At 69.4% G+C, this 57517-nt stretch carries 57 protein-coding genes (1 of these 57 running past the window's edge); 43 read left to right on the top strand and 14 right to left on the bottom strand.

The genetic code is table 11. The features are described 5' to 3' along the window. Together ABZ725_RS12755 and ABZ725_RS12750 are read left to right on the top strand one after the other, a co-directional pair. Window positions 1-213: the end of a Clp protease N-terminal domain-containing protein gene (locus ABZ725_RS12755; RefSeq protein WP_358802668.1), read on the top strand. 552 nt of this gene lie to the left of the window's left edge; 213 of the gene's 765 nt are visible here — the last part of the coding sequence; its start codon lies beyond the left edge, outside the window; its stop codon occupies window positions 211-213. An 83-nt stretch (window positions 214-296) separates the two neighbouring features. Then, on the top strand, window positions 297-2000 hold the full coding sequence (locus tag ABZ725_RS12750) for a bifunctional 3'-5' exonuclease/DNA polymerase (RefSeq protein ID WP_358802667.1): 1704 nt from the start codon (window positions 297-299) through the stop codon (window positions 1998-2000). Window positions 2001-2045: 45 nt separating this feature from the next. Here ABZ725_RS12750 and ABZ725_RS12745 read toward each other — a convergent pair whose 3' ends face one another. From ABZ725_RS12745 to ABZ725_RS12730, 4 genes are all read right to left on the bottom strand, one after another. After that, the gene (locus ABZ725_RS12745) at window positions 2046-5375 is read right to left on the bottom strand and encodes a BTAD domain-containing putative transcriptional regulator (protein ID WP_358802666.1); all 3330 of its coding nucleotides are present in this window, start codon (window positions 5373-5375) and stop codon (window positions 2046-2048) included. A gap of 429 nt (window positions 5376-5804) precedes the next feature. Beyond that, entirely contained in the window at window positions 5805-6698 is an 894-nt protein-coding gene (locus ABZ725_RS12740) for a glycosyltransferase (RefSeq protein WP_358802665.1), read from the bottom strand. A 309-nt stretch (window positions 6699-7007) separates the two neighbouring features. Continuing rightward, a complete protein-coding gene (locus tag ABZ725_RS12735; RefSeq protein WP_358802664.1) occupies window positions 7008-7913 on the bottom strand; it encodes a hypothetical protein in 906 nt (301 codons plus the stop codon). A 33-nt stretch (window positions 7914-7946) separates the two neighbouring features. Then, a complete protein-coding gene (locus ABZ725_RS12730; RefSeq protein ID WP_358802663.1) occupies window positions 7947-8354 on the bottom strand; it encodes an ATP-binding protein in 408 nt (135 codons plus the stop codon). A gap of 202 nt (window positions 8355-8556) precedes the next feature. Between ABZ725_RS12730 and ABZ725_RS12725 the strand changes: the two genes are divergently transcribed. Together ABZ725_RS12725 and ABZ725_RS12720 are read left to right on the top strand one after the other, a co-directional pair. Next, window positions 8557-9408 (top strand): helix-turn-helix transcriptional regulator, encoded by an 852-nt coding sequence (locus ABZ725_RS12725; protein ID WP_358802662.1) that lies wholly within the window; start codon window positions 8557-8559, stop codon window positions 9406-9408. Between the two features lie 8 nt (window positions 9409-9416). Then, window positions 9417-9626 carry a DUF397 domain-containing protein gene (locus ABZ725_RS12720; protein ID WP_358802661.1) on the top strand — a complete coding sequence of 70 codons (210 nt, stop codon included), beginning with the start codon at window positions 9417-9419 and terminating at the stop codon, window positions 9624-9626. A gap of 9 nt (window positions 9627-9635) precedes the next feature. Here the strand turns inward: ABZ725_RS12720 and ABZ725_RS12715 are convergent, their stop codons facing one another. Beyond that, window positions 9636-10478, bottom strand: coding sequence for an MHYT domain-containing protein (locus ABZ725_RS12715; protein WP_358802660.1), 843 nt, complete (start codon window positions 10476-10478; stop codon window positions 9636-9638). A 565-nt stretch (window positions 10479-11043) separates the two neighbouring features. Between ABZ725_RS12715 and ABZ725_RS12710 the strand changes: the two genes are divergently transcribed. Next, entirely contained in the window at window positions 11044-11415 is a 372-nt protein-coding gene (locus ABZ725_RS12710) for a PaaI family thioesterase (protein ID WP_358802770.1), read from the top strand. Window positions 11416-11583: 168 nt separating this feature from the next. On the opposite strand, the gene ABZ725_RS12705 is transcribed toward ABZ725_RS12710, so the two are convergent. From ABZ725_RS12705 to ABZ725_RS12690, 4 genes are all read right to left on the bottom strand, one after another. Next, on the bottom strand, window positions 11584-12960 hold the full coding sequence (locus ABZ725_RS12705; protein ID WP_358802659.1) for a UDP-glucose/GDP-mannose dehydrogenase family protein: 1377 nt from the start codon (window positions 12958-12960) through the stop codon (window positions 11584-11586). Window positions 12961-13054: 94 nt separating this feature from the next. Continuing rightward, window positions 13055-14254, bottom strand: coding sequence for a hypothetical protein (locus ABZ725_RS12700; RefSeq protein WP_358802658.1), 1200 nt, complete (start codon window positions 14252-14254; stop codon window positions 13055-13057). A gap of 58 nt (window positions 14255-14312) precedes the next feature. Then, the gene (locus ABZ725_RS12695) at window positions 14313-16247 is read right to left on the bottom strand and encodes a right-handed parallel beta-helix repeat-containing protein (RefSeq protein WP_358802657.1); all 1935 of its coding nucleotides are present in this window, start codon (window positions 16245-16247) and stop codon (window positions 14313-14315) included. After that, window positions 16244-17536 carry a glycosyltransferase family 2 protein gene (locus ABZ725_RS12690; protein WP_358802656.1) on the bottom strand — a complete coding sequence of 431 codons (1293 nt, stop codon included), beginning with the start codon at window positions 17534-17536 and terminating at the stop codon, window positions 16244-16246. The genes ABZ725_RS12695 and ABZ725_RS12690 overlap by 4 nt, the downstream gene beginning before the upstream one ends. A gap of 909 nt (window positions 17537-18445) precedes the next feature. On the opposite strand from ABZ725_RS12690, the gene ABZ725_RS12685 reads away from it, so the two are divergent. Next, a complete protein-coding gene (locus ABZ725_RS12685) occupies window positions 18446-21496 on the top strand; it encodes an FG-GAP-like repeat-containing protein (protein WP_358802655.1) in 3051 nt (1016 codons plus the stop codon). 1282 nt (window positions 21497-22778) lie between these two features. Here ABZ725_RS12685 and ABZ725_RS12680 read toward each other — a convergent pair. Then, the gene (locus ABZ725_RS12680; protein ID WP_358802654.1) at window positions 22779-23213 is read right to left on the bottom strand and encodes a hypothetical protein; all 435 of its coding nucleotides are present in this window, start codon (window positions 23211-23213) and stop codon (window positions 22779-22781) included. 360 nt (window positions 23214-23573) lie between these two features. On the opposite strand from ABZ725_RS12680, the gene ABZ725_RS12675 reads away from it, so the two are divergent. From ABZ725_RS12675 to ABZ725_RS12630, 10 genes are all read left to right on the top strand, one after another. Next, a complete protein-coding gene (locus tag ABZ725_RS12675) occupies window positions 23574-23852 on the top strand; it encodes a hypothetical protein (RefSeq protein ID WP_358802653.1) in 279 nt (92 codons plus the stop codon). Further along, entirely contained in the window at window positions 23849-23974 is a 126-nt protein-coding gene (locus ABZ725_RS12670) for a hypothetical protein (protein ID WP_358802652.1), read from the top strand. Before ABZ725_RS12675 ends, ABZ725_RS12670 begins: the two co-directional genes overlap by 4 nt. A gap of 186 nt (window positions 23975-24160) precedes the next feature. Beyond that, window positions 24161-25105, top strand: coding sequence for a mucin-2 (locus tag ABZ725_RS12665; protein WP_358802651.1), 945 nt, complete (start codon window positions 24161-24163; stop codon window positions 25103-25105). Continuing rightward, entirely contained in the window at window positions 25102-25824 is a 723-nt protein-coding gene (locus ABZ725_RS12660; RefSeq protein ID WP_358802650.1) for a hypothetical protein, read from the top strand. The genes ABZ725_RS12665 and ABZ725_RS12660 overlap by 4 nt, the downstream gene beginning before the upstream one ends. Beyond that, window positions 25821-26252: a hypothetical protein gene (locus ABZ725_RS12655; RefSeq protein ID WP_358802649.1), complete on the top strand. Its 432-nt coding sequence runs from the start codon at window positions 25821-25823 to the stop codon at window positions 26250-26252. Before ABZ725_RS12660 ends, ABZ725_RS12655 begins: the two co-directional genes overlap by 4 nt. After that, a complete protein-coding gene (locus ABZ725_RS12650) occupies window positions 26249-26518 on the top strand; it encodes a hypothetical protein (protein WP_358802648.1) in 270 nt (89 codons plus the stop codon). Before ABZ725_RS12655 ends, ABZ725_RS12650 begins: the two co-directional genes overlap by 4 nt. Next, window positions 26515-26697 (top strand): hypothetical protein, encoded by a 183-nt coding sequence (locus ABZ725_RS12645; protein WP_358802647.1) that lies wholly within the window; start codon window positions 26515-26517, stop codon window positions 26695-26697. Before ABZ725_RS12650 ends, ABZ725_RS12645 begins: the two co-directional genes overlap by 4 nt. Beyond that, window positions 26694-27038, top strand: a complete 345-nt coding sequence (locus tag ABZ725_RS12640) for a hypothetical protein (RefSeq protein WP_358802646.1) — start codon at window positions 26694-26696, stop codon at window positions 27036-27038. Before ABZ725_RS12645 ends, ABZ725_RS12640 begins: the two co-directional genes overlap by 4 nt. A gap of 131 nt (window positions 27039-27169) precedes the next feature. Then, window positions 27170-27964, top strand: coding sequence for a hypothetical protein (locus tag ABZ725_RS12635; protein ID WP_358802645.1), 795 nt, complete (start codon window positions 27170-27172; stop codon window positions 27962-27964). A gap of 544 nt (window positions 27965-28508) precedes the next feature. Then, the gene (locus tag ABZ725_RS12630; RefSeq protein ID WP_358802644.1) at window positions 28509-29057 is read left to right on the top strand and encodes a DUF5710 domain-containing protein; all 549 of its coding nucleotides are present in this window, start codon (window positions 28509-28511) and stop codon (window positions 29055-29057) included. Between the two features lie 122 nt (window positions 29058-29179). Here the strand turns inward: ABZ725_RS12630 and ABZ725_RS12625 are convergent, their stop codons facing one another. Together ABZ725_RS12625 and ABZ725_RS12620 are read right to left on the bottom strand one after the other, a co-directional pair. Beyond that, on the bottom strand, window positions 29180-29401 hold the full coding sequence (locus ABZ725_RS12625) for a hypothetical protein (RefSeq protein ID WP_358802643.1): 222 nt from the start codon (window positions 29399-29401) through the stop codon (window positions 29180-29182). A gap of 155 nt (window positions 29402-29556) precedes the next feature. Beyond that, window positions 29557-30465, bottom strand: coding sequence for a restriction endonuclease (locus ABZ725_RS12620; protein ID WP_358802642.1), 909 nt, complete (start codon window positions 30463-30465; stop codon window positions 29557-29559). 402 nt (window positions 30466-30867) lie between these two features. Between ABZ725_RS12620 and ABZ725_RS12615 the strand changes: the two genes are divergently transcribed. From ABZ725_RS12615 to ABZ725_RS12585, 7 genes are all read left to right on the top strand, one after another. Beyond that, a complete protein-coding gene (locus ABZ725_RS12615) occupies window positions 30868-31524 on the top strand; it encodes a hypothetical protein (protein ID WP_358802641.1) in 657 nt (218 codons plus the stop codon). Window positions 31525-31586: 62 nt separating this feature from the next. Beyond that, entirely contained in the window at window positions 31587-31961 is a 375-nt protein-coding gene (locus tag ABZ725_RS12610; protein WP_358802640.1) for a hypothetical protein, read from the top strand. A gap of 682 nt (window positions 31962-32643) precedes the next feature. Continuing rightward, window positions 32644-33090, top strand: a complete 447-nt coding sequence (locus ABZ725_RS12605; protein ID WP_358802639.1) for a helix-turn-helix domain-containing protein — start codon at window positions 32644-32646, stop codon at window positions 33088-33090. Further along, window positions 33090-34328, top strand: coding sequence for a PBSX family phage terminase large subunit (locus tag ABZ725_RS12600; RefSeq protein WP_358802638.1), 1239 nt, complete (start codon window positions 33090-33092; stop codon window positions 34326-34328). Before ABZ725_RS12605 ends, ABZ725_RS12600 begins: the two co-directional genes overlap by 1 nt. A 63-nt stretch (window positions 34329-34391) precedes the next feature. Continuing rightward, a complete protein-coding gene (locus ABZ725_RS12595) occupies window positions 34392-34835 on the top strand; it encodes an HNH endonuclease signature motif containing protein (RefSeq protein ID WP_358802637.1) in 444 nt (147 codons plus the stop codon). Next, on the top strand, window positions 34822-36303 hold the full coding sequence (locus tag ABZ725_RS12590) for a phage portal protein (protein WP_358802636.1): 1482 nt from the start codon (window positions 34822-34824) through the stop codon (window positions 36301-36303). The genes ABZ725_RS12595 and ABZ725_RS12590 overlap by 14 nt, the downstream gene beginning before the upstream one ends. A gap of 290 nt (window positions 36304-36593) precedes the next feature. Beyond that, complete coding sequence (locus ABZ725_RS12585) at window positions 36594-36764, top strand: hypothetical protein (RefSeq protein WP_358802635.1); 171 nt, start codon at window positions 36594-36596, stop codon at window positions 36762-36764. A gap of 74 nt (window positions 36765-36838) precedes the next feature. Here ABZ725_RS12585 and ABZ725_RS12580 read toward each other — a convergent pair whose 3' ends face one another. Further along, window positions 36839-37849 carry a hypothetical protein gene (locus tag ABZ725_RS12580; RefSeq protein ID WP_358802634.1) on the bottom strand — a complete coding sequence of 337 codons (1011 nt, stop codon included), beginning with the start codon at window positions 37847-37849 and terminating at the stop codon, window positions 36839-36841. Window positions 37850-38370: 521 nt separating this feature from the next. Here ABZ725_RS12580 and ABZ725_RS12575 point away from each other — a divergent pair. From ABZ725_RS12575 to ABZ725_RS12485, 19 genes are all read left to right on the top strand, one after another. Continuing rightward, window positions 38371-40596: a phage minor capsid protein gene (locus tag ABZ725_RS12575; RefSeq protein ID WP_358802633.1), complete on the top strand. Its 2226-nt coding sequence runs from the start codon at window positions 38371-38373 to the stop codon at window positions 40594-40596. A gap of 14 nt (window positions 40597-40610) precedes the next feature. Next, window positions 40611-40775 (top strand): Rmf/CrpP fold protein, encoded by a 165-nt coding sequence (locus ABZ725_RS12570; RefSeq protein ID WP_358802632.1) that lies wholly within the window; start codon window positions 40611-40613, stop codon window positions 40773-40775. 427 nt (window positions 40776-41202) lie between these two features. Then, window positions 41203-41874 carry a hypothetical protein gene (locus ABZ725_RS12565; RefSeq protein ID WP_358802631.1) on the top strand — a complete coding sequence of 224 codons (672 nt, stop codon included), beginning with the start codon at window positions 41203-41205 and terminating at the stop codon, window positions 41872-41874. 12 nt (window positions 41875-41886) lie between these two features. Beyond that, entirely contained in the window at window positions 41887-42741 is an 855-nt protein-coding gene (locus ABZ725_RS12560) for a N4-gp56 family major capsid protein (protein WP_358802630.1), read from the top strand. A 148-nt stretch (window positions 42742-42889) separates the two neighbouring features. Next, on the top strand, window positions 42890-43288 hold the full coding sequence (locus ABZ725_RS12555; protein ID WP_358802629.1) for a hypothetical protein: 399 nt from the start codon (window positions 42890-42892) through the stop codon (window positions 43286-43288). Further along, window positions 43282-43605 (top strand): hypothetical protein, encoded by a 324-nt coding sequence (locus ABZ725_RS12550; RefSeq protein ID WP_358802628.1) that lies wholly within the window; start codon window positions 43282-43284, stop codon window positions 43603-43605. The genes ABZ725_RS12555 and ABZ725_RS12550 overlap by 7 nt, the downstream gene beginning before the upstream one ends. A gap of 618 nt (window positions 43606-44223) precedes the next feature. Further along, the gene (locus ABZ725_RS12545) at window positions 44224-44583 is read left to right on the top strand and encodes a hypothetical protein (RefSeq protein WP_358802627.1); all 360 of its coding nucleotides are present in this window, start codon (window positions 44224-44226) and stop codon (window positions 44581-44583) included. Beyond that, entirely contained in the window at window positions 44576-44998 is a 423-nt protein-coding gene (locus ABZ725_RS12540) for a minor capsid protein (protein WP_358802626.1), read from the top strand. Before ABZ725_RS12545 ends, ABZ725_RS12540 begins: the two co-directional genes overlap by 8 nt. Window positions 44999-45010: 12 nt before the next feature. Further along, window positions 45011-45526, top strand: coding sequence for a hypothetical protein (locus ABZ725_RS12535; protein WP_358802625.1), 516 nt, complete (start codon window positions 45011-45013; stop codon window positions 45524-45526). Beyond that, complete coding sequence (locus ABZ725_RS12530) at window positions 45523-45984, top strand: hypothetical protein (RefSeq protein WP_358802624.1); 462 nt, start codon at window positions 45523-45525, stop codon at window positions 45982-45984. The genes ABZ725_RS12535 and ABZ725_RS12530 overlap by 4 nt, the downstream gene beginning before the upstream one ends. Before the next feature lie 230 nt (window positions 45985-46214). Then, a complete protein-coding gene (locus tag ABZ725_RS12525) occupies window positions 46215-48632 on the top strand; it encodes a phage tail tape measure protein (RefSeq protein WP_358802623.1) in 2418 nt (805 codons plus the stop codon). A gap of 2 nt (window positions 48633-48634) precedes the next feature. Continuing rightward, window positions 48635-49516 carry a hypothetical protein gene (locus ABZ725_RS12520; RefSeq protein ID WP_358802622.1) on the top strand — a complete coding sequence of 294 codons (882 nt, stop codon included), beginning with the start codon at window positions 48635-48637 and terminating at the stop codon, window positions 49514-49516. Between the two features lie 13 nt (window positions 49517-49529). After that, window positions 49530-50576, top strand: a complete 1047-nt coding sequence (locus tag ABZ725_RS12515; protein WP_358802621.1) for a hypothetical protein — start codon at window positions 49530-49532, stop codon at window positions 50574-50576. Then, complete coding sequence (locus ABZ725_RS12510) at window positions 50576-51670, top strand: hypothetical protein (protein WP_358802769.1); 1095 nt, start codon at window positions 50576-50578, stop codon at window positions 51668-51670. The genes ABZ725_RS12515 and ABZ725_RS12510 overlap by 1 nt, the downstream gene beginning before the upstream one ends. 2 nt (window positions 51671-51672) lie before the next feature. After that, window positions 51673-52485 carry a hypothetical protein gene (locus tag ABZ725_RS12505; RefSeq protein WP_358802620.1) on the top strand — a complete coding sequence of 271 codons (813 nt, stop codon included), beginning with the start codon at window positions 51673-51675 and terminating at the stop codon, window positions 52483-52485. A gap of 1 nt (window position 52486) precedes the next feature. After that, on the top strand, window positions 52487-53938 hold the full coding sequence (locus tag ABZ725_RS12500; RefSeq protein ID WP_358802619.1) for a hypothetical protein: 1452 nt from the start codon (window positions 52487-52489) through the stop codon (window positions 53936-53938). A gap of 66 nt (window positions 53939-54004) precedes the next feature. Continuing rightward, entirely contained in the window at window positions 54005-54931 is a 927-nt protein-coding gene (locus ABZ725_RS12495) for an N-acetylmuramoyl-L-alanine amidase (RefSeq protein WP_358802618.1), read from the top strand. Window positions 54932-55002: 71 nt separating this feature from the next. Next, window positions 55003-55266, top strand: coding sequence for a hypothetical protein (locus ABZ725_RS12490; RefSeq protein ID WP_358802617.1), 264 nt, complete (start codon window positions 55003-55005; stop codon window positions 55264-55266). Further along, the gene (locus tag ABZ725_RS12485) at window positions 55263-55520 is read left to right on the top strand and encodes a hypothetical protein (protein ID WP_358802616.1); all 258 of its coding nucleotides are present in this window, start codon (window positions 55263-55265) and stop codon (window positions 55518-55520) included. Before ABZ725_RS12490 ends, ABZ725_RS12485 begins: the two co-directional genes overlap by 4 nt. Before the next feature lie 772 nt (window positions 55521-56292). Here ABZ725_RS12485 and ABZ725_RS12480 read toward each other — a convergent pair. Beyond that, the gene (locus ABZ725_RS12480) at window positions 56293-56730 is read right to left on the bottom strand and encodes an ATP-binding protein (protein WP_358802615.1); all 438 of its coding nucleotides are present in this window, start codon (window positions 56728-56730) and stop codon (window positions 56293-56295) included. A gap of 247 nt (window positions 56731-56977) precedes the next feature. Here ABZ725_RS12480 and ABZ725_RS12475 point away from each other — a divergent pair. After that, window positions 56978-57517, top strand: a 540-nt coding sequence (locus ABZ725_RS12475) for a Scr1 family TA system antitoxin-like transcriptional regulator (RefSeq protein WP_358802614.1), incomplete at its 3' end; no start/stop codon positions are given.

The following is a 57517-nucleotide window of genomic DNA, read 5'->3' as shown; positions in this document are numbered from 1 at the left end:
CTGGAGCTCGCCTTCCGCGAGGCGCTCCGCCTCGGGCACAACTACGTCGGCACCGAGCATCTCCTGCTGGCCCTGCTGGAGCACGAGAACGGCGAGGGCGTGCTCAGCGGCCTCGGCGTCGACAAGTCGGAGACCGAGAAGTACGTGGCGAAGGCGCTGACCGAACTGGTGAAGGCACGCGCGGAGGAGCAGGAGAAGCAGGAGGGTTCCTGAGCTTCCTGAGCCGCCGGGCGTCGGGGGCGTTCCTGGCGCGTTCGATCGGGGCCGTTGTCAGACCCCCCTGCCACACTCGCAGCATGGCCGACCGGTGGGCACTCGCTCCGGCCGAGGACGGTGGCGTGGAACTCGCCCCCCTCGGTCCGGCAGGGCTGCCCGCCGGCCCGGTGCTGCGGGAGGCGGACCTGGCGCGGGCCGTGCGCGAGCGGCCCGACGTCACCCGCTGGGTCTGGCGTTCCACGGCCGAGGTGTATCCGCGTCTGCTCGCCACGGGGGTGCGAGTCGAGCGGTGCTACGACGTCGAGGACGCCGAGACCCTCCTCCTGGGCCACGAGGGGCGCTCCGGCGAGCCCCGTTCGGCGGCCGCCGCGCTGGCCCGGCTGCGCGGCGGCCCCGTACCGCCGGATCCGCCGCAGCGCTCCGCCGCGCCCGGCGCGCAGTCCTCGCTGTTCGAGGCGCAGGACACCGCCGTCCGACTGCCGCTCGACGACCTCCTCGCCGTCTACGCCGAGCAGCAGCGGCGGCACGAGCGGGCCGAACACCCCGCGCGGATGCGACTGCTGACGGCGGCCGAGTCGGCGGGGATGCTGGTGGCCGCCGAGATGAACCGGGCCGGGCTGCCGTGGAGCGCGGAGGTGCACCGCGCGGTCCTGCACGACCTGCTCGGCGAGCGGTACGCGGGCGGCGGCGAGCCCCGGCGGCTGGCCGAGCTGGCCGACGAGGTGTCCGCCGCGTTCGGGCGCCGGGTCCGCCCCGACCTGCCCGCCGACGTCGTCAAGGCCTTCGGGCAGGCGGGCATCCGGATCAAGTCGACACGGCGCTGGGAGATCGAGAGCCTCGACCACCCGGCCGTGAAGCCCCTGATCGAGTACAAGAAGCTGTACCGCATCTGGGTGGCCCATGGCTGGTCCTGGCTGCAGGACTGGGTGCGGGACGGGCGGTTCCGGCCGGAGTTCCTCGCGCACGGCACGGTCACCGGCCGTTGGGTGACCAACGGCGGGGGCGCGCTGCAGATCCCCAAGGTCATCCGGCGGGCCGTGGTCGCCGACCCCGGCTGGCGGCTCGTCGTCGCCGACGCCGACCAGATGGAGCCGCGCGTGCTGGCGGCGATCTCCCGCGACCCCGGGCTGATGGAGGTGGCGGGCCGGGAGACCGACCTCTACCAGTCCGTCTCCGACCGCGCCTTCTCCGGCGACCGGGCCCAGGCCAAGCTCGCCGTCCTGGGCGCGGTCTACGGCCAGACCTCCGGGGACGGCCTGAAGAACCTCGCCGCGCTGCGCCGCCGCTTCCCACGCGCGGTGGCGTACGTCGACGATGCGGCCAAGGCCGGCGAGGAGGGCCGCCTCGTCCGGACCTGGCTGGGGCGGACCTGCCCGCCGGCGGCCGGGGCGGGGGGCGAGCCGGCTGAGGAGGCCGGCATCCCGATCGCCCCGGAGGACGACGGCGCACAACCTACGGGCCAGGAATGGGTGCCAGGGTACGCGTCGACCAACGCACGCGCGCGTGGCCGCTTCGCCCGCAACTTCGTCGTCCAGGGCAGCGCCGCCGACTGGACGCTGCTGCTGCTCGCCGCGCTGCGGCAGACCTGTGCGGGGATGGCGGCCGAACTGGTCTTCTTCCAGCACGACGAGGTGATCGTGCACTGTCCCGAGGAGGAGGCCGAGACGGTTGTCGCCGCGATCCGGGAGGCCTCCGACCTGGCCGGACGGCTGACGTTCGGGGAGACGCCGGTGCGGTTTCCGTTCACTGCGGCGGTGGTGGAGTGCTATGCCGACGCGAAGTGAGCAGGGGCGGTGCGAGCAGGGGCGGTGCGAGCAGGCGCGGTGCGATCAGCCGGGTCCGGCGGTTCCGGCTGCTCCGGCGGTTCCGGTGCCCGGCTCGGGGACGGGCTCGCGAATCGGTTTCCGGACCGGCTCGGGGACCGGCTCGCCGATCAGTTTCCTGAGTTCCTGTACGACGGCCTTCTCGTCCGTCCCGTCCAGCGCGTCGAGGGCCGCCCGCCACTCCTCGCGCGCGTGCTCCCACTCCCCCTGCTCCCGCAGCAGAAGACCGTGCTGGTGCCGGGCCAGACCGCCGGTGTAGCGGTCGGCGCGGGCGTCGGCGCGGCGCAGCAGTTCGACACACTCCCGCCGCGCGCGGGCGCTGTCGTCCGGGCCCAGCGCGCGCAGGGCGCGGACGAGACCGAGCCGGGTCTGGGACTCGCCGTGCCAGTCGTCATGGCCGCCGGGGATGCGCAGGCTCTCCTCGAAGTGCGGGAGCGCGGCGGCCGGTTCGCCGAGGGCGAGATGGGCGTAGCCGATGTTGCAGTGCGCCGAGTGCTGCACGATGACGGCGCCGATCTCGTCCCCGATGGCGAGCGAGCGGCGGTGCTGTTCGATGGCGGCCCGCGGATCGGTGTGCTCGTACAGGTTGCCGAGGTGGCTGTGGGTGACGGCCTCACCGTGCCGGTCGGCCAACTGCCGCGAGTACTCGAGGCTCTGGCGCAGCGCCGCGCAGGACTCCTCGTACCGGCCGAGGCCTTCCAGCAACAGCCCCCGGTTGTTGAGGCAGCGCCGGATCCAGGAGAGCCGGTCGAGCCGCCGCCAGATGGCGAGGGCCCGGTCGTTGAGGGCGAGGGCGTCCTGCTGGCGGCCGGTCAGGAAGTGCAGGCCGGCGAGGTCGCCGAGCGCGTACGCCTCGGCCGCCGCGTCCCCGAGCCGACGCGCCGCCCGTAGCGCGGTCCGCCCGAGCACGTCCATCTCGGCGACGCGGCCCCTGCGCTGGAGATAGGGGAAGAGGAGGCGGAGGAGGGTGGAGACGAGGGCAGTCGTGGCCGCTTCCTCATCTCCTGTGGTGCTGCCGCCCTCCACCAGCGCGACGATGTTCTCCAGTTCCGTGTCGCCCCAGGCGAAGGCTTCTTCGGGGCCGGCGAAGGGGGGTACCTCCGTGACGTGCGCCCCGTGGGCGGGAGGCTGGTCGGCCGTCGGACGGCGTCGGTCGTCCTCGTCGGGGCCCGCTCCGAGGATGGCGGTGAGGGCGCGTTCGGCTACGGCGGCGTAGTGGTGGAGTGCGGTGCGCAGGGAGTCGGCGGTGCCGTCGGACTCCGCGAGTTCCGGGAGTTCCGCGAGTTCGCGGGCGAAGTCCCGGACCAGGTCGTGGGGGGTGTAACGGCCGTATGCCCGCTCCTCCAGGAGGGCGACGTCGACGAGCCGGTTCAGGGCAGCCTCGGCGCGGGGTTCGTCGGTGCCGGTGAGCCGGGCGAGCAGCGGGGCTCCGTAGGAGGGGAGGTCGAGCGCGCCGATGCGGCGGAGGGCGAGGGCGGCGTCCCGGTCGGCCTGGCGTCCGGAGGCGGCGAGCGCGTCGTGGGCGACGGCGAGAGAGCGGCGGACGCTGAGGTCGTCGTACTCCAGGTGCGACAACCTGCCCTCCGTCGCGGCCAGTTGCCCTGCCAGCGCGTCCGGAGTGAGGGCGCTGCGGGCGGCGAGGCGGGCGGCGACGACGCGCAGCGCGAGCGGGAGACGTCCGGTGAGGTCCACGAGGGGGTGGGCCGCGTCCAGGTCGGCACGCCCCGCGCCGGGACCGGAGGCCGCACGCAGCAGGGCCGCGCTGTCCTCGCCGGACAACGGAGCGAGCGGGAAGCGGTGGGCTCCGTCGAGGACGGTCAGGGGCGAGCGGCTGGTGACGATCACCGCGCAGCCGGGGCCGGCCGGCAGCAGCGGGCGGACCTGGGCGGCGGTGGCGGCGTCGTCCAGTACGAGGAGGGTGCGGGTCGGGGCGAGCAGGGTGCGCAGCAACGCGGCTGCGGCGTCCGGGTGTTCGGGGATGTTCCGGGGTTCCGCACCGAGGTCACGGAGCAGGGCGACGAGCGCCTGACCTGCGGGGAGGGGGGTCATGCCGGGGGTGGCGCCGTGCAGGTGGAGGTAGAGCTGACCGTCGAAGAAACGTTCCTTCAAAGCGTGGGCGACGTGCAAGGCGAGCGCGCTCTTGCCTACGCCTGCCATGCCGCTCAGGACGACGACGGGGTAGTTGCCGGTGGCGAGGTCGGCGGACGGGTTGGGCGGGGTGGGCGCGTCGGACGGGGTGGGCCGGTCGGCGGCGAGGGTGCGGAGCAGTTGGCGCAGGGTTTCGCCGCGACCGGTGAAGTGGGCTGGTGGTGGCGGGAGTTGGGCGGGGAGTTGGGCCGGGTGGTGGGTGCGGCGGGAGGAGGGATCGGGTGCCGGAGTCGGGACGGGGATGGGAGGTGAGACAGGGATGGTCGGTGAGACGGGGTTGGGAGACGAGGTCGGCGGTGCGGGCCGGCCCGGGGGCTGGAGACCGTCGGTCGCCGTCGGGCCCAGCACCTCCACATGGGCCTCGCGTACGGCCGGGCCCGGTTCGATGCCGAGTTCCTCGGCGAGACGGGCGCGCAGGTCGCGATGGACGGCGAGGGCCTCGGCCTGACGGCCTGTGCGGTGCAGGGCGAGCATCAGCTGACGCTGGTATGCCTCGCGCAGCGGATACTCGGCAGCAAGGGCGGTCAACTCCGGGACGATGCGTTCGAACCGAGTTCCGTCGAGGCCGTCGAGGCCGTCGAGTCCGCCGAGCCCGTCGGCTCCACCCAGGGCGAGTTCGGCGTCGTAGCGCCACTCCAGCAGAAGCAGCCGGGCCTCCCGCAGGCGTCGCACGAAGGCGTATCCGCCCAGGTCGGCCGGGAGGCCGCTGAGCGGGGCGCCTCGCCACAGCGCGAGCGCCGCCGCGCACTCGCGCACGACCCGTTCCCAGTTCCGGGCGGCATGCGCACCGCGCGCCGCGGCGACGTGACACTCGAACACGTGGACGTCGAGCTCACCCTGCTCGACCCTGAGCTGGTAGCCGGGCGACACCGCCCGCAGCCGCTCCGGGTCGTCGAGCAGTCGACGCAGCCTGGTCACGTGGTTGTGCAGCGAGGCCTGCGCGGACGCCGGCGGCTCGCCGCCCCACAGCGCCTCCTTGAGCGACTCGACGGGGACGATCCGGCCCGCGTCGAGAAGCAGGGCGGCGAGCAGGACACGCACTTTGGGGCTGCGGACGGTGTCGTACGGAAGGTCGCCGTCGTCCGCTAGGCCGTCTGGTAGGCCATCCGGTATGTCGTCCGGCGTGTACAAGACCGGTGGGCCCAGCAGTCCGAACCGCAGCCCGTGCCGCCGCATCACGCCGCCCATCGCCCTTCCGCATCCACCCCGCGTGCCCGGCCGCCATACCGTCCGCCCGGGCCGCCATACCGTCCGGGCGGAATTCCGCCCTCGGCACGACGATATTCCGCCATCCTGTTCCCTGACGGTTCCCGCGAGAATCGGCTGTCGGTCTGGCCGGAACCCGCGTTCGTCCGACGACTTCAGGCCAAGTGAACGCCAGTGACCAGGGACGACGCGGAGAACCGTTGGCCATATGTTAGCGATTCGTTGGCGCGATCTGATGTGATCACATCATCGGAACCGGCCCGACGGCGCGCGCGTGTCGACGCGCAACTCGGGGGAGTGTCGCCGCCACGGCCGGCTTCGAGGGCGTGCGGGGTCTCAGGTCGGCGGAGGTGAACGACCGGGGGCCCCGCGCCTCGTTCTCCCCGCGCCCCGGATGCGGTTGAGGGCGGGTCAGATGACCGGAGGCCTGCCGAGCCGGGTCAACTGCCACACGGTCCGCCACTTCATGGGACGCCGGGGACCCGCCGGTTTCCGCACGCCTTCCGCGAACCCGCCGAACCAGGCCTTGAGGCCGCCGAGCGAGCGGGTGCGCAGGAGGGTGACGGCGATCCAGACGCCCAGGTGGACCGGGATAAGGGGCAGCGGGAGGTTGCGCCGGACCAGCCAGACCCGGTTCCGGGCCGTGACGCGGTGGTATATGGCGTGCCGGGCGGGCGAGGTCTTGGGGTGCTGGAGGAGCAGTTCGGGCGCGTAGAGGATCTTCCAGCCGGCGTCGGTGGCACGCCAGGCGAGGTCGGTCTCCTCGTGCGCGAAGAAGAACTCGGCGGGCCAGTCCCCGGTCTCGGCGAGCATGGCCATGCTCAGGGCGTGACCGCCGCCGAGGAAGCCGGTGACGTACCCGCCCTGCATCGGGTCGGCGGCCCCGACTCGCGGCACATGCCGGCGCTGGGTCTCGCCGTGCTCGTCGGCGATACGGAAGCCGACGATGCCGAGGCGGGGGTCGGCGGCGTAGAGGTCCCGGACGCGGCTCAGGACGTCGGCGTCGACGAGGAGCCCGTCGTCGTCCAGTTCGACGACGACGTCCACGTCCCCGTACTCGCGGAGGCGGGCGAGGGCGACGTTGCGGCCGCCGGGGCAGCCGAGGTTCTCGTCGACGTCGATCGTGGTGACCTCGCCGGGCATCGCGAGGCGCTCGGCGAAGTCGGGGAGGCGACAGCCATTGCCTACAATCACGACGCGCGAAGCGGCCAGATCCTGCTTGGCCACGGACTCCAACAGCGCGTCGACCTCTGCAGGTCGGTTGCCCATGGTCACCACGGCAACGGCGATCCTCGGCTCCACCACGTCCCTCACTTCGTCCGGCTCTCGACGGCGACCGCGTCCCGTGCGGCTTCGTCGTTAACCTAGATGTTGCCTCAGGTGCGGACGTTGCTCCGTCATCCCCCTATTTTGCTTCGCTTTTGTGCGGGTTCTCCTTCTTCCGGTTGGCGCGTCGACGGACGAACTTCAGCCCCGACCAGCCCTCCCCCAACGCCGCGACCTTCACATCTACGACGCCGAGGGGGAGGAAAAGGTCGCGCAGCGCGTTCTCTGTGACATCGGTGACATGTCCCGCGGCGGTGACGCCGGTGCGAGTACTGGACTGACGACCGGCTACTCGGTCGCCGCGGCCGCGAAGAGATCGTCAGCGACGGCGGCGTGGACCGCGCGCTGCGACCAGGTGGTGAGCTGGTCGAGGTCGGTGCAGGATTCGACGCGCTCACGGACGGCGTCCGGCACGGGGATGCCACGCCATTCGAGGATACGAAGGGTCATTTCGGCCCGGTCCGCGACTCGGCCTTCTTCACGGCCTTCTTCACGACCCTGTTCACGTACCTCCTCTGCGAGGGGGTGACGCCAGAAGTACTGCATCGCGGTCATGAGTTCCCTCCACATCCGCTGCGCCTGAGGGTCTGTCAGGCATGAGTCGACGAATTGCACGAGCGCCGCGGCGCTGTCCCGGTCGATGGTCCGCAGGGCGGCTGCCAGCGATTCCAGTATGGCGGGGGCCTGCCGTCCCCGGCCGTGTGTCATCGCGGAAAGCACCGCAAGGGGTACATCCCGCTCGGCCTCCTGCCGGGTGGCGATGACGGGAACGTTGTCCGGCCCGAGCACGAAGGGCCGCACGGTCAACGAGGGCATCCCCCGCACACCGAGATGGATCGGCTCCGCGGCCCAGCGGGCCGTGGCACTGCTCTGGGTCACGACGACAAGGACGGGCTCACAGCGGTACTTCTCGTAGAGATAGCTGAGGTAGTACGGCCAGCTGCCGCGTTTCCTCTCGTCGGGCTTGCCCTGCGACTCCACGACCAGGAGGTACGCCCCTTCGTCGGTCTCGGCCCGCAGCAGCGTGTCCACGCGCCGTTCGATGGGCTCGATCTCGGTGAGGTCGACGTTCATGGCAGCGAAGTCGTGGGGGGTGGGAAAGGGGACGGACAACACCTGTTGCAGAGCACTGGTCAGGAGTCCGGGTTCCTTCTGGAAGATCCGGTGCAGCGCTTCGTGCGACGAGCCGACCATCGGCTCTCCTTTCTGTCCGACGTGATCAACGAGCTACGCCGCGTTCAGTTCGCACCACACGAGCTTGCCGCGGTGCCCCATGCGGGACAGCGGCTGCCAGTGCCAGAGGTCGGAACAGGCCCGCACGAGGGCCATGCCCCGGCCGCTTTCCGCGTCCGCGAGCTCCTCCAGCCTGCGCGGCGGGTCCGGCGGTTCGGGGTCCGCGTCCCAGGCACCGATCTGGAGGACGCCGTCCCGGAAGCGGAGGCGCAGACAGGCCGGACCCTTGGTGTGCAGGACTGCATTGGAGATCAGCTCGGACGCGAGGAGTTCGGCGGTGTCGACGAGGTGGTCCAGGCCGTGCAGGGTGAGGATCAGGCGGAGGGTGCGACGGCAGACGGTGACGGCTCTGGGGTCGGTGGGGATATAGAGGGAGTACTCCCAGGAGTCGGCTTCAGGCATGGGGCAGCTCCGGTTCGGTGAAGGGAGTCGGGATCGCGGGCGGTGGCATGCCTCAGCCGTCCTGGCAGGACGGAGCGGTGCACTTCCGCAGCGTGTTTACTACCTCACCGACGGTAGACCTGGATTTCTAGGTTCAGCAAGCCGGTCGCGTAATCTGACCCCGAACGAGTCGCGCTCGTGGGCGCGTTGGGAGGAGTGACCGATGGGCTTGAGGCGCGAACCGACAGCACGTCAGGTGCGCTTGGCGGTCGAGCTGCGCAGGCTTCGCGAAGCGGCTGGCCTCAAGGCGCGGGAGGCAGCCGCCCTGCTCGGGGTGAGCTCAACCCAGATCAACCAGATCGAGTACGGCCAATCGGGCGTGAGCGAGAAGCGATTGCGGAGCCTGGCCGCGCATTACGCCTGCATGGACGAGGCGTTCATCGACGCCCTGGTGGTGATGGCGACCGATCGAACACGCGGCTGGTGGGAGGAGTACCGAGGCCGACTGCCCTCGGCGTTCCTGGACCTGGCCGAGCTGGAGCATCACGCCACGTATCGGGCCGACGTGGAATGCGTGCACGTACCTGGCCTTCTACAAACGGAGGACTACGCCCGCGCGGTGTTCGCATACCGGGTGCCCGAACTACCCGACCACGACCTGGCATTGCGGGTGCAGCACCGCATGCAACGCAAGGTCGTCATCGAGCGGCCGGAACCCGTCCCGTACGAGGCAGTGATCCACGAAGCGGCGCTGCGCATCAGGGTCAGTGACCGCGCCGCCGCGCGGGCCCAACTCACCCACATCCTGGACCTGTCCGAGGCGGACCACGTCACTGTGCGGGTGATCCCCTTCGATCGCGACGGCTTCGCAGGAGCTTGGAACACGATGACGTTGGCAGGCGGTGTGGTGCCCAAGCTGGACTCGGCACAGCGCGACGGGCCGGAAGGCACAGCCCTCGTCGACTCCGAAGCTCAGCTCGGTGCCCTTCGAACGCTCTTCCGTAAGCTGGAGGAGGAGTCGCTGAACCCCGAAGCGTCGCGCGACTTCATGAGCAGGCTGGCCAAGGAACTGTGAGGCGCGCTGTGACCACTCCCGGCAACTGGCAGAAGTCGTCCTTCTCTGGAGGCTCCGACGGCAACAACTGCCTCGAACTCACCTCCACCCCCACCACCCTCCACCTCCGCGAAAGCGACACCCCCACCACCGTCCTCACGACCTCCCGGGCCCCGCTAGCCCACCTCCTGGCAGGCATACGCACCGACACCGCCGTCAGAGGTTCGGAGTCGAAATAGCCGCCGCTCTCACCAGGAGGTGTAGCCCTGCGGCTGCTGCTGCGTCACGGGCAGGTCGGTGCCGGCGCCGCCGCCGAACGGTGCGGATGTCACCCGGTCCCGGTCTCCGTCCCACGTGTCGTCGCCCAGCATCATGTCGGGGTCGAACATGACGATCACGGCGGCGATCAGGAGGACGGCGAGCGGGCTGGCAAGCATGGCCAGGAGGAACGACAGCAGGTCGGTGGACGACTGCGAGGCCGCGGTCCCGCCGGTCAGGTGGACGGAGACGGCGGCCATGCCCGTGTAGTGCATACCCGTCACCGCCACGCCCATGACCAGGCTCGCGCCGAGGCTGGACCACAGGCTGTGGATGGAGACCGCGGCCCACAGCGCCGCCGTGGCGGCCGCGACGGCGATGACGACGGACAGCGACACCGTCAGGGCGTCGTAGTGGAGGCCGCCGTCGGTGTGGATGGCGGCCATGCCGAGGTAGTGCATGGCCGCGACCCCGAGCCCGGTGACCGTGCCCGCTATGCCCAGGTTCACCGGTGAGCCGCCCCGGTAGCCGACGAGGAAGACGCCGACGGCCACGAAGGCGATCGCGACGGCGAGGCTGAGGAGTGTCTTCGTCGTGTCGTAGCTGACCAGAGCGCCCTGGACGCTGAAACCGATCATGGCGATGAAGTGCATGGTCCAGATGCCGCAGCCGATCGACACCGCGCCCAACGCCAGCCAACGCGCTCTGCGGTGCGGGCGGCGCAGCGATCTCGTCGTGCACCGCAGTCCGAGTGCCGCACCGAGACAGGCCATCAGATAGGAGGCGATGGGAGTCACGGCACCGTAGTGGAAATTGGAGACGGTGGCGGTCATGGGGATTCCCTTCACGTGCGTGACAGCAGGCGGCACCGCCGACGCGGCGTGCCGGCACGGTGGCAAGGGCGAGTGGGATCGCCGCCCCTCCCCTGCCGCACGTGCAAAACGGCTCGGCCCGGCGCACCTGACCCATGCGTCCGGAAGTCCTGCTGGGGGAGCAGGCCACGGGGAACCGAACGATCAGATCAAGCCACCTGGCCGAGTTGTGCACGATTTAATCACGTGGAACACACACTTCCCACACATGGCAGACAGTCGTTCACCGAATCGATACTCCGCCGCACTTCGCCCCAAAACCGCGCCCGCAGCCCCCGGCTCCCTCGGTCTGCCGCGGCACCAGCAGGACGGCTGACTCGGTACCGCCGCCCCCGCCGGCAGGGCCATCGAGGCCCCGGCGAACTGTGGCCGACATCGTCAGAGAATCGCCTGTGGTTCCTCAGTCCGGTATTACAGACTGACCCGGAAACCTGAACCCGTCCGAGAACACCCCGCTCCTCGAAAGGCTGCCATCGTGACAACCTCCGGGACCAGCACCCCAGCCCTCGCGGACCTCGCCGCCGCCATGCCCTTCACGGCCGGCCTGGGGATCGTCTTCGAGGAGGCCGCGGCCGACGCGGTCACCGCGACCCTGGACTGGAAGCCCGAACTGTGCACCCTCGGCAACGTCCTGCACGGCGGAGCCCTCATGTCGCTCGCCGACTCGGTGGGGGCCGTGTGCGCGTTCCTGAACCTCCCGCCGGGCGCGGGCACCACGACCCTGGAGTCGAAGACCAACCTGATGCGCCCGGTCGGTTCGGGCTCCGTACGCGCGACCGCCCGCCCGCTGCACGTCGGCCGGACCGTGATCGTCGTACAGACCGAGCTCCGGGACGACCGGGACCGGCTGGTGGCACAGACCACCCAGACCCAGGCCGTGTTGAAGCCCGGCACGTGACCGGTCCGTCAACCCACCGCGAAGGTGCGGAGGAACGAGCATGCCCACAGCCCGGCGCCTCCTGATCGGTCGTCCGGGCTCAGGCCGCACGCATGGTGACGCCGACGGGCCAGGCGGGGCGTGGCCACGCCTGGCCTGTCGGGTGCGCAACGTCTGCCGGGCGTGGGGTCAAGGGCGGCCCAGCGCCCGGTACTCCCAGCCTGCGTCGCGCCACTGCGCGGGGTCGAGGGCGTGCCGCCCGTCGACGATGCGGCGCCGGGACACGACCGCGCCCAGGGCGTGCGGGTCGATCTCCCGGAACTCGGACCACTCGGTGAGCAGCACCACGACGTCCGCCCCGGCGGCCGCGCCGAGCACGTCCGTGCCGTAGGTCAGGTCCGGATAGGCGCGCCGGGCGTTCTCGGTGGCCGCGGGGTCGACGACGGTCACCTGGGCGCCGGACTGGTGCAGGGTTCTGGCCACATCCAGCGCCGGGGCGTCCCGGATGTCGTCGGAGTTGGGCTTGAACGCCGCGCCCAGCGCGGTCACCTTGGCGCCGGCCAGCTCGCCGCCGGCGAGTTCGCGGACCAGGTCCACCGTGCGGGCCCGGCGCCGCTGGTTGATGGCGTCGACCTCGCGCAGGAAGGCGACGGCCTGGCCGACGCCGAGCTCCTCGGCGCGGTGGCTGAAAGCCCTGATGTCCTTGGGCAGGCAGCCGCCGCCGAAGCCGAGGCCGGGCTTGAGGAACCGGCCGCCGATCCGGTCGTCGTAGGCGAGCGCGGTCGCGAGACCGGTGACATCGGCGCCGGTCGCCTCGCAGACCTCCGCCATGGCGTTGATGTAGGAGATCTTGGTGGCGAGGAAGGAGTTGGCGGCGACCTTGACCAGTTCGGCGGTGGGCAGATCGGTGACGACCACCGGGGTGCCCTGGGCGATCACCGGGGCGAAGGCGGCGCGCAGCTGCTCCTCGGCCCACTCCGACGCCGTACCGAAGACCAGCCGGTCGGGCCGCAGGGTGTCGTCGACGGCGTAGCCCTCGCGCAGGAACTCCGGGTTCCAGGCGAGTTCGACGTCCGTCCCGGCCGGCGCCGTGCGCTGGACGAGGTCCGTCAGCCGGGCGGCGGTGCCCACCGGGACGGTGGACTTGCCGACCACCAGGGCGCGTCGGGTCAGGTGCTGGGCGAGTTCTCCGACCGCGCTGTCGACGTACTTCATGTCCGCCGCGTGCGAGCCCTGCTGCTGCGGCGTGCCCACGCAGACGAAGTGGACGTCGCCGAACTCGCCGGCCTCGGCGAAGCTCGTGGTGAACCGCAGCCGACCGGTGTCGAGGGCCTTCGCGAGCAGTTCGGGAAGTCCGGGCTCGAAGAAGGGCACCTCGCCCGAGCTCAGCCGCTCGATCTTGACCGGGTCGACGTCCACACCGAGGACGTCGAAGCCCAGGACGGCCATGCAGATGGCGTGGGTGGCGCCGAGGTAGCCGGTGCCTATGACGGTGAGGCGGGGCGCGCTGGTGCGGGTGTCGTCGGTGTGTGCGTCGTCTCTGTGTGCGTCGTCCGAAGAGGTCACGGTGGTCTCCAGAGGTGTGTGCAGGCATGTCGGCCCGCCGCATGGGCCGGTGGTGGCCTGCGGAACCGATGGGGAAGGGTGGGGAAGGGTGTGGTCAGGAGCTGCAGTCGACGTTGGCGAGGCCCTCGGCCGCGTCGTTCGCCTTGTTGTCGCAGGTGACTTTGTTGCCGTCGGACGTGAGGTGGAAGCCGTAGCCGGGCCCGTCCACGTTCGCGGTGTTGCCCCGGAAGATGTTGCCGGTGCCCCAGCCGCTGACGATCTGGTGGGTCTGGAAGCCGTCCTGCGGGGAGTGGCTCCCGGTGTTGCCCTGGAGCAGCCAGCCGTTGCCCTTCACGTCGACCCAGGAGTCGTTGTTGTGGGAGCTGCTCAGTTTCGATCCGTCGAAGGTGTTGTCGATGACCTTGCCGTCGCTGGTGCCCTCCTTGATGTCGATGGACTCGGCGGTGGTGTCGCTGATGTGGTTGCCGAGTACGACGTTGCGGTCGCTGGTGTCCGTCTTGCAGTCACTCACGGTGCACCAGTTGGATTTGGCGGTGCCGATGTAGATGCCTTCGCCGTACTTCTCGCGGCGCAGTCCGGTGGTGCGGACGGTGTTGCCCCGGACCATGTTGTCCGAGCTGAAGTCGCGCAGATGGATGCCCTCGTCGCCGATCTGTTCGACGGTGAGGCCCTGGATGACGGTGCCCACCACACCGTCCGCCATCACGCCCTTCTGTGCGTCGCGGACGGTGAAGCCGACCAGCCGCCAGTAGCTGACGTGGTTCAGATGGAAGGCGTAGCCGTCGTCGGTGCCGCCGCCGTCGACGACCGCTGCGGAACCTCCGCACAGGAAGATCGGCTTCGCGGCCGTACCGGAGACCTCGGCGGTGAAGTTGCCCGTGTAGGTGCCGCCGGCCAGGGAGATGCTGTCTCCGGGTTGGGCCTGGGAGAGTGCCTGCTCCAGGGTGGCGGCGTCGCTCACCTTGACGGAGGCGGTCGGGCAGGTGACCGCGGAGTCGGGTACCGAGCCGCTGGTGGCCTGCGAGGTCGGGGCCTTGGGGGTGGCCGACCGGGTGGGCAGGGCCGACGGGGTGCCTTCGGCCGAGGGGTCCTCGGTGGCCGAGGCCCTGGGACCGGCGGTGGTGGCCCCGGCCGTCACCTTCGGGTCCTCCCCGCCGCCACCCGCCACCGCGACGACGAGCGCGACCAGGGCGAGCAGGAACGCGCCCGCGGCCAGCCAGACGGCCGGCTGCCGGAGGTTTCTGCCCCCCGGGGTGGGCGGCGGGGTCGACGGTGTGGTCGGCGTGGATGACATGGGCGGTAACTCCGGTCCGTCCGGTCGGGCAGTCGGCATGGGGTGTGGGGGCCAGAGGTCAGCGGGGCGGGTTGCCGGCCTGGACGGACTGGGGAGTCAGGGCGCGCAAAGTGGTGGTCTCCTCGTCGTCCTTCGCGAACCAGCCGTGCTGAGGCGCCTGACGGAGGGGGACCTCTCTGACGGCGCCGGCCAGCGGCCTCTTGTCGTCGTAGGGGTGGCTGCCCAGGATTCCTCGTCCGGCGCGACGGCGCCCACGGCGGCTCTGGCGTCCGCCCAGCACCGCGGAGAACAGGATGAGCAGCAGCATGCCCGCCCAGAGCAGCGTCATGGGACTGGCGTAGTGCCGGAACTTGATCCAGAAGGAACTGGTGTCGTGCCAGGCGAACGTCTGGTTCTGCTTGACGGTGATGCTGCCGTGGGCGCGGGTGGTGTCCACGGCGCTCGGGCCCACCCCCGAGATGACGTTGTACGAGACAAGGGACTTGTCGACCGACCCGACGAGACTGATCCCGTGGTTGGTGGCGTCCTGAACGGTGTTGCCGCGTATCTCGCCGACCGATTCCCGTATGTAGATGCCGGTGTCGGTGCTCTCGACGATGTTGCCGGTGATCGTCGCGGCCGTCACGCCGTCGCGCACCGAGATGCCCTGTCGCGACTGGCCGCTGAGGTGGTTTCCGGTGATGGCCACCTTGGTGGCGTCCTTGCGGGCCACGATGCCCATGTCGCCGCCCTCGACACGGTTGTTCTGCACGCCGACGTCCGTGCCGCCGAAGATCTCGATGCCGTAGTGGCCGTTGTCCTTGGCGGTGCTGTCGGACACGGAGTTGGAGCCGTAGCTGCTGATGGACTCGCCCGAGGCCGAGGGGCCGCTCGCGAGCGGCCGGCCGCTGAGTGTGAAGCCGTTGCCGCCGTTGCCGGAGGCCGTGGAGCCGCTGATCCGGACCTGCTCGGTGGCACGGGCCAGCACGAACCCGTCGCCGCCGTTGTTCTTGGAGACGGTCCGCTCGACCACCGCGTTGGTGACGAACCGGTGCAGGACCACACCGTGTTCCAGGCTCTTCTGCACCGTGCTGTCGCTGATGCTGACCCCGTTGGCACCGGAGATGAACATGCCGTACGCGTTGCCCGTGAGGGTGGAGTGCCCGATCTCCGCCGAGACGTACGAGAGGCTGGGCACCGAGAACCGGGTGTCCGGCGTGGCCAGCGATCCGGAGGGCTGGGCCACCACGTCCCCGCTGCCCGCGTCCGAGTCCGAGGACGCCTCCGAGTCCTTGATGTTGCCGGTGTCGGGGCGGTCGGTGCCGGTGAGGCTCAGGCCGCCGGTGCGGCCGCTCCAGAAGCCGAGGTCGCTGACCTTTGCGTAGGTCATGGAGAACTGGCCGCCGATGGCGCGGATGTAGGCCCGGCCGTCCCGCACGTCCGTGTCCGGCTTGTTCTTCTTGTCGTCCCAGGCGGTGATCCGCATGGGCGCCTGCGGGGTGCCCTCCAGGGTGAGCCGGCCGCCGAAGGACACAATGCTGACGAAGCCCTTGTTGCTGCTGGCCATCCGCAGGGTCAGCCCGCCGGGGTTGGACAGCTTCAGCTTGGCCCCGGCGTTGAGATAGAGGTTCTCGGTCAGCAGGTAGGCGCCGTCCCGCTCGCGGACGAACGTCTGCGGGGCCAGCTCCAACAGATCCGAGACGGTGTAGGCGTTGCTGCGCTGGGTCAGGACCAGGGTGTAGCCGCTGCCGGTGTCCAGCCGGTACGGCGCCTTCCACTGACCGCCCTTGAGGGGGGCGACGGCGGCGACGGCGCGGACCTGGTCCAGGCGGTGGTCCTCCGCGGCTACGAGCGCGGTCTCGTTCTCCGCGTCCGTGGCGTTGACCTGCTGCTTGTCGTCCTCGTCGGCGGCGGGGGCGACGGCCGCGGAGGCGAAGAGCGCACCGGCGGCGAGGGCCAGCACGACCGCTGCGCGCAGGCCGGCCAGGAGAGGGTGACGGTGATGACGTGTCATGACTGCTGCACCTCCGGCCACGTGGCCGTGGCGGTCCGCGTCGCGCCGCCGAGGGACGCCGAGTTCTGTCCTTCGCCACCGACGCTGTCGCTGGTGCGGGTCAGCCAGCCCTGCTTGTTCATGGTGACGAAGGCGAACAGCTTGATCGGCAACGAGATCATGATGACGACAAGGGCCAGCACCGGCAGCAGCAACACCTCCTGCGGATGTCTGCGCAGATGGGAGTATCCGCGGATACCGCGTCCCACGAGCAGCCAGATCAACACGAGGACCACACCGCGGCCGGTCAGTTCCAGGCGGCTGAAGAGCAGATACCCGAGCGCCATGCCCATCGTCACCGGCGTCAGCAGGATCTGCAGCACGGTGATCTTGGTGACCAGGGGGACCCGCCAGAGCCAGCCCTTGTACAGAGCGGTCAGATAGCAGCGGTAGGAGTTCCGGCTCCAGCGCACCCGCTGCTTGACGAAGGCGCGGAACGAGGAAGGGAACATCGACATCGCCCGCGCGGAGGACTGGTGCACGGTCTTGTAACCGGACGCCAGCACCAGCCAGGTCAGCCGTCCGTCGTCGCCGGCGACACAGCGTCGGCCCAGGAAGAACTCGTTCTCCAGGTTCTCCAACACGGGCTCGATCGCGGCCCGACGATAGGCCGCCGTACGGCCGGACAGGCAGGCCACGGCACCCGCTCGACCCATGGCCGGGACGTAGTCGTAGTAGCGAAGGTTGACCAGCCAGTCGGCGACGCGCCGCCAAATGCTGGTCCGGCGCTGGTAGACGTTCTGCTGGGTGCCGACGCCGCCGACCGCGGGGTCGACGAACGGCATCTGGACGGCGGCCAGCAGGCCCGGCTCCCAGCGGGTGTCCGAGTCGACCAGCACCACGAGTTCGCTCGTCGCGGCGCGGATGCCGACACCCAGCGCCGACCGCTTGCCGCGGTGCTCGAACGCCAGCACCCGAACACGGGGATCCTGCACCTGCGCCAGCCTGTGCAGGACCTCCTTGTCCTCCACGTCCGGGACGATGATGACCTCGGTGGGATCCTGGGCCAGCCAGGTGTCCAGGCAGTCCACCAGGATGTCCGCGTCCTCGCGGTACGCCGGAACCACCACCGACACCGTGGTCCGGTAGTTGTTCACCACGGGCTTGGCGAACCGGGAGAGCACCGCCCGATAGAGCCACAGCCCCCAGACGAAGACGCCGGCGAGGCCCAGTGGCATCACCTCGCGCCATGACGTCTCGGCGGTCGCCGTGACTATCCATGACCAGAAATCGTCGAAAAAGCTCGACACGAACCCAGACCCCCCAGCCGGAGCGTTGCCCAAACATGTGGGCGAAATGTGCGATGTTCGCGGTCTACACGGCGAAATCTAGGGCCGAAACGTTCCCTCTCGGCACATGGGCAACACAAAATTCACCTGCCGCATCCACAGAACGTTCACAAAGTGAGCGCCACTTCAGCGAACAGCCCACCGCTGCACCGCACACATCAAGCCATCGCCCGATGATCTGATTGATCGTCACATATGACCCGCTGTACGGGATTTGGGCCAACCTCGGGCCGACTTCGACCCCTCCCCCGCCATCCCCGACAGCCGAGCGACGCAGCCTTCACGGAAGCAAAGCCGACGTGACGCACGTCACATCCCCTGGATCCGGGCTGACGAACACATGTCACACGCCGCTCACCAAACCGCCATCCGGCACGGAGTTCCGGGAAGCCGAGGGCCGGGGCGAGTGCGCGAACCGGCCTTCGGGCGGGACGGCTCGTGAGCGGTGATCAGGGCGGAGGCGAGCGTCAGCATCCTTCGCACACCCGCATGTGAAGTTCTCCCGTATGGCCGGACATTGACGCCCGTCGTGTGAACGGTCACGTGATCGGGGTGATCCAGGAAGGGAGGCCAGGATTCGGATTGACCGAATCTCAATACTTTTGCCAATGCCATGACAATCCAGTGCCTGATTCCGGCCTTTGCTGTGTAGGTTCTTGCCGGGGGAGCGAACATCACCGCCGCACGTCTGCCGTCGACGTCCTGACCATCGTCCGGCGACGGCTACGGCCAGTACGCCAACGCGTCCCTGAGCAACGTCCGCCGCTACCCGACGGCCCTGCCCCCGGCGGACGCGGCAGCGTCCGAAGGCAGCGCCTGGCTGACCCGACTGGACCGACCCTGATGCCCTCTCTTCACTCTGGAGGCCGTGTGGCCCGCAGTACCCCCGCCCGTGGCGTCGTCGCCGCGCTCGCGGTCCTCGCCGTGACCACCGGCCCCCTCCCGCTCGCCGCCCCGGCCGCCGCGGACGGAAACACCGGCACCCCTCTCGCGGCGGAGAAGGTCTTCCAGTCGGACCGCTACGTCCCGCGCCGGGACCTCACCCACTCCGCCGGCCCGAGCGGTTATCTGCACGCCCAGGAAGGCCGTTCCGGCTACCTGTGGACGTCGTACGACACCGGTACGACAACCGAACTGGGCACCCTGTCACAGGCCGCGATCCCCGGCTACCTCGGATCCTCGTCCGACATCGTGGCCGACGTGGTCTCGCGCACCGGGAAGATCGTCCTCAGGGACCTGGCCGCCGGCACCACCACGGACGTCGTCGTCACCCACGGCACGTACTGGGCCACCTACGGCGCCCATGTGCTGACCCAGGCGCGGGACGCGGACGGCAACCGTGCACTGTGGCTGTACGGCGGCGGCGCACCGACCGACGGCACCCTCGTCGACGGCTGGCCGACCGGCATCACCGCCAACTTCACCGTGCTGGGCGGCGACAGCGGCACCGCCGTCATCAGCTACGCCCTCGACGGCGCGCGTCACCTGGCGCTGGTCGACCTGGCCGCGGCGAAGGTCACCGCCGACGTGACGGTGGCCGCCGCGCCGACCGCGGTCGCCCTGAGCCCCGACCGGCTGGTCTGGTACGCGTACGGTGCCACGGCGCACGTCCTGGACCGTGCCGACCTGTCCGCCGCCGAGACGACCGTGACCCTGCCCGGCACCGAGGGCACCCCGCAGCTCGGCATCGCCGGCCGCTGGCTGGTGGTCGCCCGTTCCGTGCCGTCGTCCCCCGGCAACCTGGTCGACAAGTCCGGTGAGCCTCTGACGGCCGTCCCCCTCGCGGGCGGCGACGCGGTCACCCTGCTCCGGCACGCGAACACCTCGGTCACGCCGACCCCGGACGGCGGCCTGCTCGTCGTGGGCGGCGCGGACTCCGGGCATTGGGCGGTGCGCAAGGTCACCGACACGGGCGCGGACCTGCCGACGCTGACGGAGGTGACCGCCGTGCCGCCGGTCGCCGCCAGGATCGACCGCCTCTCCCTGCAGAACGGCACGCTGGCCACCGACGAGGCCGACAGCAGCTTCCTGGGCGCCTACTACACCCGCCCGGTCTCCGCCGACGGCACACCGGGCACACCGGTCTGGCGGACCTGGAAGCACCAGCAGGCCGGCCCGTACGCCACCGGCGACGGCCGCGCGGTGGAATTCGTCGCCGACGCCAACCCCGACGTCGGTTCGTCCGTGGCGTCCATCGACCGCTCCGAAACAGCGGTCGGCTTCTACCTGCCTTCGGCCTCCGGCAGCGTCCTGGACGTCACCGGCCGCTACGCGGTCGTCAACGGCTCCTCCCCCGCCCGGCAGTACGTGGGCGACCTCGGCGTGTACACCGACCTGCAACCCATCGTCACGCGTTCCGTCACGGCCGCCTCGGTGTGGGGAACCCAGCTCTGGACGCCGGGCGCCACCGCCGGCACGGTCACCGCCAAGGACCTGAAGACCGGCAAGGCGACCGCCGCGGTGAGCACCGGCGCCCCCTGCGTCCCCAAAGAACTTCAGGTCGTCGGCCGTTGGATCTACTGGTCGTGCGGCGCCACGGCCGCGGCGGGCGTCTGGGACCTCACGGCGAAGAAGAACATCTCCGTCCCGTCCGGCGAGGCACTGCTCGGCGACGGCTACCTCGTACGCCACGACACGTCGGCCGGGGCGCTCCTGCTGACCGCCTTCGCCAACGGCACCGCGACCACCCGCGAGATCGGCGACCTCGCGGCGGGCGAGGCCGGCCTGCGCGGGGTGACGTGGACGGTGGACAAGTTCGGCGGGCCCGCGGCCTACGTCGACGCCGACCACCGCGTCCACCTGGTGCCCAGCGGCGTCGCCACCCAGCCGCTCGGCGCCATCGAGTCCGACACGAGCGTCGCCGCCGACGCCTCGTGGTGGCAGTGGCGCGGCCTGCTGTCCAAGCCCGCCGCCTCCTGGACGGCCACGCTCACCAGCAAGGCCACGGGCCGCGTGGTCCGTACGTACTCCGGCGGCGAGGTCGACGGCACGCTCACCGCGCGCTGGGACGAACGCGACACGGCGGGCTCACTGGTCCCCAACGGCACGTACACCTTCACACTGACCGCCCGGCCCGCCGACGGCTCCGGCAATCCGCTGACGATGTCGCGCCCGGTGAACGTGTCCACCGGGACCGCCGTACCCCACGACTTCACCAGCAGCGGCGTCAAGACGCCCGACGGCATCGGCGACGCCCTGACCCTCTCCCCGTCCGGGGTCATCGGCTACCGGCCGAGCAACGGGGCGGGCGGCCTCAACGCGGCCATCTCGGCCTCGGGTTGGCCGTCCACGGTGGCCCTCATCCCCTTCGGCGACCTGAACGGCGACCGCCGGAACGACATCCTCGTCCGGTTCAGCACCGGCGAGCTGCGGGTGTACCGGACCCTGCGCGGCCAGGCCTTCACCCCCGGCACCCCGCACGTCTCGCTCGGCACCGGCTGGAACCAGTACAACGTGCTGACGTCGCCCGGCGACATCACCGGCGACGGCCTCGCGGACCTGATCGCCCGCAAGGCGTCGACGGGTGAGCTGTTCCTCTACAAGGGCACGAACGCGGGGAAACTGTCGGCTCGGATCCGCGTCGCGGCGAACTGGTCGGCCTACAAGAAGATCGTGGGCGTCGGCGACCTCGACGGCGACGGCCGTGGCGAACTCCTCGCCCAGGACAGGGCGAACACCCTGTGGCGCTACGACGGCAACGGCGTCGGCGGCTTCACCTCCCGGGTGAAGGTGGCCGCCGGCTGGGGCGCGTCGTACAACGTGGTCGCCGGCATCGGCGACATCACCGGCGACGGCAGGGCCGACATCATCGCCCGCGACACCTCCGGCGCCGTCTGGCGCTACTCCGGCAACGGGAAGGGATCGTTCGGCGCCCGCGTGAAGATCGCCACGGGGTGGGGGGCCTACAAAGGCATCTTCTGACGGCACCGAGGTGATCGGTGAATCGACGGCGGCGAAGTCCTTGGTCGCCTGGTCGGCTGGGTTCTCGAAGCGCGGCCGGCGGACGGTGCGACCGCGGTGCCGAGGCCGACACACAGGAGCCGGTTGGGGGAGCCGGACCCGGGCCGACGACCGCACCGGTGGAGGCGGAGCCGACCAGCGCGCTCCGGCCTCGTGCGAGGGCGCCATCGACGTACCGGAAAGCGAGTTGTGGCGTGCCCGAAGCCATGCCTGAAAGACTGTGTGAGGCCCGCTCGCGCGTGCCCCGACCGCAAGAACGGCGGACTCGTCTTCACTCGCCCCAAGACGACACCAAGCTGGTCCTCACCCGCCCGGACGGCCGCCCCCTCGCCAGTCCGGTAACCACTCGTCAGCCAGCACTCTGTTCAGGCGCCGGCGTCGCCTCACGGCGTCCTGAAGCCCTCGGCCAGCCCCGTCCCACCCGTCCAAGGACGCGATGCACCGTGTGGGGCACCACTTCATGCCCCGGGCCGAACCGCGATTGAGACCAAAATTGAGACCACGGACCGCCGCGCGGCCCGCGCGCAGCGCCGCCACCGCATCCGGTAAAAGCAAAAGCCCCAGGTCACGGCGAGTGAGTCCTGAGGCTTCGGCAGAGCCGCCTTCGGGATTCGAACCCGAGACCTACGCATTACGAGCTCAAGAGCAATCCTGACAAGGGGGTTCAGCACTTGCCACGGTGTGCCAATACGTGCAGGTCAGAGGTGCTCAGCGTTCCGTCGAAGTCCAGGCGATGACAACAGGTTCAAGGCAGTCCGGCCACACTCAGGCCACACAGAGAGGCCCCTCGACCTGCCTTTCGGAGCTCGCTGGGGGGATTCGAACCCGGTGTGCCGTGAGGCCGCGGATGTGAGGCCGTAGGCGGACATACAGAGGGCCGCGCGGAGTGCTCCGCGCGGCCCTTGGCTCTGTTCAGTCTTGGCGCTCACCGTCGGCGCCTTCACCGTCAGAGCGGGGGGCGAGTCCATTGAGTGCTTGTTCTAAACCGGCCGCACCTGTGGGGGTGATGTGGCGTCGGTCCATGTCGATCGTCAGTCCGTCCCGGGTCGCGCGGACGACTGCGATTGCTCCTGTGTCGAGTTGAGTGCGGGTCACGCGGATCAACTGTTGCCCCCCTCATGGCATCACTGACCTTGACTCGAACATATGCCCGAGTCAAAGCCGGATCAGCCTACTCCGCACACCACCGCAGGTCACTCACAAACTTCACAGAGCAACCAGACTCTCCGCGGGATGTCAACGTCTAATCCTCGTCAGTTAGTTCCCGAGGTAGGTCACCCGCCGCGTACTTCCTGAGCAGGGTCTCGACTCTGGGCAAGTCCTGGCGCCCCATGCCAGGGGCATGGACCACGACGACGGTCGCCTCAACGTGGCTCGCGCCAAGGGGATCGCCGGCCACGGCTCCGCAGTACTGCATCGCTGCGGCTAGGCGCACCTCGCGCTCGTCACCGCCTATGGCCCGCCAGACGGCGCCGGCGACCCCCGGCAGCATGTGCACCGGCTCATCACGGGCGATCCGATGCAGGGTTGTGTATCCAACCCTGGTTTTCGTCTTCGGGTCGACCGCGCGCTCGGCGAGCTTGCGGTACGAGAGTCCCGTGTCTGCCTTGGCTGCGCGCAAGAGATCCCCAAAGGGGGTGCCGTAAGGCCAACGCTCCTCCGTGTCGGTCTGCGACACGCTCTCACTCCACTCCGTTGCAGAATTCGAACAGTTCTCATCTAACCAGCCACCACGCGGAATCGCACAAGCCAAACGTCGTTGACTTGCGCTTTGCCAGCCTCATACGGTTGCAGTGTTCGAATTCTGCAACAGCAGGGGCCAGGCGTCCCGCGCACTCTATGCCTCTGCTGTTCGAGATGTGGAACAACGGGGGGAAGTGTGGTCGCGCACAGCGAAACCACAGAAGCGTCAAAGGAACTGGGAGCCGGGCACGGTCCAACGCCCGTCCAGCTCGGCACCGTTCGACGCGTCCTCGCCCCGCACGTCCACAGAGCGCGCCCGAGCGCGCCGAGTCGCAGTGTGAGGAGAGACAAGCACGTGAGCCACGTTGATTTCGTTGGTCCGCCGCCGAAGCAGCGCAACACCAAGCACGCCCGAATCGCGGGCAGCCTGCGCCAGCACCCCCAAGAGTGGGGAGTCGTCCGTACGCCGTCCACATCGGTACGTGCCGCGTCCGCCGCTCAGGCCATCCGGAGTGCGCGTCTTCCGGCGTACGAGCCTGCCGGTTCGTTCGAGGCGGTCTCGCGGACCGTCATCCGGAATAACGGAGACGTCGAACACCGCGTCTACGCGCGTTATGTCGGGGCCGAGCAGTGACTGCCGCCCCGCTAACGGCCGCGCAGAGTGACAAGCAGCTCTCGGTCGAGGGCGCGCGCGAGCAGTTCTCCGACTGGCCCGAGGCTCCCGAGCCGGCCGCCGCCGAGGCCGCCTCGCAGTGATCCGCCGGCCGGCCATCGCTTACCGGTGCCGGCACTGGGATGGGAAAGGGCGCCGCTACTGCGGCGCCCCGGGCGCCCGTCGCTATCTGACCGGCTACCGATGCCCCCTCCACACTCCCGCGGCCCTCGCCGGCCGCCCCGAACCTGGCACTCCGCCGCCCGATCGTCCGGAAGGAGGTAACGCCCGTGGCGTGGCTCAAGATTGACGACTCAAGCCACATGCACCCGAAGTTCGTCGCCGCGGGCAACGCCGCGTTGGGGTTGTGGCTGCGCTGCGGCGCCTACTCCGCGCAACACCTCACCGAGGGTCGCGTGCCGGGCATCGTGGCCAAGCAGTACGGGACCGCGCCGCAGGCTCGAAAGCTCGTGTCTGTCGGGTTGTGGCACGAGCACGGGCACGACTGCGAGCGCTGCCCGCAGCCGGCCGCGGGCGACTACGTCGTGCATGACTTCTTCGAGGGCGGGCGCAATGCTACCCGGGCGCAGGTCGAGGCCGCGCGGACGGCCGCCGCGGAGCGCAAGGGCAAGAGCCGTGCGAATCAGACGCGAATCGTCGAGGAATCGTCCGCGGATCGTGAGCGAAACGCGCACGGACCGACGCCGAATACCGATCGAAACGCGCCCCCGTTTCCGGAGGGAAGCGCAGGCCAGGACAGGGGGTCACAGCGTGACTCCGTCGAGGCTGTCACAACCCCCCAAGCCAGCACCAAGCCTTCCCCCTCCACTTCCTTCGGAAGTGGAGGACAGCAAGCTAGCCCCGACGGTCCCCGGATCGCCGAGCCCGTACGGCCGCTCGTCGACGCCATGACCGCCGCCGGAATGGTCGTCTCGTGGGAGCTCGCCCCCGCCGAGTGGGTCCTGCTGCAAGCCCTGATCGAACGCTGCGGCGTACAGGTCCTCGTCGACCACGCCGGCGGTTCCTGGCAGGCCGCCCGCACTCGCGTGCGCAGTGCCCGGTACTTCCTCGCCGGCTGGCGCTCCCTGCCCTCGATGCCCGCCCACACGCCGGACACCGGCCGCGGCCCCAACGTCGTTGCCCTGCACGGCTCGCGCCCCTCGACCACCGATCAGCGCGTGCGCGACGGACTCGACCTCGCCGCCCGACTCCGTGAACAGGAGGCCACCCCATGACCCCGGCCGACGCCGCCGAACTGCTCACCCTGTGCGCCGCGTTCGACCGCCGAACCATTGGTGAATCCGACGCCCGCGCATGGGCCTACGCCCTGCGCGACATCCCGCTCGACGACGACACCCGCGACGCCGTCGCCGACCACTACGGCCAAACCGAGGCATGGATCACCCCCGCCCACGTGCGGACGATCCGCGCCGGCCGACGGGCGCAGCGCATCGAGACCGCCCACCCGGTCTACGACGGCAACCCCGACGAGTCCTCGGTCGAGTTCACCGAGCGCCGCCGCGCCCAGCTCGCCGCCGCAGCCGGCGGCGCCCTGCCCGTACGCACGATCGGGCAGGCCCTCGACGCCGTCCCGCCGCGGGAAGTGCTCGCCCTCGCCGCCGGAGTCGGGCGCAGTGTCGACGACGATCCGCGCCCGTACGTCGCCCCGGAGACTCGGGCCGTCATCCGCAAGACGCTGCCCGGCCGCCGAGCCGCGCTCGTCGAGCTCGCCGTCGCCTGCCCGCACGAGCAGTGCCGAGCCGCCGTACGCCGCTTGTGCAGGTCCTCGCGCGGCGTCGAACTGCGCACTGGCGTTCACGGTGCCCGGCGTGACGCCTACGCGACCGCCTGCGCCACGTGCCCGGAGTGCAACGCCGAACCCGGTCAGCCGTGCACCGCGGCCGAGCCGCACCCCGCCCGTATCCGTGCCGCACGGGAGGTCGAGGCCGCATGACCCGCCGCCGACACCACGCCCGGGAGACCACCCGCAACACCGACGCGTTCCGGGCAACCGCCACATGGCCGCACAACGGGCCCCCGGCGATCTGCCAGAACTCCGACGGCCCTCGCGTCCGCCGTCGCGCCGCCGAGTGGGCCGACCAGGGCGCGTATGTCGTCGTCGAACACCACCGCCGCGGCCGGTGGCGCCTCGTCGACACCCTCGACGGGCCGGCCCTGCGCCGGGCTGCTGCCGAGCAGGAAGCAGCCGAGCAGCGCGACCGCGTCGAGTCCCAACTCGTCGAGGAGACCGCCGCGTTCTGCGAGCTCGTCCTCGACGAGCACACCGAGGACGAGCAGCACCGCCTCGCCCGCCTCATGGCCGCCCCGCCCGCCCCGCGCGAAGTCCGCGCCCGACACACCGCCGGAGGACTCCGCCGATGACCCCGAACGCCGCCCGAGCCGCCCTCGCCGCGCACCTGACGGACACCCTCGAACTGCCGCCACACCGCGCCACGGTCACCGCATCCGAGCTGCTTGACCGCCTCACCGCCGAGGGATGGGAGATCAATACCACCCCGGCCGCGCGACCGGTCGCGCCTCGCGCGCGGGAGACCTCGCGCGCTCGGCGCCTCGTCGTTCGCCTGCTTACCCGGCGCGTACATGACGTTCGTCAACTTGCGGACGAAGAAGGGACGCGCGCCCGATGACCGCCGACCACGTCGCCGAGCTCGTGCTGCTGCTCGTCATCGCCTCGGGCGTACCGCTCGGCCGGCTCGCCTGCCGGCTCGACCCGGGCCCGTTGCGACGACAGCACCCGGCCGACACCCGCGGCGCCTGCCCACCGCACTGCACCACCTGCACCGCATTGAACGAGGGGGACCGATGAACACCCGTACGCGTACCGACTCTCGCCGAGGCCGGACGATCGCACGCGAGGCCGAGCGCGACGCCCGTCGCGACCGCTTCCGGCTGCTGCTCGCCCGCGCCGACCGGGGCGTGCTCGCGCCCGAGGACTGCTCGCAGCTCCGCGCCGACGTCGAGGCCGAGGTCGCCGAGTCCGACACCCACCGGCGCAGCGCCGGCGGACAGCAGGCAGCAGCGATGCGGCTGCACAAGCGGATCGAGGCCGCCGAGGACGCCATTCGCGAGATCGAAGCGGAGCGCGACGAGGTCCGAGCGCAGATTGCCGGCACGCACACGTGCAGTGGTTCACCGTCAAGACGATGAAACCCGCATTCATCCACTTCCGGGCCACCGCGAACACCGACAACCGGCTGATGAGCCGAGGGCGTTCGTGTGCGGCACGTCCACAGTCACCGACAAGCCGCACACAAACGGGCCGAACAGGAGCAGCGCCGATGTACTACACCACCGCCGTACACGAGACCGTCGCCGCCCTGCGCTGCGTCCGGGAGCAGTGGGCCGAGTTGCTGCTCGCCATCGAGACACCGCCCGCGGACGTCTGGCCACCGCGGCAGCTCGCGCACACCCTGCGCGCCGGCGACGACGAGCCCCTCGTCGTCGAGGACCGCGCGCCCCTGGTGCTGCGCGAGCACCCCGCCCCGCTCAACCTCGACGCCCTCGACGCCGGCCTCGCAATCGAGCGCATGCTGTTCGACCTAGCCGACACTCTCGCCGCCGCGGTCCAGCACGCCGAGCAGGACGACCCCCGCCGTTGGGAATTCCAGCACCCCGGCGCAGCTGACGCTCGACGTGCGGCCGGCTCGCGGGCGCACGGGCTGCACTTCGCTTCCGTGTGGATCGAGGGGCGCGTACTCGACGAGGACACCGAGCCCGAGCAACAACTCGACGGCTCGCCCACCGCACCGCCGTTCGAGCCCCTGCCCCCGCACCTGCTGCACGAGGCACGACGTACCGCGCGAATCGCCGAGGGCCGACTGCTACGAACCCTCGGCCTCGACCAGCGCACCACCCCTCTACCGGATCACCCGTGCCCATACTGCGCCGGCGAGCTCACCCTGCACACCGAACCCGAGCAGGCACCCACCGTGACCTGCTCGACCGGGGCGGAGTGCACGGCGCCCGTACCTATAGACGAGCACGGCCGGCGCGTGTGGGGATGGGGCGATCTGCTCGTCCTCACTGCTGACCTCGGTTCCGCAAAACTCGGAACCCTTCGGCACACGGCTTGACGCCGTCGGCCCCGGGGCTCGTCCGGGGCCGACGCGACGGCCTCTCGACAAGAGCAGCCTGCGCATAACACACGCTATGCACTACTGCGGCGCGTGCGCTTAACGGTTGCGCCACCACCAGATCGCCGCTGTAACCATGGCCCCGCCGACCGCTGTGCCAGCCCCGCGCACAACGGCCAGCATGGCGATATGCGCCAGCCGACGAGCAGTCCTACGGTTCCCCTTGTCCATTCGAGATCCCCTTTGGTCAGTGCTTCGAGAGCAGTGCTGCTCCTTGCGGTCCTGACCTAGACCTGGGGTGTGACGTCATCGTCGGCCCCATCTTTCCCGACTTGGCCAGTGTTCCGGCCTTCACTGTGGACACCGCGGGTCTCGCGCTGGATGGCCCTGAACGACGGACGACGGGTTCGAACGGGTCCTGATGGGATCGAATGCCTGCGAAGATTGGCGGACGGTTTCAAACGGATTCAAACGGCGGGGAGTTGGCGGGATGGGACGGGCGGGGCGGCTCCGTAAGCCTGTACTGACGGGCAGTCACGCAGAGTTGAATGCCGCACTGCACGATCTACACAAGGGCGCCGGCTTGGTGTCGCTCTCCGCGATGGTGCGAGCGCTGGAGGGTGCCGGGTTCTCACGCAGCACGGTCTACGACGCGTTCGCGAGTACACGCCTGCCGTCATGGGAAGTCGTTGACGCCTTGGTCGAGGTCCTCGCCACCAAGCACCCGCAGATGTCACCAGAAGAGGCACAACCTCGCTTCCACCGGCTGTGGCTGAACTCTGTTGATGAGGAATCGAGTCCTGATCAGGCCACAGATCAGGGGTATGCCGAGAGTCCTTGGTTCAGCGCACCACCAGTGGACGACGGACCATGGTTCACCTCTCGGCCCCCGGTGGACTACGTCGTGGACGCCAACAAATCCGTGGTGACAGTTCTCGGAAGTCACAAGGGTGAACGCATCTGGCTGAACGTACCCTTCGGGGAAAAGGACGCAGCCAAGAGGTATGGCGCGCGATGGGACAAAAGCGCGAAGCGCTGGTACGCCCTCGACCCTGTTCCGGAGCTCACGCAGTGGCGCGCCGACGATGCGTAGCAGTCGACCCGATGTCGACAGTGCTCGATGCCCCAGACTCCGTGAAGCAGATGCCAACCGAGATGGGCTGAAACGCAGCTGAGGGCGCCCGCATAGAACGCGGACGCCCTCACTGCCAGAGGTCAAACGCCCCGGTTGGTTCCTTCGAAGACCACGAGGAACGGCGAGACGTAGCCGGACGCCTCTACGGCGGTGGCCTTCCCGAAGAGCACGAGGAAGACACCGGCGGACAGCGCACCGCCGTACATGACAGCGCGGAGGACCTCGGAGTGCTGCGCCCTCCTGGGGGTCTGCTGCTCCTCGTCATCGTTCGGAGACGGGTTGGCGTGGTTCGGCTCGGTCATACTGGAGCCTGCTCCTGTTCTGTGTAAGGGCGAGAGCACCGGCCACCCGCGGCGCCTCAGAAACAACGCGGGTGGCCTGCACCTATATGTGCGCGAGGGGACCTCGCGGCGGAGTGTGTCAGCGCTGGGACAACGCGAGCGGGGCCCGCTCCAACTCACCACACACTGGTCTGGGCGTATCCGTCCCCTTCCGGCCAAATGACCTTGATATCCACAGATGCGCAGAAATCAAGTAGGTCATCCTCGGGCTTGGAGGGCACGAGGAGAGCAAGCACCCGCGGCGGCGGGGAGATGTGGCGGCGATAGTCGAAGAGCTGCCCAACCGCCTGACGGATCGCGTCGCGGTGAACCGTGCCCTTCGCCTCGATGAGGGTCCGCTCGGTCCCGTCGTAAATGTCGGTGTACAGGGCTTTAAGGACACCACCGGGCAGGATCTTGTGCCGGAGCACTTCGCGCCCCTCGCTGCGCAAGTGCTCGATGTAGGCGCGGACGAGCGACGCCTCGCGGCGCTCGGCTTCGTACGGTTCCCGCGATGGGTCGACCAGGGCACGTTCGGTGTGCTGCTGCTCGACGTCGACCTCGGTAACGCTCGGCACCGTCTCCGGCGTGTGCGGCAGGCGTGCACCCTTGCGCAGGGCAGCGGCCACAGGCTCCAGCCGGAACATGATCACGCTACGGATTTCACCATCGGTGTCCGGGGCGTCGGTGCGATACCACGGGTTGTCATCAGGCAGGACAAACTCACCGAGATACTCGACCATGCCAGATGCGACGCCTTGGAACAGACGAAGGGCCCGCCCGTCCTGACGGTGGTTGAGGATGGAGAGGTTCCCCTGCGTCATCCGCTGGTCGCCGCTTTGACCCTCGCCGGCGTAGTGGTAGCAACCGTCGTCGCCCCAACCGTCGAAGTACCCGTGCTGTCGCCCCTTCGCAGGGTCGGTGAAGAGCAGGACGTTGTCAGAGACACGCGACGGCCCGATCCCTCCCTGCCGACGCCCCCCGTACTCCTCGTGCACGTCAACGCGCTTGAGCCGCTCCCCCTCCCTCAACGCCCACTCAACCACTCGATCGCTCCATATTTTAGGTCTCTTCTAGACCCTAAAATTCTACCCCACCGAAGCGGAGCGTGCCGACAGCGTCACTGAAGTTGAATTACAAGGAGCGGGAAATGCGATGCCATTTGCCGTACCGAGCAAGCCATTTGGCAGTCTTAGTGATCCACATTTCGTCCCCAGATGGTATTAAAGCCACATAACATCAACTCTTAATCGTTACCGTTTTGCGATCTGGCGGCGATACGGCCCCTCGGTGTGGGCGTCGAGCAAGGCGCGCCGATCGAGCAGCAGCCCCGACTTCGCGAACTAGGTTCACAAGGACTATTGTGAACCTAGTTCATTCTCGGTAGTGTGTACCTCGTTCCGCCGGCCTCCACCCGGCACCCACCCATTACCGAGGGAGCAACCCCCATGGAGTTCGTCACCTTCACCGCCGCCCGCACCTCCACCCCCCACCTGGGCGCGTTCATCGAGGGCACCCCCTTCACCATCTGCCGCACGTCCGCGTCCGGCCTCGTCAAGCGTGACGAGACGCAGGCCCGCACGTGCCAGACGTGCGAGCGTGGCGCGGCAGTGCTGCGATCCACAGTCCTGCGCCCTGAAATTCGCCTGCTCGCCACCGCCCGCAGCGCAAAGGCCATGGGGCACTTCCTGATCGAGGGTCAGTCGATCGCTTACTGTGGCGTGCAGCTCGGCGAGGGTGTCCCGACCGACACCCGTATGTGCAAGGTATGCGAGCGACTGCGCGTGCTGGTCGCCAACTTCTCTCAGACCTGGTGGTCCGAGCGTTGCGGGTACTCGGTCGAGGCCGACGCGCCGATCGCGTGCAATGACTGCGAATGGGTCGGCCGGTACGTCGAGGACTCGGCGCAGGGCAAAGCCGAGTGGAACACGCACTTCTACGACGAGTGCACGGCGTTCGACGACGGCGAGGCGGACGAGGTCGAGACTGGCGAGGCCACCCCCGCCACCGAGGACGTCGTCGCCACGTGGCGCGAGGAGTGGATCACTGAAGGGCAGCAGGCCATCGAGGGACTGCTCGACGAGCAGGGCGCCCTCTTCGCCTGACACCATTGGTCCGCCCCGACACTTCCGGGGCGGACCCCGTCGCAACCGGAGACACAGACACGATGACCACAGACGAGCAGCAGGCCAGCGCAGACACACCACGTGGGCGCCTGCTGGCAGGCATCGCCGAACTCGTGGGCACGTTCGAAGCCGAGACCGCACAGGGCAGACGAAGGGCCGCCGAGGAACGCGCCGCCCTCGTACACGACGTCGCCGCGGAGTACAGCCCGGAGCGAAAGGCCGACGAACTCACGCTCACCGAGGCCGGTCGCATCCGTCGGGCGTACAAGCTCGTCGAGGAGGCGACTCCCCGTCTGATCATCGAGGCCAACGAGCGCAACGACATGGGTGCGAAGGAAATCGCGAGCATCCTCGGCTGCTCCTCCTCGTACGCCTCGCGCATCCTGCGTGAGCGCAAGACCGCCTCGGAGGAGTGAGCAGACCCTCGCCGCTCCACACGACGAGGGCCCTAACCATGGTCGGGAGCAACCCCCGCCCCGGCTGCGGCCACCTTAACGACCCTCCGAGCCATCTCGGTTCTGCCGTTGCCCGTCGCCCTCGTCCCGGCCCTGCCATGCATCACGCAGCCGACGCAGCGCAACAAGTGCCGTAACCGCCTTGTCGGCAATCGGGGGCACTTGATCAAGAACCAACTTGATGATTCCAACGACCGCAGCCAACGCAGCCGTAGTCCATCCAACCGCTTCCATCCGGACCGAGTCGCCTTCCGTGAAGGGCAGTCGACTCAGCAGGCACGGCAGCTCGAATCGACCACCATCGCCCTGGTGATCAAGTCGAGAACCGAGCCCGCACGCCGTACTCGGATATTCGGTTTTTTTGGAACGGGCTCGCTACTTCCCCCTTTTCCTCTCCCGGGCGGATGCCTCGGGGTGCCAAGGACGGCGTATCCCGCTGTGCGCAGTGCGGCAGCACAGACAGGGCCTCGGGGCACACGATGCCGGTCGGACGGTCACCGCGCAGACACAACCCCTTGCGCCGTTATCGAAACGTGACCTATTGTTGGTGGTGCCTCCGGCGTGCCCGGAAACACCCCCGCTCTTACGCCCCGTCGACTCCCCCCTCGGCGGGGCGTACGCATGTCTGCCGGGAGGTGACGCCGTGGCCGAGCCGATCACTGACCGGGACCGCGAGCAGGTTCGCCGGCTGCACGCCGCAGGCAAGTCACGAAACGCCATCGCCCGCACGATCGGGCGCAGCGCTGCCACCGTAAGCAAGATCGCCAGCCAAGAGGGGCTCACGTTCAGCGGGGGCGCCCGAGTCGCCGCAGCCACCGAGGCACGGCGAGCCGATGCTGCCGCGCGGCGCAACTTGCTCGCCGACGAGGCACTCGACGGCGCCTTGCGCCAGGTCGAGCGGGTCGGGGGCTCTGACTCCGCGCGGGATGCCCGCGACCATGCCACCGCCGCCCGTGCCCTCACCGAGGTACACGCCCGCGTCTCCGAGCTCGCCCGCCAGACCGGCACCGGAAGCGCCGGCGGCTCGATGCTCGACCGCCTCGCCGATGCCCTGATCGGGCCGGCTGGAGGTGACCGCGAGGGGGTGTGATGCCTGCGCCCCTCCCCCTCTCCGACAAGCAACTGCGGTCGGTGCGCGAGTCGTTCACGTCCCGTATCTCGATCTGGCACGGCAGTGTCCGGTCGGGCAAGACGATTGCGAGCCTGCTCGCGTTCCTGCTGTCGATCCGACGGGCACCGGCTACGGGCTTGATCCTGCTGTGCGGTCGGTCGCTGCAAACGATCGAGCGCAACATCATCGAGCCCCTGCAAGATCCCGCGCTGTTCGGCTCGGACGTCGCCGCCGAGGTGCGCCACACCCGCGGCGCCACCGTCGCGAACATCCTTGGCCGTACGGTCCACCTGATCGGCGCCTCGGACGCACGCGCCGAGGGCCGTCTGCGCGGTGCAACTGCCTGCCTGGCCTACGTCGACGAGGCAACACTCGTCCCCGAAGCGTTCTTCGTGCAGTTACTCGCCCGACTGTCCGTGCCCGGCGCGCGGCTGCTGTGCACCACCAACCCGGACAGTCCGCGGCACTGGCTGCGGACCGGGTATCTCAACCGCGCCGGCGAACTCGACCTCGCCGCATGGCACTTCCGCCTCGCCGACAACCCCTCGCTTTCGCCGGCCTACGTCGCCGCCCTGTCTGCGGAATACACCGGGCTGTGGCGCCGCCGCATGATCGACGGCGCATGGGTGGTCGCCGAGGGCGCGATCTTCGACATGTACGACGAGGCCGCGCACGTCGTCGACGAGCTGCCCACGATGCGCCGGCACTGGCTCGGCGTCGACTACGGCACCACGAACCCGTTCTCGGCGGTGCTGCTCGGCCTCGGCGACGACGACCGGCTGTACGCGGTCGCCGAGTGGCGTTACGACTCCCGCGCCCGGCATCGGCAGATGACCGACGCGCAGTACAGCGCCGCCGTGCGGCGGTGGCTCGGCGAGCTCGGCATCGAGCCCGAGTGGACGTTCGTTGACCCGAGCGCGGCGAGCTACTCGGCGCAGCTCTGGGCCGATGGACACCCCGGCGTCGCGCGCGCCGATAACACGGTGCTCGACGGCATCCGCAGCGTCTCGAACGTGCTCGACGCCGGCCTGCTGCGCATCCATCGCTCGTGCGAGGGGCTACTCGACGAACTGCCCGGCTACGCATGGTCGGACGAGGCCGCCGCCCGCGGTGAAGACCAGCCCGTGAAAGCGAACGATCACTCGGTCGACGCGCTGCGCTACGCCGTGCACTCCACCTCGCACGAATGGCGCCACCTGCTCTCACTCGCCGCATAACCCTGCCCGCCCGGCCCGGCCACCGCTCGGTGCCCGGGGCCCCGCCATGCCGAGGGGGTGCTCATGCCGCGCGAGTGGACCGACCGTTTCCTCGCCCGCGTCACCGACGCGCCCGGCGGTTGCTGGCAATGGACCGGCTATCTGATGCCCAACGGGTACGCGCGGATATCCGTCAACGGCGAACGCCAGTACGCGCACCGCGTCGCGTACGAGACCGTACTCGGGACGATCCCCGACGGACTCGTGATCGACCACCTGTGCCGCAACCGGGGATGCGTCAACCCCGACCACCTCGAAGCAGTCACGCAGCGAACCAACGTGCTGCGCGGCGTGTCCCTTGCCGCCGCTCGGGCCCGTCAAGTCCGCTGCCTGCGCGGCCACCGGTTCACCAAGGCCAACACCTACATAGCCAGCAACGGCACCCGCAAGTGCCGGAAGTGCCGAGCAGCAGCACGCGCCCGCTCGCAACGCCGGACACAGGGGGTGGTGCACTGTGCCGCTGCCTGACAACGGCGCCCCGTGGCCACCGCCCCAACTCGCCGGCCTGTACCGCGAGATCGGGGTGAACGACGCGTGGTATTCGGGCGACCGCAAGCGGCTCGCCGACGTCTACCGGTCCGAACGGCAACGCCGCCACGACGGCCGGCGCCGGCTGTGGGCCCGCCACCGCAACCCCCAGCACAGTAAGGACGACGGCAGGCTGCATATCCCGCTCGCCGGCGACATCGCGAGCACCTCGGCCGAGCTACTGTTCGCCGAACCGCTCGCGCTCACCGTCGACAACACGACGACGCAGGACCGCCTCGACGCGTTCGCCGAGGCCGGCGGACTGGCGAACACCCTCCTCGAAGCGGCCGAAGTCGGCGCCGCCCTGGGGGGATCGTTCCTCCGCATCACGTGGAACGCCGAACTCGCCGCCCGCCCCCTGCTCACGGTCATTCACCCCGACAAGGCGGTGCCCGAGTTCTCGTACGGGCTGCTGCAAGCAGTCACGTTCTGGCGAGAGTTGCCCGGCAGCGACCGCTCGACCGTATGGCGCCACCTCGAACGGCATGAGCGAGGCCGCATCCTGCACGCCTTGTACGAGGGCACCGAGGACCGGATCGGCACCCGTGTGCCGCTCACCGAGCACCCCGACACGGTCGGCCTCGTCGGCTCTCTCGACACCGAGGGCGACAGCATCACCACAGGCGTGGACGCGCTCACCGCCTCGTACGTCCCGAACATGCTGCCCAACCGCCGCCACCGGGGCAGTCCGTACGGGCGCAGCGACTACGACGCCCCGCTGCATGACCTCATGGACGCGCTCGACGAGACATGGTCGAGCTGGATGCGCGACATCCGACTCGCCCGCGCGCGGCTGATCGTCCCCGACTCCTACCTGCGCGACCACGGCCCCGGCCGCGGCGCCTCGTTCGACGACGACCGGGAAATCTGGGCCGCCTTGTCCATCCCGCCTACCGAGAACGGCGCCGGCATCACCCTGTCGCAGTTCGCGATCAGGGTCGCTGAGCACCAGGCAACCGGCGACTCGATCGTGCGCCAGGCCGTACGATCCGCCGGCTACTCCGCGCAGACGTTCGGCATGGACGACTCGACCGCGGTCACCGCGACCGAGGTCAAGGCGCGCGAGCGCAAGTCGATGACCACCCGCGAGAAGAAGGCCCGGTATTGGGCTCCGGGGGTCGCCGACATCCTGCACGTGGCACTCATGCTCGACCGCCGGCTGTTCACCCCCTCACTCGTCGTCGAGCGGCCGACGGTGGCGTTCGGCGACTCCGTCAGCGAGGACCCAACCAGCGTCGCGCAAACCCTGTCCCTGCTCGCGCAGGCTCAGGCCGTGAGCGTCGACACAAAGGTGCGCATCCTGCACCCCGATTGGGACGACACCACCGTGCAGACCGAGGTCGACCGCATCCTCGTGGAGACCGGGCAGACCGTGCCCGACCCCATGCAGTCAGGTGCACTCGCATAGTCAGGTGGTCTCGTCTGACGCTCCCCGCACATAGAGGTTCCAGCCGCTACCGATCGATTCCGGCCAAAAGCGCGACGAGTTTCTCGAAATGCCGAGCACTTCACATATTGCTTAATTAGATTTTGCTCAGGTATCAAGGTACAGAGACGGCGCAGGTCAGGCCACATAGCAGTTCCATAAGGCCGCACATTAGCCCGGAATTGCATTGCTATACCCTTGCCAAAATTCGATACGAATTACTTTTCGGCGGCCGTTTGCGCTGGTCAGAGGCCAGATCCATGCTTTGACCCATGGACGTCACTACCGGCGCGATCGTCGCCGCCTTCGGGGTTCTCGGACTCTTGATCACCCTCACCGCCTCGACATTGCGTCAACTCCCGGACCTCATCAACGCGTTCCGAGAGGTACGGCGCTGCCTCCGGCGCGAGCAGGCCGAGAGCTCGGACGATGCCGAGAGCTGAGCACATGTCAGCTCCCCACCATTGTGGCGCGGCGGTTGCCCGTCCCGCGTAGGCCGAGCAACCGCCGTGAACGGCTAACCGGCGGTCCAGCCAATGAACTTGTCGTCGTCCTCGTACACGAGCGTCATTCCGGCCGACTCGACGAGCTCGGCCAAGTCGTCGACTGGACGCTCGGGGAGCAGTACGACGAGCTGCGCATCCTTCGGGGGGATGTGTCGGCGGTAGTCCTGAAGCTGCCCTATGGCCATGCGGACGGCATTACGGCTGCTGCTGCCCTTGAGCTCATAGAGCACGTTGTCGGTCGCGTCGTAGAGGTCCGTCCAGAACGTTGACGTCAGTCCCTTGATGCGGATCTTGAAGCGGTCGACCGCGTGACCTTCCCCCTTGAGGAAGGCGAGGAATCGGTCGCTCAGTTCCGCCTCGCGTCGCGTGACCTCGATGGCGTCGCTCGCCTTGCGGGTGACCTTCTTCTTACTGTTCTTCTCCGGCTTGGTGGCCTGTCCACTGGTGGACTCGGCCGGCTTGAGCTCGAAGTACGGGTCATCACCGATCGGGACGGCCGGCATGGTCTCGATGACGTCGTCGACCGCCGCGGAAACGAAGTCCTCGGGCAGTTGGCTAGTCTCGGCCACCGGGCGCAGCCGGAAGACGTAGACCCATCGCATGTCGTGGTTCTGGTCGAGGGCCCGCCGCCTCACGAACGGCTCGCCCTCGTCGACCTTGAACTCGCCGACGTAGCGGTGCAGTTTGGGCCCGCTGTTGCCCTTGACGTATCCGACACAGATGAACACGCGCAGCGTACGCCCGTCGTCGGCGTGGTTCAGTACGGACCCGTTGTTGCCCTTCAGAGTCTGGTCGCCCTCGACACCCTGACCGGTGTACTCGAAGATCGGGCCCGTCTCGTCTTCCTCGGCAAGCCAACCGTCCTGATAGCCGTAGTCCTTACCGCTGTCGTGATCCGAGTAGATCAGGACGTTGTCGGTGGTGGCGGACGGGATGATGCCGCCCTGGGGGCCGCCGCCGAACTTCGCTTTCAGTTGCGCGCGGGTGAAGACGTCGCCGGGCTTGATCTGCGCAGAGGTCATACCCCGACCGTACCGAGGACCACTGACAAAGCGTGGCGCCCGACTGCCTGCACCCACACCGACGCATGCGGATCGACCGCTATCTGTGGTGTCGCAGCGCGGCCCAAGTAACCAGGGCGTCACAGCACTGACCTGTCATGCCAAGCAGTACCAACGCCCATACAGTCATGGGCTCTTGGACGTGGCCACTAGCAATGACCGCGGCTACGCCGCCACCAGTGATGGTGCTCCATCGCGCTGACGGGCGCGGGACCCTAACAACTAGATCCGCCCGCGGGGGACTTGATTGACGTTCCGCCCGATTGCTCTTCACTGCACCGTGCTCCCTGAAGACCGGCCCGTTCCGGGCGCGAGATAGCCACAGAGGATGTGCGCGCAACACCTCTTGCCTGTCGACCAGTGTGCACCAGACAGGGTGCTAGAGCCTAACAATCAAAGGAATAGCCCAAGCTATTCCTACGATGTATCGGAATCATGCACTCCATGTCACTGAAGCCCTACAGAGAGCAAAGGTGACATTCATGCCGATTCACCCTGGTCTCGTTGAAGATCTCTCCACTGGCGTGCGCGATCTGTACGCGGACGCCGAGGCACGGCTGTTGGGGATCGCCGCGCGCCAACTCGCCGACGGGTTCGAGGCTCCGGGGTGGGCGGTGGCCAAGCTCGCCGACATCCAGCCGCTACGACGCTCGGCACAGCAGGTTGTCGACTCCCTCTCGACCGCAGTCGACCTTGAGGTGTGGGACGTGGTCGCCGAGGCGTACAACGTCGGTGCGCGCGCCGGCCTCGCCGAGCTCGGCGCCCTGGGCGACGACGAGGTGCGTCGGATCGCTGAGACGACGCCGGCGACGCGCGCTGTGGATCGGCTCGCGCAGGAAACGGTCGACCTCGTCACCGAGACGCACCGCGGGATTCTCCGGGGAGTTGAGGACGGGTACCGGCAGGTGATCGCCGAAGTATCGGCAACGCCGCTCCTCGGCATCGACTCTCGCCGACAGGCCACACAGCGCGCCATGGAACGGTTCTCCGACCGCGGACTGCGCACGTTCGTCGACAAGGGCGGGCGCGCGTGGCAGATGACCTCTTACGCCGAGATGGCGACCCGCACCTCGGTCGGTCGAGCCGCGGTCGAGGGTCACACCGACCGACTGCGCGCCGCCGGCCTCGACCTCGTCATCGTTTCGAACGCCCCGCATGAGTGCCCCGTTTGCCGTCCGTACGAGGGCAAGGTGCTGTCGATCGACGGCCCCGACGGGCCGCACCAGGTCGACGCCGAGCACGCCCTCGACGACGGCCGCACCGTGCGCGTGCACGTCGCCGGCTCGCTCAATGCCGCTCGGGCCCGAGGCTTTCAGCATCCCAACTGTCGGCACTCCGTCGCCGCCTACCTCGCCGGCGTGACCCGCGCTCCCGAGGACGCGTCCGAGGACCGCGACGGGTACGAGGCGACGCAGAAGCAGCGCGCCATCGAGCGCGGCATTCGCAAGTGGAAGAACCGCGCCGCCGCGGCGACCACCCCCGAGGCGAAGCGCGCAGCCGAGGCACGCGTGCGCGCGTGGCAGGGCCGGATGCGCGGTCACCTCGCCGCCCACCCCGAACTCATCCGCCGGCGCGAGCGCGAGCAGCCCGGCGCCGGAAATTTCCCCTCGACCGCGCCGCGCCCGTCGCAGGACGCGATCGAGGCCGCGCGCGTCCGCGCGGGCGACGCGCGCACCCTGCCGGAGATGGGCGACGAGCAGCTCGGCGCCGCGATCCGACCCGGGGTGCTCGATCAGCGCGACCTCGACCGCATCCGCGCCGAGTCCGACCGGCGCGACGAGGCCGAGCTGCTCGCCCGGCTGCGCCCCGCCGGCCGGCTCGCCGAGCCGCTGACGCAGTTCAGCGACGACGAACTCGCCGCCGTGTTCGCGCATTTGGGCGACGACGAGCTGCTGCGCGTCATGGCCGAGCTCGACCGACGCGACGTCGACGCCGCCCTGCCCGCCGCGCGCCGCGATCTGATCGGGCTGTCCGAGCGCGAGCTCGCCGAACGGGCCCGGCACGTCGACGACACCGAGCGAGCCGAGATCGCCGCCGAGGCCAACCGGCGCCGGCTGCTCGCCGAGGTGTTCCCCGACGGCCGGCTCGCCGAGGACCTCTCGCAGCTCGGCGACGACGTCCTCGGGTGGGCGATCCGGTACGCACGTCCCGAGGACGCCGAGCGGATCGCCGACGAGTTCGACCGCCGGTACCCGCCGCCGCCGTTGCCCGAGGCCGCCGGCGCGCACACCGTCGAGGGGCAGCTCGCCGACCGCGCAGCGATCGACGAGGCACTCGCCCCGGCCGAGAGTCCCGACGACTGGGGAGCGCTCGCGCTGGACGAGGACCCGTACGCCGGCATGACCGCTACTGAGCGATGGATCGCCGAGCGGGAGTACCAAGCCGAGCAGCAGCGCACCGCCTACACGCGCGAGCAGATACGCGAGATGTACCGAGAGCACGTCTACTCGCAGTTGCTCGCGGCCGAGGACGCCACGAACGGCTATCTCCTCAGCCGTAAAGGGCAGGCCGCCGGCGTCGACCCGATCACCCTGTTTTCCGGTCCCGCGCACATCGCCTACGCACGCGCATCCGAGGACCTGATTAGGTGGTGGCAGGATCACCCGCGCCTTACGCTTACTGAGTACACAGAGCAGATCACGGGCGTGCGAAACGCCGCCGCTGAGACCGCCCGCATGAACCGCGACGATCAGCAGAACCGACTCTGAACAAGGGGGCAGCAGTGGGCAGTCGAGGGGACCTCGTCCGCACCATCAACGCCGGCGCCGAGGCCGGCCGCAACGGCGACCCCGTGACCTCGTGCCCGTTCCCCGCCGGCGACTTGCTGCGTTCAGCATGGATACGCGGATACGCCGGCGCTCGTCCTCTCCCAGAGGAACAAGACTGAGGCACCCGTCGAAAAGCGCGAAAGCCCTGCTCTTGAAGAGCAGGGCTTTCGTTCGTTGGCTCAGGTGAGGAGGAGACCACTCACTACACCTACCACGCTTGCCAAGGTCACCTTAAGTACTGCGATAACCCAGAGACGTTTTCTACTCATAAAACCACCTCGTCTTTCCGAACTCATATCAGATACCTGGCTTTGCATTGCTGTCTAGGACCAGTAGAACGAACTGAATTGAGACGGCGACCAAGGCGAGCAGAAGTAGGAGAGCCCACAGAATCGGACTGTGACTTCTCACCCCTAGCCTCAACCAACGACAAGCCGCAGTCTAGCGACTGCTGAGGCACGTGTACTCCAGATGTCCATGAAGGGGCCCGCTAGTTGGCGGGCCCCTTCATGGTGCCCACACACCGCCCCGGAGGGCCGATCACGCATGACCGCACCCACCCCGACCACCGGCACCGACCCGGGCACGGGCGCCCCGCCGGCTCCGGGCACCACCCCGCCGGCCCCCACGCCCCCGGCGCCGCCGGCCGCTCCGCCGCCGGCCCCGCCCGCAGTCGACCCGGCGGCCGAGCAGCGCGCGACCGCGGCCGAGCAGGCAGCACAGCAGGCCAAGACCGAGCGCGACGACCTGCTCGGCGCTCTGCGCAAGGTGCTCGACCCGAGTGGCGCGGCCGGCGAGCAGGACCCGGCCAAGCTCGCCGAGCAGGCCACCAGCGAGCGCGACACCGCGCTCGCCGAGGCTCGCCGGCTGCGCGTCGAGCTCGCCGCCCACCAGGCCGCGCACAAGAGCGGCGCCGATCCGGCACGGCTGCTCGACTCCCGCTCGGTGGCCGCTCAACTCGAATCCCTCGACCCGGCCGACACGAAGTTCGGCGAGAAGCTCGACGCCGTGATCGCCGCCGCGGTCGAGGCAAACCCGCTGCTGCGCGCCGGCGGCACCCTGCCGGCCGGACCGCCCATAGGGGGCGCCGACTTCACCCCGGGCGCCCCGCAGACGGTCACGCCCGAGCAGTTCGCGCGCATGAGCTACGCCGACCGCGTCGAGCTCCACCAGTCCGACCCCGACCTGTACCGGCAGCTTTCTGCCGCGAGCGAGTAAGGAGGCTGCCGCATGGCGAAGACGACCGCGGCACAGATGATCGTCCCGGACGTCTGGGCCGACATGGTGCAAAACAAGTTCAAGGGCAAGTTGGTCATCGGCTCGATGGCGCTGAACGACTCCACCCTCGAAGGCAAGCCCGGTGACTCCGTGAACTTCCCCAAGTGGAAGGGACTCACGGAGGCCGAGGACCTCACCGAGGGAACCCCGATGACCCCCGAGCAGCTCGGTACCGACCCGGGCAACACGGCCACGATCAAGGAGGCCGGTAAGGCGGTCGAGATCACCGACAAGGCTCGCCTTGTCGCGTTCGGCGACCCGTTCGCTGAGACGCAGCGACAGCTCGGCGTGCTGATCGCCCGGAAGATCGACAAGGACCTGACAGCCGCGGCCGAGGCCGCCGGCGTCATCATGGTCAACGCCGCGACCGACCCCCTGTCGTGGGATGTGATGGTGGACGGCATCGCCAAGTTCGGGGACGAGTGGGAGCCGGAGAACATGGCCGGCATCATCATTCACTCGCTCCAGCGGGCGAGCATCTACAAGGACCCGAACTTCATCAGCGCCGACAAGTTCGGCACGGGCGCCGTGATCCCGCGCGGCGTGATCGGCCAGATTGGCGGCGTCAACATCTTCGTGTCCGACCGCGTCACCACCACCGCGGCCGACGGCACCAACCCGGCCACGTACAACGCGCTGATGGTGCGCCGAGGCTCCCTCGGGCTGCTCTACAAGCGCCGGCCGCTCGTCGAGACCGACCGCGACATTCTCGCCCGCACGACCGTGGTCACCACGAACGTGCACTACGCGACGCACCGGCTCGACGACGAGGGGATCGTCGTTCTCAAGACCCGGGGGGCGGCGTGATGTTGCTCCGCCGCTACCACCCGAGAGGGAACGATTCCCCCGACGAGGACGAGGACGAGCAGACAACGGAAGACGAGCAGACGAACGGGCCGCCGGCGAAGAAGCCGACGGCCCGTTCTGCTGCCCGCACCAAGCCGACGGGGTGATCGTGGCTCGCCAGCCCTACGCCACCCCCGAACAGCTCACCGCATGGACCGGCCAGCCGGCCCCCGCGGACGCCGAGCGGCTGCTCGCGCGGGCCGGCGAGGACATCGACTCGGCCCTGCTCACCGCGGTCTATCCCGTGGACGACGACGGCGACCCGCTCGACCCGCAGATACGGACCGCGCTCGCCGACGCCACCTGTGCACAGGTCGAGTACCAACTCGCCGCCGGCGACGACGGGACCGGCGCGGCCGGACAGTGGGACTCGGTCTCGATCGGCCCCGTCTCCCTGTCCGGCCGCAGCTCGCGCACCTCGACGACGGGCGGCGTCGAGCTCGCCCCGCGCGCCGACCGCGCCCTGCGCCGCGCCGGCCTCACCCCCGGATGCGTGATGCCATGGTGAGCCGCGTTCCCGCGGTCCTGCTGCGCCACCGCATCCGCATCGAGCCCTACCTCGCCGACTCCGCGTACGGACCGCAGTACGGGCCCGCGGCCGAGGACGTCCCCGCCCTGGTGGACACCTCCCCGCGCATGGTGCGCGCCCCAGACGGGCGCAAGGTCACCGCCGCGGCGACGTTCATCGCCGCCCCCGAGCTCGTCTGTCCGCCCGGCTCGCGCGTCACGCTGCCCGACGGCCGCACTACGACCGCGATCACTGTCGCCCGCCACACCGCCCCCGGTCTTCCCGTTCCAGCCTGTATGGAAGTCAGTTGCGAGTAACTACTCAGCGCACTACTCAACGCCGACTAGTGACTTATCAAGTAGTCCCGTATAGAGGAACGCGGATGGTCATTACCGCTTCGCAAGCGATGAACTGAAGATGCTTGAACAACCCCGAATGACTCTTAAGACTTGCAGTCGGTTGCTATGGTGTGGGTACACGAGTCGCAGTTCAACTACAAGTTGACCTGCAACTGAAGCCCACACACGCGAAGTGCCGGGGCCCCGGCTGGTACCGGGGACCCGGCACGTGTGCGGGGTTGGGTGGGTCCGGCTGAGTGTCAACCAGCCGGACCTATCTCAAGGTCCTTCAGCCGCTCCCCGCCCTGACCTGCTGCGATCTAGCGCAGCAGCAGCACCGCACACGTTGCGAGCGGGACGAGCGCCCCCAAGATCGCAACCGCTGAGCGCACCCAGAGCGGTAGATCTTCTGGCTTCTCTCCCTGTTCGCCTTCCATGTGCCTGCTCCTTTCTCCATTGGACACCCCGCGCTGCGGGGAATCCGACCGAAGGTAACGGTCGGACGTATGGATGCGAGAAAGAGGCAGGCGCCTCAGATGCTACAGGGCTCGCCGTTCTCACATGGAATAACAGGACGTATTCGGAGGTGAGTTGCGAATGAGCCGCCGCCCCCGTGCCCGCATCCGTTGGAACGGCGACCAGGTCCTCGGCCGCGCCCGAGCCGGCGCGGTGCGCGGACTGCTGCTCGGCGCCGAGCACCTGCTCGCCGAGTCCCGCAAAGAGGTACCGATCGCCGAGGGCACCCTCGAACGCTCCGGCGCGACCACCGTCGACGAGCAGGACCTCGTCGCCGGCGTCACCTACGACACCCCGTACGCCGCGCGCGTGCACGAGGACCTCACCGCCCGGCACTCCCCCGGCCGGAAAGCAAAGTTCCTTGAGGACCCGGCCAACCGCGAGGCCGCAGTCATCGGCGAATTGATCGCCGCGCAGGTCCGGCGGGCGCTGCGTGGCTGACCTACTCGACGGCATCGCCCGCTACCTCGACGCGCTCGACCTGCTCGCCTACGACCCCACCGGCACGGCCGGCGACACGTTCATCGAAACCCTGCCGCCCGAGCCGGCCGAGGCGGTCGGGCTGTGGCTGTACGGCTCCGGCGAGCAGGACGCGCGCAACGGCTACGACGTCCGCTCGCTACAGGTTCGCGTGCGCGGCACCGCCGACCCGCGGGTTTCGCGCCGCCGCGCCGAGGCCCTGTACGGCGCCCTGCACGGACTCGCCGGCCTCGAACTGCCGGACGGCACATGGCTGGTGCTCGCAGTCGCGCAGCAGACCCCCGCGCCCCTCGGCACGGATGCCTCGGGCCGGCACGAGCACACGGTGAACTTCCGGCTCGACGTGGCCAACCCCACCCCTCACCGACCCGAATAGGAGGGATCACCCATGGCCGCGACCAGCAGGCCGATTGATGCCCGCGGGTGGCTGTTCGAGGTCCTCGACGCCACCGCGACGAACGAGACGTGGCTGCCGATTGCCGGCCTGACCTCGTTCACGCACAACCCCGGCGAGAACGAAGAGACGGCCGAGACCGTCGCGTTCGACAGCGACGGGTATTACGAACAGGACGTCATGCAGCGGGGCGCCACTCTCGCAGTCGAGGGGCAGTACCGCATCGACAAAACCACCGGCAAGCAGGACCCCGGGCAGGCGTACGTCGACAAGGTATGGGCGTACCGGCTCGGCATCGAGTCGCGCAACGCCGTGCGGTGGCGCCACAAGTCGCAGACGACATGGGTCGTTTGGGATTCCACAGTGACCCCCGGCGAGCAGGGCGGCGAAACCAACGACAAGACCTCGTGGTCGGCGACGATCACACGGTGCGGGGCGCCCACCGCGGCCCCGATCTCAGGCGGAACCACGCTCACCACCGCGGCGAGCAAGTCCGGGGGTGACGCGTGAGCGAGGCCCCCGAGCAACCGCTCGTCGAGACCGCCGACTTTGACGCGTTCTTCGCCGAGCAGGTCCCCGACCGGCCGCGCGCCGCTCTCACCCTGTACGGGCACGAGCACGTGCTGCCCGACTCCTTGCCGCTGCTGTTCACCCTCCAAATGGAGCGCGTACAGCACAGCTCGGACCCCGAGGACGTCCGCCGGATGCTCGCGACCCTGTTCGGCGAGGGCACCCTCGACGACTGGGCCGAGCACGGCATGACCGACCGGCAGCTCGGCGTCGTGCTGATCTGGTCCGCCGCCAACATCCGTAAGCCCGGCGCCGTGTCCATGCAGCGCGCGGCCGAGCTCTACGACCAGGGCGAGGCCGGCAAGGCGGGAAAAGCCCCGGCCAACCGGGCGGAGCGACGGGCGAGCACGAAGAAGAGGAAGGGCAAGACGCCGGCGCGTTCTGGCGCGCGGTCCTGACCCACTGGAACGCCCTTGAGGCTGACCTCTCCCGCGAGTACCACCTCACCGCCGAGCAGCTCGCCGCCCTGTCGACCCGACGGTTCCTCGCCCTCGTCGCCGGCCTGTCGGCCGAGGCACGGTTCACGCGCGCATGGTCGCGCACTCCCCGCGAGGTCACCGACCCCGCCGAGATCGCCGCTATCACCGGTCTGCCTGCCGGTTAGAGCACCGACGGGGGGTGATCGCCTGTGGCGCTCACCGTCGCCGAGCTGCTCGCCACGATCGATGTCGACGACGCCCCCGCCGAGTCCGGCCTCGCCCGGATGCAGGCGAACGTCGTCGCCGCCGCGGAGGAGATCGCCAAAGAGGCCGCCCGCACCGGCGAGGCCGCCGGGCAGCAGCTCGGCGACGGCGTCGCCGACGGAGCCGAGGACGGAGCGCAGGAGGCCGGCAGCCGGCTGCGCGACACGCTCACCTCGTTCGGGTGGGCCGCGGTCGGCGCAGGGGTGGGCGCCGCGGTCGTCGCCGGTATCGGCGAGGCCATGCAGCAGCAGAAGGACAACAGCCTTCTTGCTGCGCAGCTCGGCGCGAGCCCCGAGCAGGCGAAGCGGCTCGGCAAGGCCGCGGGCAACCTCTACAGCCAGGGGTACACAGACTCGGTCGCCGACGCGAACGAGGCACTCAAGAGCCTTTGGCAGCAGGGGCTCGTACCCGCGGACGCCACGCAGAAAGAGCTCGAAAAGGTAGGCGGGCGCCTCTCTCAGGTCGCACAGATCATGGGCGAGGAAGTCGGCCCTACCTCGGCCGCGGTCGGCCAGATGCTCAAAACGGGAATGGCCGCGAACGCCGAGGAAGCGTTCGACATTCTCGTCAAGGGAACACAGAACGGCGCGAACAAGGCCGAGGACCTGCTCGACGTCTTCGGCGAATACGGAACGCAATTCCGTGACCTGGGGGTCAACGGGAAGCAAGCGATGGGCCTCATTCAGCAGGGGCTCAACGCGGGCGCGCGCGACGCCGATATCGTCGCCGACGCGTTCAAAGAACTGAATATCAGGGTCAAGGACGGCTCGGCCGCCGAGGGACTCAAGTCCCTTGGGCTGAACGCCGACCAGATGGCCGCCGCGTTCACCAAGGGTGGACCGGCCGCGAATGCTGCACTCGATCAGATCATGGACCGCCTACGGGCGGTAAAGGACCCGACCGAGCGCTCGCGTCTGGCTGTTCAATTGCTGGGCACGCAGGCCGAGGACCTCGCCGGCGCCCTTTTCGCGCTCGACCCGTCCTCGGCCGTTGACGCGCTGGGCAAGGTCGACGGCGCCGCCAAAAAGGCCGGCGACACAATGCGCGACAACGCCTCGACCGAGGTCACGGCGTTCACGCGCTCCCTGCAACAGGGTTTCGTCAACGTCCTCGGGACGTACGTGATCCCTGCCCTGACCGCGGGGGCCGACTACCTCGACGACTTCGGAGCCGCGTTCCTCTCGGCCGCCGGATTCGTCGCCGACAACAGCACGGCCTTTGGCGTCGCCGCGGGTGTTGTCACGCTGGTCATGCTGCCTGCGCTGGTCGCGTTGGCAGCGCAGGCGTACACCACCGCTACAGCGACGGTCACGAGTTGGGCGACGCAGACCGCGGCCGGCGTCACCGCCGCGGCACGGTTCGTCGCCGTGAACGCGACGATCGTCGCCGGCTGGATCGCGCAGGGTGCGACCGCGTCCGGGACCGCGCTGCGCGTAGTCGCCGGATGGGTGCTCATGGGCACTCAGTCGCTCATACAGGCCGCTCGAATGCGCGCGGCATGGCTGATCGCCATGGGCGTGGCAGGCGTTGTGATCGCCGTTGTGGTTGGTCTCGTCGCGCTGATCATCGCCAATTGGGACACCATCAAGCAGGCCACACTCGACGCCTGGAATTGGGTTTGGGAAAAGATCAAGTGGGTTGGCGAAAAGCTCGTCGAGCTTTTCCTCAACTTCACTTTGGTCGGTCTCATCATCAAGCATTGGCAGTCCATCAAGGACGGGACCGTACGCGTCTGGAATGCCACGGTCGAGTTCGTAAAGAGCCTGCCGCAGAAGCTCGTCAGCTTCTTTCTTAATTTCACTTTGGTCGGACTGGTCATCAAGCATTGGCAGTCCATCAAGGATGGAACGAAGACAAAGGCGGGCGAGATGCTCGCCTATGTACGCGGACTGCCTCGCACGATCGCCGGATACTTCGGCAATTTCGGATCGATGCTCACCGACAAGGGTCGCGACCTGATCCGAGGTTTGTATAACGGCGTCAAGAGCATGGGATCTTGGCTCAAGAGTCAGCTGATCTCTTTCGCCAAGAACATGATTCCGGGACCCATCGCAAAAGCACTCGGAATCTCAAGCCCCTCGCGCGTCATGGCGCGTGACGTCGGCCGCTGGATTCCCGCCGGCCTGGTCAAGGGAATTCAGGGTGGAGCCGGAGCAGTAGAGCGGACCATGCGGAACCTGGTTGCCGCACCCGCTGTACCCACGCTCACCCCCTCCTACGCGGGCGCAGGAACGTACGGCTCCCCGTTCGCCGCGACCTCGACGGGCCCGACGGTGCACGTCGAGCACTGGCACGCCGCCGAGCAAGGCACCCCCGACGACAACGCGAAAGCGCTCGCGTGGCTGGCCAAGGCAAGGGGGTGACCATGGCCGCGGGTGACCAGGTGACCCGACCGGGGCACGTGCAGTACGGCGAGCTGCTGCTCGGCCCCGGCACCCCCTACGGGTGGCGTTCCATCGGAGGTTGGGAGGAACTTCCCGCCCTCGACTCCGGGACCGTCACACGGTCCGACGGGCACGGCGCGTTCCCCGGCCGGCTGCTCGCACAGGCCCGGACGATCACCCTCGACGGGCTGCTCGTCCGGGCGCCCCGCGCCACGATCGGCGCGGTGGTTGCCACCCTCAACGCTGGCACAGTCCCGGTCGAGGACGAACGGCCGCTCGTCGTGTGGCTCGACGAGCGCGGGCCCCTGCTCGCGTACGCGCGCGCCACCCGCCGGGCGATCCCCGCCGGCCTCGGGTACCGCCTCGGGACCATCACCGGAGGGGCGATCGAGTTTCAGGCGACCGACCCGCGCCGGTACGAACTCGCCGAGCGCACCGTGTCGGCGACCCTGCCCATGTCCGAGGCCGGTCTGTCGTGGCCGTTGTCGTGGCCGCTCCCGTTCGGCAACCCCGGCAGCACCGGCACGCTGTCGACGACGAACGTCGGCGACGCCGAGGCACACCCCGTGATCGAATTCCGGGGCCCCGTGATCCGGCCCGCGTTGACCAACCTCGCGACGGGCGACGCGGTCGAGTACGACATCCCGCTCGCCGCCGGCGACGTGCTCACCGTCGACACCCGCGCCGGGACGGTCGTCCTCAACAGCACCGCGAGCCGGATCTACACCGCGACGAGCCGCTCAGTGCCCGAGCAGACGTTCACGCTCGCCCCCGGCACCGCATCCCTGATCTTCCGCGCCGCGCCCGGCAGCAACGACCCGACGGCGTCGGCGACCGTGCGCTACCGCTCGGCCTACTGGTAAGGAGCCCCCGCCTGTGTCCGTGCGTTCGGCATGGCTGCTGCCCAACGGGCAGACAAGAGAAGACACCCGCCTCACCCCCGTAGGCACCTACGCCCCCGAGTCGGAGATGCGCACCCGCGACGGCGTGATCGCCGGCGGGGCGCCGTTCGCCGCGACCAGCGCCGGCGCCATGTCCCTACAGATCGGCGTCGGCCGCGCCCTGGTCCAGGGCACCGACGCACAGGGCGCCTACCCGGTATCGGTCGACGCGCCCGCGGTCCTCACGTTCACCGACGGCGAGGCACAGTTCGCCCGCATCGACAGTGTCGCCGTGAGAGTGTACGACCAACTATTCGACCAGGCCGGCCAGAACCTCGCCACGGTCGAGATCATCCGCGGCACGGGATCGGCGACCCCGACCGCGCCGAGCATGCCCTCGGCCTGTCTGCGCCTGTGGGACGTGACCGTGCCCCCGGGCGCCTCGGCAGGCACGGGCGGTATCCCCTGGGCATCCGCCCTCGGCGACCGCCGCCGCTTCACCTCCGCATACGGCGGGATCATCCCGCGCGGGTACGGCCTCGCCTTCACCGGCACGTACGACGGCCAGTACCGCGACAACGGCACCGGACTGGAGCGCTGGAACGCCGCGGCCGGCGCGTGGCAGGCGTACCCGCCGACGCCGGCCCGACCCATCAGCACGAAGCAGGTCACGGCCGCGCCGGTGAACCAGAGCGGCGCGTTCGTCGACTTCACCGCCGCCGCGTGGCCGCGTATCACCTTCACCGTGCCCCCGTCGGGCGCCGTGTTCGTCACGGTCGGCGGACAGGTGAGCAACCGCTCGACCGCGGCCTCAACCGCGTGGATGACGTGGCGGGCAACCGGCGCGTACACCGAGGCGCACGGGGTGCTGAACGGCCTGTCAGCACAGGCAGGCCGTGTGATCGGCACGCGACGCGTCTACCGCGACGGCCTCACCCCCGGCGGACAGGTCACGCTCATTCCCGGGTGGAACATCAGCAGCAACGCCGGCACAGACGTGTTCGTGACCGACGGACAGCTGACCGTCGAGTTCGTACAGTGATCGCGCCGCCGTACCGGCTGCTGTTCTGTGACCTGCGCTCCGACCAACTGCTCGACGCGCTGCCCGTACAGGGCGTCGCCCTCGACGACTACATCGGCAAGACCGGCCGGTTGACCGGCACCGTGCCGATTCCCAACCGTGCTCTTGCCGAGCGGGCCCGCCGGGCGATCGTGCCCGGCCGAACGGCCGTGTGGGTCGAGCGGGGGCGCGAGATCTGGTGGGGCGGCATCCTGTGGACGCTCGCCCTCGCCTCGGACTCCCGCGGGTTCCTCGGCGCGCAGATTCAGGTCGGCGGATGGGAAAGCTACCTGTACCGCAGGCTGCTGTTCGACACCCAAGTCGCCGAGCAGGTCGACCAACTCGACATTGCCCGCGGCCTGGTCGACTACGTGCAGAACACCCCCGGCGGGAATCTCTCGATCACCTACGACACCGCCGTGTCCGGCGTGCTGCGCGACCGTACATACCTGCGCTACGACCTCCCCACCGTCGGCGACCTGCTCGACGACCTCGCCGCCGTCGAGGACGGGTTCGAGTGGCGCATCGCGAGCTACCGCGACGCCGACGGCCGCCGAGTCAAGCAGCTTCAACTCGGCCACCCGGTCATCCGGGCAGGCGCCGCCGAGATCGTGCTCGACCACCCCGGACCGGTCCTGTCTTACACATGGCCCGTCGACGCCACGGCCAAGGCGAACGCGTGGCAGTCCCGCGGCGCCAGCGTCAACAGCAACCAGGCGCAGGACAGTTACCCGCTCACCTCGCCCGTGCTGGTCGACGACGCCGATATCGCCGCCGGCTGGCCGCGCCTCGACGGATCGAGCGACTACACGACCGTTGAGGTACAGGCCACCCTCGACGCGCACGCCCGCGCCGACCAGGCCGCCGCCCGCAGCCCCGTGCAGATACCCGAGGTCGAGGTACTGCTCGACGGGACCATCACGCCCGCCCTGCTCGGCGCCACGGTCCGGCTCCGCATCCGCGACCTGTGGCACCCCGACACCCTCGACGCCCGATACCGCGTCGTCGGCCTGTCCATCACCCCGCCCGAGCGAGGCCGCCCCGAGACGGCCCGCCTGTATCTGGAGGTTCCCTGACCGTGCCGTACGTCCCGCAAGACGTGCTCGACCGGCTCGCCGCCCTCGAACGCGAGGTGCGACAACTGCGCGGGCGGGCGCAAATGCGGCCCGCCCTCAACCAAGTTCTAGCCGGCGACGTCGTGATCGGCGAGGGCGGGCGCCTGTTCGTCCGCGACCCCGACGGAACGGCCGTGTTCGAGACGGGACAGTCACCCACCGTCGGCGACTACTTCACCGCGATGCGCCGCGACACCGGCGACGTTGCGTTCGCCATCGGCGCCAACAGCTACCCGGACGACGACGCCCCGCGACAGATGGTCCGCGTATGGGACCGGAACCGGAACGTCATCGTGATGGATGACTACTACTCCGACGAGTTCCTCGGCCGGCCGTGGATACCGGTTCAACTCCATCCCACCGAACGGCAGTCGTACACCGGCACGGCGTACGACTCGGCATGGGTCGGGACCACTCCGGCCCATAACGCCGTTCTGTACGTGCGCACGTCGACCTACGCGAACACGGGCGGCGGGCAAGCGCGCGTCGTCCTCACACACGACGGCGTCGAGACCGTGCTCGACGAATGGGACTGCGCCGCCGGCACCTGGACCGGCCGCACCATCGAGCACCCGCTCGACGGTCTGCAATTCCTGTCGTACTTCACGCTGCGAATCGACCACCGCGCCAAGTCCGCTAACCAGAACTGCGAAACGCGCCTGTACTCCGCGTACACCCGAAACACCTTCACCGAGGACGAGGCGCCCGACGTGCCGGTCACGGCCACCGCGAACGCCTCGACCGCCGCCCCCGCCGTGTCTGCCGAGGGGGTGTGATGTGCTGCCCGAGGGCATCCCCACCGTGACCGTGCGCGGTCGCTTCCTCTCGCCGGACGGCCGCCCGCTGTCCGGCTCGATCGTTTTCCGGGCCCCGGCACAGCTCACGTTCCCGCAGTCCGACGTCATCCTCGGCGGACCGGTCACGGTACCGCTCAACGCGCAAGGCGCGTTCGAGGTCACACTGCCCGCCACCGACGCACCCGACATGGACCCGTCGGGGTGGACGTACATCGTTGCCGAGCAGCTCGTCGGCATCCCCGCCGGACGCTCGTACAACGTCCTGCTACCGCGCGCGCAGCCCGAGGTCGACCTCGCCGACATCGCCCCGACCGATCCGAGCAAACCGAACTACGTCGGCGTACCCGGCCCCGCCGGACCCGCCGGACCGCAGGGCCCCAAGGGGGACACCGGGGGCACGGGTGCCCCAGGAGCGGCCGGCCCGACCGGCGCCCCCGGCGTCGTGCAGTCCGTCAACGGCAAGTCCGTTGCCGCGGTTGTCCTCACCGCCGGCGACGTGGGCGCCGTACCGGCTACGGGCGGCACCTTCACCGGCCGAGTCATCGTCCGGGGCGACGGAACGGCCAACATCGCCGAGTGGCAAGACTCCGCCGGCACCGTGCGCACCCGGATCGGACCGAGTGGAAACCTCGTCGCCTCGGCTATCGCCTACCTCGCCAACTCCGTGCAGTTCGGCGCCACCAGCGCGGACGTGGGCGGCGGCGTGGGCGTGCTGGGCATCGCCAACGCCCCCACCGTCCCCACCACCAACCCGACCGGCGGCGCGATCCTGTACGCCGAGGGCGGCGTGCTCAAGGTGCGGCAGACCGACGGAACAGTGATCACCATCGGTGCCGCAGCGCCGGTTACTTCGGTGAACAGCAAGACCGGCGCCGTCATCCTCGCCGCGGCCGACGTCGGCGCCGCCACGGCCGCTCACACCCACACCGCGGCCGACGTGGGCGCCGTCGCCACCGGCACGGCCGTACTGCTCACCACGAATCAGACCATCGCCGGTACCAAGACGTTCAGCGGCAACGTGGTCATTCAGGGCGTGGGACAGACGCAGGTCGTCGTCAAGGCGGCCGACACTTCCCGCACCAGTACCGCCACGGTGGCCAACGACGCGCACCTGCTGCTGCCGGTCGTCGCCAACGCGACGTACATCGTCGAGGCCGTTCTCGTGTGGACCAACGGCGGCGGCGGATTCCGCGCCGACTGGTCGGCACCGAGCGGCGCCTCGATGGTGTGGACCGACAACGACGGAGCCGGCGCGGCCGACCTCGGCACCGACCTGACGTTCAGCGTGACCACCGGAACCACGTTCCAAGGCGCGTTGGTCGTCGGCGCGACGGCCGGAAACCTCGTCGTGCGGTGGGCGCAGAACGCGTCCAACACCGCCGCAACGGTCCTGCTCGCCGGCTCATACCTGAAGCTCGAACGCGTCGCCTGACCCCCTCACCTCCGTACGCCCCGCGCATCCGCGCCGGGCGTTTTCTCATGTCTGGAGACAATCCGTATGTCCTCCCCCCTGTCCGCAACCAAGTTCCGCGACGCCATCACGGGCGCCGGCGTGACCGTCGTCGAGGTGGGCAACTGGACCACCCACAACCGCGCCGGACACGGCGCATGGGGCCCCGTGCACGGCGTGATGATCCACCACACCGTCACATCGGGCACCGCGAACAGTGTCGCCATCTGCCGCGACGGATACGCCGCCCTGCCCGGCCCGCTGTGCCACGGCGTCATCGCCAAGGACGGCACGGTGCACCTGGTCGGCTACGGCCGCGCGAATCACGCCGGCCTCGGCGACGACGACGTGCTCGCCGCGGTCATCGCCGAGCGCTCCGTGCCCACGGACAACGAGGCGAACACCGACGGGAACGCGCGCTTCTACGGGTTCGAGTGCATCAACCTCGGCGACAACGTCGACCCGTGGCCCGAGGTACAGGTCGAGGCCATCGCCCGCACCGCGGCCGGCATCTGCCGCGCCCACGGGTGGGGCGCCGAGTCCGTGATCGGTCACCTTGAGTGGCAGCCGGGCAAGGTCGATCCCCGCGGCCCGATCGGAAAGAAGGGCGGCCCCGCCCTCACCATGGCCAAGATCCGCGCCCGCGTCGCCGAGCTGCTCGACGAGGACGCCCACGGCAAGCCGAGCACCCCCTCGACCCCGAGCAAGCCGTCGTACACCCCGCCGAAGTTCCCGGCCGGCCTCGCCCCGGGCCAGTCGAAGCCCTCGGCCCGGCCGCTTCAGAAGGCGCTCAAGACCGCCGGGTTCATGTCCAAGAGCGTCACCGAGGCCGACAATTACGGCCCCCAGACGCAGGCCGCCGTCGCGCGCTTCCACAACGCCCACCCGACCTACCGCGCCGCGGGCAAGACGTACGACCCCGCCATCGGCCCGAAGGGGTGGGCGTACCTGCACCGCCTCGCCTACGGCAAGTAGGCATCCCCCGGCCCGCCCTCACCGCGAGGGCGGGCCCTGCCGTTCCCCCACTTCAAAGAGAGGCACTCCCCATGACCGACACCAACCGGCGCACCATCCGGACCGTCGTGCAGACCGTGCTCGCCCTCGCGGCCGGCCTGCCCCTCATCATCAACGCCGCCGGCATCCCGCAGACCGCGGCCGGCGTCGGCGTCGCGCTCGCCGTCGCCGGCGGCATCACGCGCGTGATGTCACTCCCGGTCGTCGAGAACCTGCTGCCGGCATGGCTGCGCGCCGCGCCGAACAGCGACGACGAGTTGCTCGCGCTCGACCGGAAGAACGGGGGCAGCGTGTGACCACACCCGAGCCGCCGCACGACTCCGCGGCCGTCGCCCTTGAGCGGCTGCGCGGAACGGTCGAGGTCGGGTTCGCCCGGATCGACGGTGCGCTCGCCCTGCTCGTCCAGCGATCCGACCAGACCGAGGGGCGCCTCGACGAACTCGAAACCCGCGTCGACGAGCTCGACAACCGTCGGTGGCCCCTGCCGAGCATCGGCGCCCTGGTCGGCGTTGCTGGCCTCATGCTCGCCGTGCTCGCCCAACTCCGATAGAGAGGACAGCACTTGCCCCTGTACGACACCTGTTCCACATCCTGAGCTGATCAGCACAGCATCACGCCCCCGTTCACCGGCTCCGTGCCGGTGAACGGGGGCGTTTTCGTCGTTGCGGGATAGACGAGAAGGCCCTCGCGCCGTAGGCGTCGAGGGCCCTCTCTGGGGGTCACCGTGGACGTGGACCTATGCGGCCACGGACACGGGAGCTTGGTCCCCCCTTCCGCCAACCGCCCCCGCGTTGGGAGACGACATAGGGCGGCTGCGGCTGCGTGCGGGTTTCGAATGGGTCCGGGCGTGCCGCCTGCGAGGGGTTTCGTCCGCCAGGATCTTGACTCGCAGCACGTCGCGGTAGCAGTAGCAGGTGTAGGTGTAGCCCGGTCGATCGGTCGGTGCGGGGGCGACTGCTCGGCGCGGACTCGGCATCGAGCAATAGACCGCGACGAGCGAGAGCACTCCGAGACTGACGCACAGGCAGACCACGCCAATTAGCGTGCGGTCGAGTTCTGTTCCGGTCATTTGGGCACCTCCGTGCCACGGAATCGGCGCCAGGAATCACGGGCTGCGACACAAAAACCGCGCCAGGGGCCACGACTTGAACGGGTGGGGCGGACACCAGCGACCATCCCGACGTGCTCGGCAAGGTCGACAACCAGCGTCCGCGCGAGGTCGGGTTTGATCTCGACGAGCAGCTCCGCGTCGAAGTAGAGCCACACGTCGGCGTCGGGTCGAGACCCCCCGATGACAGACACACTTATGTTCTCGGGTCGGATCACAGGGCCCCTCTGCCTCCCTCGTCCAGGCGGAACCACACGGCCTTTGACGTAGGGATCAACCCGCCATAGAGCGAGGCCCCCCAGTGATCGGCGAGTTGATCGACGACGTAGAGGCCGAGCCCTCCCTCGCGCTCGGTCACTTCAGGAGGAGCGGGCAGTTCCTTCGGCAGATCGTCGTGCACCCACACGGACACATAACGCTCCCCGACGATCACGTCGACGTGAACGACACGTGCGGTGGTGTGGCGGTAGACGTTCGTAACAATTTCGCTCGTGCAGAGCTGCGCAGCCTCTGCGAGTGCCCCGTGATCAGTCGAGCGACACAGAGTCACGACCAGATCGCGAAGCACCGCCGGCGCGGTCGTCGTGTTCGCCGCCGAAAGGCGGTACGACAGTGTGGATGGTGGTGCAGGAGGTGCTAACGCGGTTCTCATTCCATCGTCTCCCAACGCGGTTGTAGCTCGCGCTGCTCGCCACCGTGGCCCGTCCGCCCCCGGGGATGACGCGCCTATGTCGGCGCGCGTCAGCGACTGCACTGCGGATTTACCGGCGTGCTGCGCGGTGCTGCTGAAGACGGTAGCGGATGCGTCTCACATGTTGTACCCAAACGGCTAAACGGTAGAACAAGGTGGACCCTTGTTGGGACACGGGCCACACTGAGAGCCGACAGGAGGGGAGCCGATGCCACCAAGGAAGGCGCCGACCGCACGGCAGCGCCGATTGGGTGTTGAACTGCGAAAGATCCGGGAGCACGCCGGTCTCACGCTCGCCGATGCCGCAGCCCAGTTGGGCACGGACCGGACCAGCATCAGCAACACCGAGTCGGGCCGCTTCGGCGTGAGCGGTGAGCGCGTCCGCACGTGGGCCGCTCACTACGGCTGCCCCGACGCCAAGTACGTCGAGGCCCTGGCAGCCATGGCCGAGGAGCGCGGTAAAGGGTGGTGGGAGGACTACCGCGGAGAACTCTCCGCAGGCGCCCTTGACCTTTCCGAGCTTGAGCACCACGCCACCGCACTACGCGCCGTGCAGATCATGCACATGCCTGGCCTGCTCCAGACCGAGGACTATGCGCGCGCAGTCTTCACCGAGGCCGTACCGCCTTTGAGTGACATAGACCTACGTCGCCGCCTGAAGCGTCGCGATGTGCTCGACCGGCCAAGCGCACCCGCTTGCACGTTCTTGATCCATGAGGCCGCCCTGCGCATGTCGTTCGGCGGGCCC

The sequence above is a fragment of the Streptomyces sp. NPDC006872 genome, assembly GCF_040635845.1.
In the GTDB taxonomy this organism is placed as follows: Bacteria; Actinomycetota; Actinomycetes; order Streptomycetales; family Streptomycetaceae; genus Streptomyces.
Note: the sequence above shows the minus strand (reverse complement) of the source record. Positions and strands in the feature narration are given on the sequence as shown.

Excerpts from the sequence above, each read along its gene's own strand:
- ABZ725_RS12750 (WP_358802667.1), top strand. The coding sequence starts at position 297 with ATGGCCGACCGGTGGGCACTCGCTCCGGCCGAGGACGGTGGCGTGGAA.
- ABZ725_RS12745 (WP_358802666.1), bottom strand. The coding sequence starts at position 5,375 with ATGGGCGGCGTGATGCGGCGGCACGGGCTGCGGTTCGGACTGCTGGGC.
- ABZ725_RS12735 (WP_358802664.1), bottom strand. The coding sequence starts at position 7,913 with ATGGTCGGCTCGTCGCACGAAGCGCTGCACCGGATCTTCCAGAAGGAA.
- ABZ725_RS12730 (WP_358802663.1), bottom strand. The coding sequence starts at position 8,354 with ATGCCTGAAGCCGACTCCTGGGAGTACTCCCTCTATATCCCCACCGAC.
- ABZ725_RS12725 (WP_358802662.1), top strand. The coding sequence starts at position 8,557 with ATGGGCTTGAGGCGCGAACCGACAGCACGTCAGGTGCGCTTGGCGGTC.
- ABZ725_RS12715 (WP_358802660.1), bottom strand. The coding sequence starts at position 10,478 with ATGACCGCCACCGTCTCCAATTTCCACTACGGTGCCGTGACTCCCATC.
- ABZ725_RS12710 (WP_358802770.1), top strand. The coding sequence starts at position 11,044 with ATGCCCTTCACGGCCGGCCTGGGGATCGTCTTCGAGGAGGCCGCGGCC.
- ABZ725_RS12700 (WP_358802658.1), bottom strand. The coding sequence starts at position 14,254 with ATGTCATCCACGCCGACCACACCGTCGACCCCGCCGCCCACCCCGGGG.
- ABZ725_RS12695 (WP_358802657.1), bottom strand. The coding sequence starts at position 16,247 with ATGACACGTCATCACCGTCACCCTCTCCTGGCCGGCCTGCGCGCAGCG.
- ABZ725_RS12660 (WP_358802650.1), top strand. The coding sequence starts at position 25,102 with ATGACCCCGGCCGACGCCGCCGAACTGCTCACCCTGTGCGCCGCGTTC.
- ABZ725_RS12655 (WP_358802649.1), top strand. The coding sequence starts at position 25,821 with ATGACCCGCCGCCGACACCACGCCCGGGAGACCACCCGCAACACCGAC.
- ABZ725_RS12650 (WP_358802648.1), top strand. The coding sequence starts at position 26,249 with ATGACCCCGAACGCCGCCCGAGCCGCCCTCGCCGCGCACCTGACGGAC.
- ABZ725_RS12645 (WP_358802647.1), top strand. The coding sequence starts at position 26,515 with ATGACCGCCGACCACGTCGCCGAGCTCGTGCTGCTGCTCGTCATCGCC.
- ABZ725_RS12640 (WP_358802646.1), top strand. The coding sequence starts at position 26,694 with ATGAACACCCGTACGCGTACCGACTCTCGCCGAGGCCGGACGATCGCA.
- ABZ725_RS12635 (WP_358802645.1), top strand. The coding sequence starts at position 27,170 with ATGTACTACACCACCGCCGTACACGAGACCGTCGCCGCCCTGCGCTGC.
- ABZ725_RS12625 (WP_358802643.1), bottom strand. The coding sequence starts at position 29,401 with ATGACCGAGCCGAACCACGCCAACCCGTCTCCGAACGATGACGAGGAG.
- ABZ725_RS12615 (WP_358802641.1), top strand. The coding sequence starts at position 30,868 with ATGGAGTTCGTCACCTTCACCGCCGCCCGCACCTCCACCCCCCACCTG.
- ABZ725_RS12610 (WP_358802640.1), top strand. The coding sequence starts at position 31,587 with ATGACCACAGACGAGCAGCAGGCCAGCGCAGACACACCACGTGGGCGC.
- ABZ725_RS12600 (WP_358802638.1), top strand. The coding sequence starts at position 33,090 with ATGCCTGCGCCCCTCCCCCTCTCCGACAAGCAACTGCGGTCGGTGCGC.
- ABZ725_RS12595 (WP_358802637.1), top strand. The coding sequence starts at position 34,392 with ATGCCGCGCGAGTGGACCGACCGTTTCCTCGCCCGCGTCACCGACGCG.
- ABZ725_RS12585 (WP_358802635.1), top strand. The coding sequence starts at position 36,594 with ATGGACGTCACTACCGGCGCGATCGTCGCCGCCTTCGGGGTTCTCGGA.
- ABZ725_RS12580 (WP_358802634.1), bottom strand. The coding sequence starts at position 37,849 with ATGACCTCTGCGCAGATCAAGCCCGGCGACGTCTTCACCCGCGCGCAA.
- ABZ725_RS12575 (WP_358802633.1), top strand. The coding sequence starts at position 38,371 with ATGCCGATTCACCCTGGTCTCGTTGAAGATCTCTCCACTGGCGTGCGC.
- ABZ725_RS12565 (WP_358802631.1), top strand. The coding sequence starts at position 41,203 with ATGACCGCACCCACCCCGACCACCGGCACCGACCCGGGCACGGGCGCC.
- ABZ725_RS12560 (WP_358802630.1), top strand. The coding sequence starts at position 41,887 with ATGGCGAAGACGACCGCGGCACAGATGATCGTCCCGGACGTCTGGGCC.
- ABZ725_RS12550 (WP_358802628.1), top strand. The coding sequence starts at position 43,282 with ATGGTGAGCCGCGTTCCCGCGGTCCTGCTGCGCCACCGCATCCGCATC.
- ABZ725_RS12545 (WP_358802627.1), top strand. The coding sequence starts at position 44,224 with ATGAGCCGCCGCCCCCGTGCCCGCATCCGTTGGAACGGCGACCAGGTC.
- ABZ725_RS12535 (WP_358802625.1), top strand. The coding sequence starts at position 45,011 with ATGGCCGCGACCAGCAGGCCGATTGATGCCCGCGGGTGGCTGTTCGAG.
- ABZ725_RS12520 (WP_358802622.1), top strand. The coding sequence starts at position 48,635 with ATGGCCGCGGGTGACCAGGTGACCCGACCGGGGCACGTGCAGTACGGC.
- ABZ725_RS12495 (WP_358802618.1), top strand. The coding sequence starts at position 54,005 with ATGTCCTCCCCCCTGTCCGCAACCAAGTTCCGCGACGCCATCACGGGC.
- ABZ725_RS12490 (WP_358802617.1), top strand. The coding sequence starts at position 55,003 with ATGACCGACACCAACCGGCGCACCATCCGGACCGTCGTGCAGACCGTG.
- ABZ725_RS12480 (WP_358802615.1), bottom strand. The coding sequence starts at position 56,730 with ATGAGAACCGCGTTAGCACCTCCTGCACCACCATCCACACTGTCGTAC.